This is a genomic window from Mesorhizobium sp. USDA 4413 (assembly GCF_056280365.1).
In genome coordinates, this window is sequence record NZ_JBVPRP010000001.1 from 6,650,001 (window position 1) to 6,696,769 (window position 46,769).

At 60.2% G+C, this 46,769-nt stretch carries 36 protein-coding genes and 1 pseudogene (1 of these 37 only partly in view); 14 read left to right on the forward strand and 23 right to left on the reverse strand.

The window, feature by feature from the left end; translation table 11 throughout:
* Nucleotides 1-429, reverse strand: partial view of a ThuA domain-containing protein gene (locus ACVMIM_RS32315; protein WP_476117004.1) — the 5' portion only. Its footprint begins 213 nt before the window's first position; 429 of the gene's 642 nt are visible here — the first part of the coding sequence; the start codon lies at nucleotides 427-429; the stop codon falls past the left edge of the window.
* A gap of 329 nt (nucleotides 430-758) precedes the next feature.
* On the reverse strand, nucleotides 759-1,037 hold the full coding sequence (locus ACVMIM_RS32320; protein ID WP_476117006.1) for a hypothetical protein: 279 nt from the start codon (nucleotides 1,035-1,037) through the stop codon (nucleotides 759-761).
* Between the two features lie 668 nt (nucleotides 1,038-1,705).
* On the opposite strand from ACVMIM_RS32320, the gene ACVMIM_RS32325 reads away from it, so the two are divergent.
* Nucleotides 1,706-2,464 carry a LuxR C-terminal-related transcriptional regulator gene (locus tag ACVMIM_RS32325; protein ID WP_442920275.1) on the forward strand — a complete coding sequence of 253 codons (759 nt, stop codon included), beginning with the start codon at nucleotides 1,706-1,708 and terminating at the stop codon, nucleotides 2,462-2,464.
* A gap of 249 nt (nucleotides 2,465-2,713) precedes the next feature.
* Nucleotides 2,714-4,138 carry a glutamate-1-semialdehyde 2,1-aminomutase gene (locus ACVMIM_RS32330; protein WP_476117008.1) on the forward strand — a complete coding sequence of 475 codons (1,425 nt, stop codon included), beginning with the start codon at nucleotides 2,714-2,716 and terminating at the stop codon, nucleotides 4,136-4,138.
* Nucleotides 4,139-4,265: 127 nt separating this feature from the next.
* On the opposite strand, the gene ACVMIM_RS32335 is transcribed toward ACVMIM_RS32330, so the two are convergent.
* The 4 genes from ACVMIM_RS32335 to ACVMIM_RS32350 all read right to left on the reverse strand — a co-directional run bounded on the left by ACVMIM_RS32335 (nucleotide 4,266) and on the right by ACVMIM_RS32350 (nucleotide 7,461).
* Entirely contained in the window at nucleotides 4,266-4,541 is a 276-nt protein-coding gene (locus ACVMIM_RS32335; protein WP_476117010.1) for a hypothetical protein, read from the reverse strand.
* Nucleotides 4,542-4,703: 162 nt separating this feature from the next.
* Complete coding sequence (locus ACVMIM_RS32340) at nucleotides 4,704-5,357, reverse strand: PIG-L deacetylase family protein (RefSeq protein ID WP_476117012.1); 654 nt, start codon at nucleotides 5,355-5,357, stop codon at nucleotides 4,704-4,706.
* Nucleotides 5,354-6,169 (reverse strand): sugar phosphate nucleotidyltransferase, encoded by an 816-nt coding sequence (locus tag ACVMIM_RS32345; protein ID WP_278052244.1) that lies wholly within the window; start codon nucleotides 6,167-6,169, stop codon nucleotides 5,354-5,356. The genes ACVMIM_RS32340 and ACVMIM_RS32345 overlap by 4 nt, the downstream gene beginning before the upstream one ends.
* Entirely contained in the window at nucleotides 6,166-7,461 is a 1,296-nt protein-coding gene (locus ACVMIM_RS32350) for a methyltransferase domain-containing protein (protein ID WP_476117013.1), read from the reverse strand. The genes ACVMIM_RS32345 and ACVMIM_RS32350 overlap by 4 nt, the downstream gene beginning before the upstream one ends.
* Before the next feature lie 332 nt (nucleotides 7,462-7,793).
* Between ACVMIM_RS32350 and rfbC the strand changes: the two genes are divergently transcribed.
* The gene (gene rfbC, locus ACVMIM_RS32355) at nucleotides 7,794-8,336 is read left to right on the forward strand and encodes a dTDP-4-dehydrorhamnose 3,5-epimerase (protein ID WP_278052246.1); all 543 of its coding nucleotides are present in this window, start codon (nucleotides 7,794-7,796) and stop codon (nucleotides 8,334-8,336) included.
* A 39-nt stretch (nucleotides 8,337-8,375) separates the two neighbouring features.
* Here the strand turns inward: rfbC and ACVMIM_RS32360 are convergent, their stop codons facing one another.
* From ACVMIM_RS32360 to ACVMIM_RS32405, 10 genes and pseudogenes are all read right to left on the reverse strand, one after another.
* On the reverse strand, nucleotides 8,376-9,710 hold the full coding sequence (locus ACVMIM_RS32360; protein WP_476117014.1) for a DUF4910 domain-containing protein: 1,335 nt from the start codon (nucleotides 9,708-9,710) through the stop codon (nucleotides 8,376-8,378).
* Between the two features lie 6 nt (nucleotides 9,711-9,716).
* Nucleotides 9,717-10,778, reverse strand: coding sequence for an NAD-dependent epimerase/dehydratase family protein (locus ACVMIM_RS32365; RefSeq protein ID WP_476117449.1), 1,062 nt, complete (start codon nucleotides 10,776-10,778; stop codon nucleotides 9,717-9,719).
* Nucleotides 10,779-10,963: 185 nt separating this feature from the next.
* Complete coding sequence (locus ACVMIM_RS32370) at nucleotides 10,964-13,102, reverse strand: outer membrane protein assembly factor BamB family protein (RefSeq protein ID WP_476117015.1); 2,139 nt, start codon at nucleotides 13,100-13,102, stop codon at nucleotides 10,964-10,966.
* 224 nt (nucleotides 13,103-13,326) lie between these two features.
* A complete protein-coding gene (locus ACVMIM_RS32375; RefSeq protein WP_476117017.1) occupies nucleotides 13,327-16,725 on the reverse strand; it encodes a GNVR domain-containing protein in 3,399 nt (1,132 codons plus the stop codon).
* Between the two features lie 366 nt (nucleotides 16,726-17,091).
* Nucleotides 17,092-18,108 (reverse strand): glycosyltransferase family 8 protein, encoded by a 1,017-nt coding sequence (locus tag ACVMIM_RS32380; RefSeq protein WP_278052252.1) that lies wholly within the window; start codon nucleotides 18,106-18,108, stop codon nucleotides 17,092-17,094.
* A 41-nt stretch (nucleotides 18,109-18,149) separates the two neighbouring features.
* Nucleotides 18,150-19,130, reverse strand: a complete 981-nt coding sequence (locus tag ACVMIM_RS32385; protein WP_476117019.1) for a glycosyltransferase family 2 protein — start codon at nucleotides 19,128-19,130, stop codon at nucleotides 18,150-18,152.
* 233 nt (nucleotides 19,131-19,363) lie between these two features.
* Nucleotides 19,364-20,662, reverse strand: a complete 1,299-nt coding sequence (locus ACVMIM_RS32390; RefSeq protein WP_476117021.1) for a polysaccharide pyruvyl transferase family protein — start codon at nucleotides 20,660-20,662, stop codon at nucleotides 19,364-19,366.
* Nucleotides 20,659-21,288: an apiosidase-like domain-containing protein gene (locus ACVMIM_RS32395; RefSeq protein ID WP_476117023.1), complete on the reverse strand. Its 630-nt coding sequence runs from the start codon at nucleotides 21,286-21,288 to the stop codon at nucleotides 20,659-20,661. The genes ACVMIM_RS32390 and ACVMIM_RS32395 overlap by 4 nt, the downstream gene beginning before the upstream one ends.
* 109 nt (nucleotides 21,289-21,397) lie before the next feature.
* Nucleotides 21,398-22,009, reverse strand: a pseudogene (locus ACVMIM_RS32400) (apiosidase-like domain-containing protein); the annotation flags it as partial.
* Between the two features lie 29 nt (nucleotides 22,010-22,038).
* The gene (locus ACVMIM_RS32405) at nucleotides 22,039-23,472 is read right to left on the reverse strand and encodes a DUF4214 domain-containing protein (RefSeq protein WP_476117025.1); all 1,434 of its coding nucleotides are present in this window, start codon (nucleotides 23,470-23,472) and stop codon (nucleotides 22,039-22,041) included.
* A 570-nt stretch (nucleotides 23,473-24,042) separates the two neighbouring features.
* On the opposite strand from ACVMIM_RS32405, the gene ACVMIM_RS32410 reads away from it, so the two are divergent.
* Nucleotides 24,043-25,311, forward strand: a complete 1,269-nt coding sequence (locus ACVMIM_RS32410; RefSeq protein WP_476117026.1) for an oligosaccharide flippase family protein — start codon at nucleotides 24,043-24,045, stop codon at nucleotides 25,309-25,311.
* Between the two features lie 112 nt (nucleotides 25,312-25,423).
* On the opposite strand, the gene ACVMIM_RS32415 is transcribed toward ACVMIM_RS32410, so the two are convergent.
* Together ACVMIM_RS32415 and ACVMIM_RS32420 are read right to left on the reverse strand one after the other, a co-directional pair.
* Complete coding sequence (locus ACVMIM_RS32415) at nucleotides 25,424-26,569, reverse strand: glycosyltransferase (RefSeq protein ID WP_476117028.1); 1,146 nt, start codon at nucleotides 26,567-26,569, stop codon at nucleotides 25,424-25,426.
* Nucleotides 26,570-26,703: 134 nt separating this feature from the next.
* Complete coding sequence (locus ACVMIM_RS32420) at nucleotides 26,704-27,981, reverse strand: glycosyltransferase family 4 protein (protein ID WP_476117030.1); 1,278 nt, start codon at nucleotides 27,979-27,981, stop codon at nucleotides 26,704-26,706.
* A gap of 183 nt (nucleotides 27,982-28,164) precedes the next feature.
* Here ACVMIM_RS32420 and ACVMIM_RS32425 point away from each other — a divergent pair, with 183 nt between their 5' ends.
* Nucleotides 28,165-29,007, forward strand: coding sequence for a glycosyltransferase family 4 protein (locus ACVMIM_RS32425; protein ID WP_476117032.1), 843 nt, complete (start codon nucleotides 28,165-28,167; stop codon nucleotides 29,005-29,007).
* Between the two features lie 4 nt (nucleotides 29,008-29,011).
* A complete protein-coding gene (locus ACVMIM_RS32430; RefSeq protein ID WP_476117034.1) occupies nucleotides 29,012-29,296 on the forward strand; it encodes a glycosyltransferase in 285 nt (94 codons plus the stop codon).
* On the opposite strand, the gene ACVMIM_RS32435 is transcribed toward ACVMIM_RS32430, so the two are convergent.
* On the reverse strand, nucleotides 29,289-30,521 hold the full coding sequence (locus ACVMIM_RS32435) for a glycosyltransferase (protein ID WP_278052283.1): 1,233 nt from the start codon (nucleotides 30,519-30,521) through the stop codon (nucleotides 29,289-29,291). The two genes, ACVMIM_RS32430 and ACVMIM_RS32435, sit on opposite strands and share 8 nt — an antisense overlap.
* Before the next feature lie 246 nt (nucleotides 30,522-30,767).
* On the opposite strand from ACVMIM_RS32435, the gene ACVMIM_RS32440 reads away from it, so the two are divergent.
* From ACVMIM_RS32440 to ACVMIM_RS32450, 3 genes are all read left to right on the forward strand, one after another.
* Nucleotides 30,768-31,640: a glycosyltransferase family 2 protein gene (locus tag ACVMIM_RS32440; protein ID WP_476117036.1), complete on the forward strand. Its 873-nt coding sequence runs from the start codon at nucleotides 30,768-30,770 to the stop codon at nucleotides 31,638-31,640.
* Nucleotides 31,641-31,685: 45 nt separating this feature from the next.
* Nucleotides 31,686-32,960 carry a polysaccharide biosynthesis/export family protein gene (locus ACVMIM_RS32445; RefSeq protein WP_476117038.1) on the forward strand — a complete coding sequence of 425 codons (1,275 nt, stop codon included), beginning with the start codon at nucleotides 31,686-31,688 and terminating at the stop codon, nucleotides 32,958-32,960.
* 233 nt (nucleotides 32,961-33,193) lie between these two features.
* Complete coding sequence (locus tag ACVMIM_RS32450; protein WP_476117039.1) at nucleotides 33,194-33,436, forward strand: hypothetical protein; 243 nt, start codon at nucleotides 33,194-33,196, stop codon at nucleotides 33,434-33,436.
* A 394-nt stretch (nucleotides 33,437-33,830) separates the two neighbouring features.
* Here the strand turns inward: ACVMIM_RS32450 and ACVMIM_RS32455 are convergent, their stop codons facing one another.
* On the reverse strand, nucleotides 33,831-34,490 hold the full coding sequence (locus ACVMIM_RS32455) for a sugar transferase (protein WP_476117451.1): 660 nt from the start codon (nucleotides 34,488-34,490) through the stop codon (nucleotides 33,831-33,833).
* Between the two features lie 310 nt (nucleotides 34,491-34,800).
* Nucleotides 34,801-36,618 carry a GumC family protein gene (locus tag ACVMIM_RS32460; RefSeq protein ID WP_476117041.1) on the reverse strand — a complete coding sequence of 606 codons (1,818 nt, stop codon included), beginning with the start codon at nucleotides 36,616-36,618 and terminating at the stop codon, nucleotides 34,801-34,803.
* Between the two features lie 621 nt (nucleotides 36,619-37,239).
* Between ACVMIM_RS32460 and ACVMIM_RS32465 the strand changes: the two genes are divergently transcribed.
* The 3 genes from ACVMIM_RS32465 to ACVMIM_RS32475 all read left to right on the forward strand — a co-directional run bounded on the left by ACVMIM_RS32465 (nucleotide 37,240) and on the right by ACVMIM_RS32475 (nucleotide 42,448).
* A complete protein-coding gene (locus ACVMIM_RS32465; protein WP_476117453.1) occupies nucleotides 37,240-38,787 on the forward strand; it encodes a phosphomannomutase/phosphoglucomutase in 1,548 nt (515 codons plus the stop codon).
* A gap of 12 nt (nucleotides 38,788-38,799) precedes the next feature.
* Nucleotides 38,800-41,100, forward strand: a complete 2,301-nt coding sequence (locus ACVMIM_RS32470; RefSeq protein WP_476117043.1) for a mannose-1-phosphate guanylyltransferase/mannose-6-phosphate isomerase — start codon at nucleotides 38,800-38,802, stop codon at nucleotides 41,098-41,100.
* Between the two features lie 628 nt (nucleotides 41,101-41,728).
* Nucleotides 41,729-42,448: a Crp/Fnr family transcriptional regulator gene (locus tag ACVMIM_RS32475; protein ID WP_476117044.1), complete on the forward strand. Its 720-nt coding sequence runs from the start codon at nucleotides 41,729-41,731 to the stop codon at nucleotides 42,446-42,448.
* Nucleotides 42,449-43,353: 905 nt separating this feature from the next.
* Here the strand turns inward: ACVMIM_RS32475 and ACVMIM_RS32480 are convergent.
* Nucleotides 43,354-44,094: a class I SAM-dependent methyltransferase gene (locus ACVMIM_RS32480; RefSeq protein ID WP_476117045.1), complete on the reverse strand. Its 741-nt coding sequence runs from the start codon at nucleotides 44,092-44,094 to the stop codon at nucleotides 43,354-43,356.
* A gap of 119 nt (nucleotides 44,095-44,213) precedes the next feature.
* Between ACVMIM_RS32480 and ACVMIM_RS32485 the strand changes: the two genes are divergently transcribed.
* Nucleotides 44,214-44,579 carry a hypothetical protein gene (locus ACVMIM_RS32485; protein ID WP_476117046.1) on the forward strand — a complete coding sequence of 122 codons (366 nt, stop codon included), beginning with the start codon at nucleotides 44,214-44,216 and terminating at the stop codon, nucleotides 44,577-44,579.
* 282 nt (nucleotides 44,580-44,861) lie between these two features.
* Complete coding sequence (locus ACVMIM_RS32490; protein WP_476117047.1) at nucleotides 44,862-45,176, forward strand: hypothetical protein; 315 nt, start codon at nucleotides 44,862-44,864, stop codon at nucleotides 45,174-45,176.
* 1,143 nt (nucleotides 45,177-46,319) lie between these two features.
* Here the strand turns inward: ACVMIM_RS32490 and ACVMIM_RS32495 are convergent.
* Nucleotides 46,320-46,676 (reverse strand): hypothetical protein, encoded by a 357-nt coding sequence (locus ACVMIM_RS32495; RefSeq protein ID WP_278052281.1) that lies wholly within the window; start codon nucleotides 46,674-46,676, stop codon nucleotides 46,320-46,322.
* Nucleotides 46,677-46,769: the final 93 nt, after the last annotated feature.

The window sequence follows — 46,769 nt, forward strand, 5'->3', positions numbered from 1 at the left end:
CATGTAATATTGTTCGGAGCGGTAGGGGAAATCGTCGATGCCTTGCATGACCGGGTCGTCGCGCCGCGTCACCTTTACATTGTAGTCGATGATGTTGCCTGGATGCGCGACCCATTGCCCGCCGCACATGAATTGATAGTCGGGCGATTCGCGAAACGCGTCGCCCATGCCTCCATGATAGCCACTAAGGCCGACGCCGTTTTCGACCGCTTTCGTCAGGTTGGCTTCTTCCGCCTTGGTTAGCTTGGACATCGTGTAGATCGGCACGATAAGGCTGAGTTCGGCGATCGCCGGGTCGGCGAAGACCGCGGTCGTGTTCTCGACACGCACGGCAAAGCCTTCTTCCTCGAGCATCGCCTTGACAACACGAGCGCCAGCTTCGGGCTCGTGGCCCTCCCAGCCGCCCCATACGATCAGCGCCTCCCGCATCTTCCACTCCTCTTACGTCAGTGCCGCGGCCGAATGTATGGCGCGCGGGCGCCGAGCGACCATCGCTGCAAAGCCCCGCCGAGTCGAGTTGGAAAGAAGCGCGGGGCAAAAAACAAAGACGCCCGCGCGAGGCGGGCTGTTCTTGTATTTGTTAGGGGGACAGGGTTTTGCTTTTTGTCCCGCGGCGTCGGCTTTGCCTCGTTGCGGGCCCCTGATGCAGGTTAAAATCGCCGGCTCTCGCAGCAAATACAAAGAGCCCCAGCGAGGCGGGCTCTTTGTATTTGGTTGCGGGGACCCGCAACCCCTTTGTCATAACAGCGTCAGGTTTTTTAATTTTGGTCGGGTTTGGCGAATTCGAGGATGCCTGACAATTCGCCGCGTAGTTCGGCATGGACCTCACCGCGCTTGTCGCCGGGCGTGAGGACGATCTCTCCGATCAACGAGCGCAGCGCCTCGGCTGCCGGCCGTCCATCCTCGTGATCGTCGAGCGCTTGCGTGAGTTGCTCGACCCGCTTGCGGTAGAGAGTGGCGATATTGGGATGCAGATCGGGCACGTCAGTGGGCGCCAACGCCACACGCCCGGTGATCTCCGCCTTCTGCCTCTCCAAGTCTTCATCAGCGCCAATAAGAGCCCGATGACCTCTTCCATGGTCAGTCTGCCGAGAGCGCGACATCGAACTTGACTGCAACAGACCTGACGGCGTGTTCGCCGCCCGAAGGCAATAGGGGAGCCACTGCGCGGTAATGACACCTCCTATCCTGTCCGCGGACAGGATGCGCAAGCGTTCAGCAGGCGCAAGTATCCCCGACGTTCGATCTGGCAACACAGGCCGTCAACGAAGCTTGTGAAGGTAACATGTGCCGTTGTCAGAAGATGCAAGCGAATCTACTTCCGCCTAAAGGGGAAGCGCTCCACATGCTATGGCAGATCCACCAGATAGCGCTCGAACCCAAAGCTCGGGGCGTCGGATATCAGGATCGTGCCATGGAGATGCTTCCTATCCGTGCGGCGGATCGCAGCGAGGCTCCGGTCTTTTCGATGGCCCAAAAATTTACTGAAAATTAACTTAGATTAGAGACTGCTTATAAACAGACCATAAACTGACAAAGTTGTTCTGGGTAGGGGCAGCAGAAAAACTGATCAAGGCTCCAAACTGGGTGATCCAGCTTGAGGCCTTTATCGGGTTGGGAATCAAACTTTCACGTTCCAAAGATTGAGGGAGGCTTTGGTTAGCCGCCGCAAGGCGAGCTGTGTTGTGGAAAGGGCGGTGCTAGTATGAGTTCTACAGTAGGATCGCAAAACTACACTTCGACAAATCAGTTGGGGATCCCCTTGAGGGGGATGGAGAATGTCCACGAGCAAGCAGGCAGGCAATGCCTCCTTATCCTGGATGGAAGGGCCCTTGATCGCGAATGTCTCGGATCGGCCCTTGAGGATCACGAACTCGGAATGGCGGTTGTCGCGATGGGTTCGATCGAAGAATGGCACGTGAAGAAGGCATCGGCCCCTCCTCTCGCCGCCATACTCTTCAACGTTGGCGGCCGGAAGGTCACCGATCATGACATCGCGGACGAGATCAGGCATATTTCGTCCGAATTCAAGTCAGTCCCTGTTGTTATCCTGGCCGACACCGAGGACCTTGCACAGATACTGGCGGCTCTCGAATGCGGCGCACGCGGCTATATTCCGACCTCGGTCGCGATCGACGTTTGCGTCGAGGCGATCAACCTTGCCGCGGCAGGAGGCATCTTCGTCCCGGCGAGCAGTGTCCTGTCCATGCGGCACCTGATTGATTCAGGCAACTGCGACACGCGGCCTCTGACGGGCATGTTCACGCTCAGGCAGGCTGAGGTCGCCCAGGCGCTCCGGCGTGGCAAGGCGAACAAGATCATCGCCTACGAACTTAACCTGCGCGAAAGCACCGTGAAGGTCCATATTCGAAACATCATGAAGAAGCTGAAAGCGACCAACCGCACGGAAGTTGCCTACAAGGTCAACGACCTCTTCGCGGACGGAGCTGTGACTGAAGAGTGATCGCAAGCGGCAAGACGGCCCCTGGTGAATCCAGCGGGCCGTTTTTTGTTTTCTGTGGATCATTTGTTGGGAGCCGCCCCAGATCGGCGGCGATAATCTTGGTCTAACCATCCCTGAAAAGCTGTTGCATCGCGCAAAGCTAGGCTCGTGCCCGCCCGCTATCCCCCAAAGTGCTAACCGATGACCTTATGGAGAACGCGAAATCCTGAGCCGAGCATGTAGACTTCGTGCCGGAACGGAGTGGTCGGCATGTCTGAGCAAAGCCTTCGTTTTCGCAAATCCATCCGCCTGCAGGAACGCGGCCGCGAGCTGATCCCGGGCGGCAGCCATACATACGCAAAAGGCGAGGACCAGTATCCCGTCCTGGCGCCGGGCTTCATCGAGCGTGGTTTGGGATGCCATGTCTGGGACGTCGACGGGAACGAGTACATCGAATACGGCATGGGCAACCGTTCGGTCGGGCTGGGGCATGCCTACCCGACCGTGCTCAGAGCGGTAGAGGCGGCCCTCCACGGCGGCTCCAATTTCACGCGGCCCGCCAAAATCGAGGTCGGCTGCGCCGAGACGTTCTTGGAGCTCATCGGCGCTGAGATGGTGAAGTTCTGCAAGGACGGATCGGACGCGACTTCGGGAGCGGTCCGCCTTGCCCGCGCCTACACGGGCCGCGATCTCGTTGCTTGCTGCGCCGACCACCCTTTCTTTTCGACCGACGATTGGTTCATCGGGACAACGCCGATGAATGCCGGAATTCCAGAGGCGACCCGAAACCTGACCGTCACTTTCCGATACAACGACATCGCTTCCGTAAGGGACCTGTTCGACAGATACCCCGGCAAGCTGGCCGCCCTGATCCTCGAGCCTTCCCGCGGCGACGATCCGAAGGACGGTTTCCTGCATCAAGTCCAGGGTCTCTGTCGGGAAAAGGGCGCGCTGCTCATCCTCGACGAGATGATCACCGGGTTCAGGTGGCATGCGGCCGGGGCGCAGAGGCTCTATGGCATCGAACCGGACCTGTCGGCATTCGGCAAGGCGCTTGGGAACGGCTTTTCGGTCTCCGCCCTCGCGGGCAAACGCGAATACATGCGGCTCGGCGGCCTTGAGCATACGGACCGCCCAAGGGTGTTTCTGCTGTCCACCACGCACGGCGCGGAGACCCATGCGCTTGCGGCGGCGATCGCGACCATGCGGACTTACCAGAGCGAGCCGGTCGTCGAACACCTGTATCGTCAGGGAACGAAATTAAGGGAAGGGATCGAAGAGGCCGCCAAACGGCGTGGCGTGGATGGTCACTTCAAGGTCGTCGGCCGTGCCTGCTGCCTGAGCTATGCCACGCTCGACCCCAACGGTAAACCGTCGCAGGCATATCGCTCCCTGTTCCTGCAGGAAACGATCAGGCGTGGGGTGCTCCTGCCGTCTCTCGTCGTCAGCTTCACCCACGACGACGCGGCCCTCATGAAGACCATAGAGGCCGTCGATGATGCATTAGCAGTGTATGCGCGGGCCCTCGAGTCGGGGACGAGCCGTTTTCTGGTAGGCCGTCCCTCCCAGGTCGTCTTCCGCCGCTTCAACAATGGCGACGAACGAGTTGAAACAGTTACGGACCCAGAGAATTCTCAAACCGCGAACAATACGACCAAGAGGCAACTGGAAACACGCCTCGCGGCGACATCTTGACGCTGTGAACGCCGCCTTCTCGCTCGTCTGAGGATCAGGATCTCACTCAGTTGGGCGCACCTGACAAACGCATCACTGCCACTCGGGCCGGAAAGCGCGGGCCAGCTTGTCCCCTCGGATCCGCCTATCAATCCGCCGCAACGGGAAGGGGCCGCGGGAAGGTGTGTCTCCCCACCCATATGACGGCTTCCTCAATCGTGTCGAAATTCTTGTGCTGCCCGGTTAGCAGCCCGAACCCTGTCTCAAGGAACCATTTGCCTTTCGTGGAGTACGCCTCCTCGTCGATCTGGGTAAGGACGGCAACCAGATGGTTGGATTTCCACACCAAAAACCCGGATTCTCCGCCCTCGATCGTTCCGATCCGAACCTTGCTGAGCGAAAATCCAGGAGCAAGTTTCCTCACCTTGATCACATTCCCCTGAGAGCGCATCGCAAAAGGCCCTAGCTTGCACAGTCGCGTCCGCGCGGCCTTTTTAAGTCTGTCCGCCGAGTGCGATTGGCGAGTTTGCTAGCAGATCTCAAGCGAGTTCAAAGCCCTTTCACTTTATGATCCACCGCTCTGTTTTTACAAAATTGTGGCCTTCCGGAGCGTGAAGGCCTCTGCGAAATGGTCGGCAGCGCGGCATTCCATTCCGCGCAATCTCGCAAGCCCAACGAATGTCTCGCGATCGAACCAATCCTTGGAGCGCTGCGTCCCGAAGTGCTCGTGGAGGAGTTGGATCTTGCGTTCCAACACGTCGGCCGTGAGCGGCACGTAAGCATTGGGCTGGCCAAGGTCGCCATCCCATTTTGGGATCTCATATTCGAGCACAAGGTGGTCGCGGAAGACGCTCCAGGTCAGTTGATTGACCTCCCTATGGTCCTGATGGGCGTCAAACCTTGCGTGGGTTAACACTACGTCGGGATGAACCCGTGATCTCACATCCAGCAGCCACTGCTTTATCGATCGGCTATGGGCGGGGAAGTAGCTGTCTTCGAAATCCGCAATATCGACCCTGGACGAGCGCGATCCTTCGAGGAAAGCCGCGGCCGAAGCCCTGGCTTCCGCCGACCGTTGGCCGTCCGCGCTCAGCACGCACCAGTGCACGTCCAGTTTCATCCCCGACGCGATCAGGCCGAGTATCGTGCCTCCCGCGCCGATCTCTATGTCGTCCGAATGGGCGCCAAGGCAGAGGATCGACAGTTCCTCCCCGCGACGAGCGAGGCCAAGCCCCTTCATGATGCGGCCAAGACCCTGTTGCGCCTGTTCTTCTCGGCGGTGATCTTCCTGTTCCAGGGCATGTCGCCCTTTTCGACCATGTCTTCGAGCGACTGCCAATCACGCAGCGTATCCATCGAACGCCAGAATCCCTCGTGCTTATATGCCATGAGCATATTGTCGTCGATCAGGCGCCTGAAGGGCTCGAGTACGAGTTCCTCGCCGTCGCGCATATAGTCGAAGATTTCGGTACGGAATACGAAGTAGCCGCCATTGATCCATATCTCGGCGGTGTCGGTCGTGCGGAACTCGCGCACGCGCCCATCTTCCGCGATGTCGGCCAAATGGTACGTCAGGGGCGCGCGCACGGCGAGGAAACAGCCGATCTTGCCGCTGGCCTCAAACTTCGCAATCACGTCGTCAAGGTCGACATTGGTCAGGCCGTCGGAGTAGTTGGCCAGGAACATCTTTTCGTTCCTGACATGATCCCTGGCGGCCCACAGGCGCTCTCCGATGTTGCGCCAGATGCCGGTGTCGAGCAGGGTAATGCTCCAGTCCTTGACCGTGTCACCGAGCAGTTGCACCTCCTGGCCACCCCGAGAGACCACGCAGTCGGAAAAGGTCTGCGGCCGAGTGTTCAGGAAGAAATCCTTGATGACGTTGGCCTTGTAGCCCAGGCACAGGACGAAGTCGTCATGCCCGTAATCGCTGTACCATTGCATGACGTGGCGCAGGATCGGCTGGTGGCCGAGCGGAATCATCGGCTTCGGTATGCTGTCGGAATAGTCGCGTATCCGGGTCCCGCGCCCGCCGCAGAAAAGGACGACTTTCATCTCGCTAACTCCGATGGATCAATTACTATTACGAAAGGAATCGGTACCACGAACTTCGCGCCCCAGGCGGCAACGTGGTGCAACTGCTTGATGATCTCGTCCTTCAGGTTCCACGGAAGGATCAAGATGTAATCCGGCTTGGCTTGTTCGATCGCCTCAATAGGTTTGATCGGGATATGCATGCCCGGTGTGAAACGGCCCTGCTTGTAGGGATTGCGGTCGACCGTGAAGTCCAGGAAGTCAGTGCCGATGGCGCAGTAATTGAGCAGCGTGTTGCCCTTGCCGGGCGCGCCGTAGCCGCAGATTTTCTTGCCTTCGCTTTTGGCCGAGATCAGAAACGCCAGGAGATCGCGTTTGGCGCGTTGCGCCTTGTAACCGAAGGAGGTGTAGGTCGTCATTTGCGTCAACCCGTGCCGCTTTTCTCTGTCGAGGAGTTCGGCGACCCGGTCATCGGTGACCCAGTTGCTGCCCTCGTTGGCGAGATAGACGCGGAGCGACCCGCCATGGGTGGGCAGTTCCTCGACGTCGATCAGCCGCAACTCGTGGCGGGCCGCCATCAGGTCGATCGTCAGAAGTGAGAAATATGAAAAATGCTCGTGGTAAATGGTGTCGAATTGGTTTTCGGCCATCAGCCGTTCAATGTGCGGGAACTCGAGGGTGATCACGCCCTCCGGTTTGAGCAAGATTTTCATTCCCGCGACGAAGTCGTTGAGATCGGGCACCTGCGCCAGGACGTTGTTGCCAATAATAAGATCGGCGAGCAGTCCCTCGGCCACCATCTGACGCGCCAGCCGCACCCCGAAGAAGTCGACCCGTGTGGGCACGCCCTTCTCGACCGCCGCGCGCGCGACATTGGCTGCCGGCTCGACACCGAGCACCGGAATGCCGAGCGGCAGGAAGTGCTGCAGCAGGTAACCGTCATTGCTTGCGAGTTCCACCGCAAAGCTGTCGGCGCAAAGTCCAAGTCGCTTCGTAATCGCTTCGCAAAAGGCTTTCGCGTGGGCCACCCAGCTGGTCGAGAAGGAAGAGAAGTAGGCGTATTCGCCGAAGATAGTCTCGGGGCTCACATACTCCTTGAGCTGGGCCAAATAGCAGTTCTCGCAGACTAGGACGTTGAGCGGATAGTAGAGTTCCATCTGGTCGAGTTGGTCGGCCTGCAGGAAGCTCTCGCAAGGCGGCGACATGCCAAGGTCGACCAGTGTGTGGCGCAGGCGCGATCCGCAGAGCCTGCAACCGACATTCCGGCGTGCCGTATTAGGGTCGGGAACAATTTCGGCAGCCTGAATATTCATTCCGTACTCCTGTCGCGTTGCTTCGAAAAAACGGCCGCGCGATGGCCTGAAGGCGAAACCGCCGCGCGTCCGTGGAGAGCGCTTCCGTTTCAATGCAGGTTAGAACGGGGTGCCCCCGGGTTCGATTTGCCAATCCGTTGGCCGCCTTAATTCTTATAGGGAAACGGCAGGCGTCGATGACGCCGGCGGACCGCCGAATGGGTAATGCGGTCCCCCGGCATACCGCAATCGGAGAGGCCGCCTAAGGCTTAGGTAGACCTTCCAGCCCGCACACCCCGTGCCGACAATCGGACCGCCGGTCATTGCCCGGTCACCGATGGTTCAGGGGCAACATGCGGTTTACCGAAACGGAGCTGAAGGGTGTCTGGCTGATCGAACCGACGCCCGTGATTGACGACCGCGGTTCGTTCACCCGTCTCTTCTGCGAAAAAGAGATGGCCGATTGCGGGCTGGCGACGCGCTTTGTCCAGCACAGCAGGGCGCGTTCGGTCAGAAGAGGAACCCTCCGAGGGCTGCATTATCAGGAGGAGCCATACACAGAGGTGAAGCTCGTCTCCTGTGTCCGAGGCGCGATCTTCGATGTGGTCGTGGACTTGCGTCCGAACTCGCCGACACGCTTCGATTGGCTGGGCTTCGAACTGACGGCCGAAACCATGAAGCAGGTTTACATTCCGGCCGGCTTCGCCCACGGGCTCCAAACCCTGACAGACGACGTCGAGGTCTCCTACCTCATATCGCAGTTCTATACGCCCCACGCATCAACGGGTGTGCGCTACAACGACCCAGTCTTTTCGATAAACTGGCCCTTGATGCCGACCGCGATATCGGAAAGGGATATGAACTGGCCGCTATTGAAGACGCCGAAGAACTGCTAGCGCAGTTGTGACGCGGGACAGAAACGGTTCCACACTGCTCTAGCGAACCGCCTTAGTTGCGGCCTCAGCCAACAGACCATGATCCAACAGCAATCTTGCCGCGGTCGCCAGTTCCATGAACGGCAGGCCCGAGCGCTCCGCCATCGCGAGAAGCGAATGCCGGCCGTCGGCGAGATTGAGCACCCAAAGCAAGGATATCGATGTTGCCCCCGAAGACTTCTGCCCTCCCAGGGCTGCGTAGAGACCGCGCCTGCCGAGCTGCGGTTCGCCTTTGGGAGAAAGGTTCAACGGAGTCCAGTCCTCTTCTACGATGTCGATGACGTCCGTCAGGATGCGGAAGGAGTCCTCCAGGTGCTCCGGCCCGATGAAATCGAGATTATCGGCCGACGTGTGGTACTCTGGGAAAATGCCGTGGACGCCGCGCTGGAACATGCCGACCGGAAGATTGAAGCCTGGCGAACAATACTGCCTCTCATCGTAGCCGTAAGGGGAGAAGTCCGTCAGCCTAGCCCCGGCTTCCCGCCCGAGCACGTGCGCCATGGCGCGGTCGATGAAGGCGTCACCGCGGCGGCTGCGCTTGTATGTCGGGCTTGCGGCGTCGCCCACGCATGATAGCACCAGGCCGTGGTCGATGAGATGTACCCGGTCCTCGTTGCGGGACAGCCACGTGATCGAGCCGATCGTGGCGGGGGCAAACAAGAAGCGGTAGCTGTAGCGTGTTTGCCTTGTCTTCAGGCTTCTTGCAAGAGTCGCCAGCAGGGCTAGGCCCGAGCAATTGTCGTTGGCCAGCGACGGATGGCAGATGTGCGCCGAGAGAAGGAATTCCCGATCCGTCCGCCCGCGGTGCAGGTATTCGCCATAAGTCAGGCTGCCGTCCTCGAGTTCGGTATCGATCTCCACCCGGTAGAAACCGTCGGGCATCCGGGCCAGCAAGTCGTGAGCCATGCAGAAACCCCAAGCCGGAGCGTAATAGGAGGTGCGATAGGGGATCACCTGCGGCTGTTCGGGCAGAGTATGGATGTGAGCTCTCAATTCGTCGAGCGGCAGGATGCCCTTGAAGGGCACGCTGTAGTTGACGACATGCAGGTTGGAGCTTGCAAAATCCACGACCGTCTGCCCGTCCGGTCCTGTGATGCTAGCCGAGCGGATATTCCATTCCCTCGGAACAGTCCAGTCGAGCACCTGCGTCCCTGTAGGCACCTCGTGCCGCTCCAAATCGACATGCCGTGACAGGATATCCAGAGTCTGTCGCACGCCGTCTCCGGTGATGCTCCTGCAAATTGGGAACAGCTGTTCGGCCAAGGCGTAAATTCCCTGGCCGACGCCAATGGAGGCCGGCGGCGGGCAGGTCGCGGCGGGGTTCACGTGCTCCATCCCCGGCTATCCTGCTGCCGCCTCCAGTGTTCTCGAGGCTTCCGCGACCCGCATACACGCATCCAGAAGTCCGTTGGCTAGAAGATGCCTGATATGGCCTATACGCTGGAAGCGCGGTCCCTCGAATTCCTCGATAGTGACATTCGACTTTCGGTAGGCCTGGTAAAGCTGCTCTGCCCCCCTGCGTGCATCCCATTGCGGCTTGAAGGCAGGAAGGGTGCGCGCAATCTTGTCGAAGTTGACGCGGTAGGATCGCTTGTCGGGTCCGGCGTCGGACGCGAATTCGAGCCGGCAGCCCGGCACGACGTCGGCGACGATTTCGGCTATGTCGCGGATCCTGTAATTGTGCTGCGTGCATCCCACATTGAAGGCTTCGTTGTGGACTGTCTCGCGTGGTGCTTCGAGTCCGGCGATGAATGCCCTGGAAATGTCTTCGATGTGGACGATCGGCCGCCAGGGTGTCCCGTCGGACTTCAGGAGGATCACCCCTTTCGTTACTGCCCAGGCGACGAGATTGTTCAGCACGATGTCGAAGCGGAGCCGAGGCGACAGGCCATAGGCCGTGGCGGGCCGGAAATGGGTGGGCGAGAAGCTGCCGTCGGCCAGTTCGGAAATATCCCGCTCTGCGAGCACCTTGGACCACCCATAGGGCGTGACGGGGTTCAGATCGCCCGTTTCGTCGACCATCGCCTCTCCGGCCTGTCCGTAATTGCTGCACGATGATGCGAATAGGAACCGCGACACGCCGGCCTCCTTGGCGGCCTTTGCAAAGCGGGCGCTGCCCTTGTGGTTGATCTCGTAGGTGATGTCCGGATCGAGATCGGACAGCGGGTCGTTGGAAAGAGCCGCCAGGTGGATGACCGCATCGAACCCTTCGAGGTCGCGCGCATGCACGTCCCTGACGTCTTTTTGGATGGTGGGAACGAAGGCCCGCTCGCCACCCGAAGCAAAAGTACAACGCCGGTATAGATCACTGTCGTAACCCGTCACCGAATGCCCCGCGCGGAGCAGCATCGGCACCATCACCGAGCCGATGTAGCCCTGATGGCCAGTTACCATGACTTTCATAGCGCATCTCTTCGCAAGCTGGGTATTGATCGCGCAGAGCCTACTGAGGCTGAAAGGGCTGGGCGAGAACGCCAATAGGCGGTCGCAATGCCCTGTTGGACGAAGCCTGGCCGCCGATTAGTTCTTTTGGATGGTGCGCGCCTTCTCCTTTGGGGTGTTCCCTCAGGGGACCCTGCGCGGCGGTCCTACAGTCCGAAGGCAAACAGTGCCCGACCGGCTGCGATCGCTATGACCTGCCGACCGTCCACGGCAAACGAGATCGGAGCTGCCCTTGTTTCTCCGCCTACCGGCATGTGCCAAAGCTCTTGTCCGGTGGCGGAGTCGAGCGCGAACAACACCCCTCCGGAGGCGCCGAAGACAAGTCCGCCCGCAGTCGCGAGCAGACCGCTGTAACCTGAGTCCTTTGCCGTGGGGGAACGGAATTCCCACCTCCTCTTGCCGGTCGCGGCATCGAGCGCACGCACGGCCGGCACGGGCGGAGTGACCCACGCTGCCCCGCTTGCAACAAACAATCCCTCCACCCCTCGTTGGACGTTGTCCGGATCGGTCTTCGTGAAAATCGAGGCCCCTTCGGTGGTCGGCACGAAGACCAGCCCTTGATCTTGGTCGAAGGCCGGATTTTGCCAGTTCGTTCCACCGCCGCCTGGCCGTATGAGGCGTCCCGCCGTCGAAGCGCCCGCGGATAAGATCGGCCGCCCCGCGTGATCCAGGCCATCGGCCCAGTTCTGCTCAACAAAGTTTACGCCGGTCAGGAATTCGCCCGTGCCCCTATCGAGCACATAGTAAAATCCATTCCTGTTGGCCCAGCAGATCACCTTGCGGTTGACGCCGTTGATCGTGAGTTCGGCAAGGATAGGGGACTGATTTGAATCCCAGTCCCGCTCATCATGTGGCGAGAACTGGAAGTGCCATACGAGCTTCCCGGTACTCGCGCGCAGCGCGATTACGCTGTTGGTGTACAAATTGTCGCCGGGGCGTACGTCGCCATTGTAGTCAGGACTCGGATTGCCCACGCCCCAGTATAAGAGATCAAGGGAAGGGTCGTAGCTGCCCGTCACCCATGTTGGGCCGCCGCCGGTTCGCCAGGCGTCGTTCTTCCACGTCTCGTGCCCCGGCTCGCCGGGACCCGGGATGGTATTGAATTTCCACAGTTGTTTGCCGCTCGCGGAATCATAAGCCGCCAGAAATCCGCGAATGCCGAACTCGCCGCCGGCAACGCCGACTACGACGGCATTGTTCGCGATCAGAGGCGCCCCGGTCATTGTGAAACCTTCGGAGGCCTTGGCTACCTCGGTTTCCCAGATCTCCTTCCCGTGGTTGGCGTCCACAGCGACCAGGACGCCATCCAAGGTGCCCAGAAAGAGCACGTTGCCGAGAACGGCAAGGCCTCTGTTTACCCGGCCACAGCACATGGGCAGGTTATCGGGCAAAGGCCGTTCGTACTTCCAGATCACCTTGCCTGATTTTGTGTCGTAGGCAACGATGCTGGCGGGAGGAACGCTGGTGAAGAGCGTTCCGCCTACGACGAGCGGTGTGGCCTCCACAAGCCGGTCGTCGGTGTCGAACTGGCTAATCCAGCGGGCACGAAGCCGGGACACATTTTCCTTGGTGATTTCGGAAAGCGGTGAATAGCGCCAACCGTCCAACGAACCCGAATAGGTCAACCATTGGCCCGAATTCGGAGCAAGCAGATCGTCGCCCTTCACGTTGACATCAAGGTGAAACGCGATTTCGTCGCTCGTGGCCGAAGTTTTGGCCTGAAGCGATCTGATATAAGCTACAATCCTCCAACGGTCGTCGAACGACAGATCAGCGTGGGGCGCCATGGACGTGGCGGGAATACCGTCGCGCACGACCTTGTAAATGGCCAGGTCGCTGTCGCCGTGTCTGAGTGGCCGATCGAGAAGCGGAGCGTGTGCTCCCGATCCATCGTGGCAGGCCGCGCAGTTCCTTTGAAATATTTCGGCGCCGCTGGCCCGATCCTCCGCACTGACAAAAGGATTGCTAACTGCGGCATCTAGGGAGCGCCCTTCCGTGACCGTTGTCGTCAAAACGAACCCGCTCGAAGGGTTCGTCATCTGGAGAAGCTCGCGCCAGGACAGGTCTGGAACTCCCCCTAATGCCTTGCGCGTATAGAGCTGTAATCTCCAGGTCAATGAGTGCCAGATTTTTGTACTCTTCGCCCCATCCGCCGGCTGAGGCAGTTTGTTGTAAAATACAACGCCGCCTATCAAAGCGACAAAAACAAAGGTCGCTACAGCAAAGATAATTCGTAACTTCGACCTTCTTCGGTCGATTGAGCGTGCCATCCCATTAATCGACATTTTGTGCGCTTTTCGTGTATTTCTTATGAGATTTATCCAAACGAGTGCGAAGCAGTCACATCGACACCCCCATTCCAGCCGACCGCCGAGAGGATCCAAGGGCAAACTCCCGTGCTGTCGTCCCGATACGGTGGCCGGCGCCTGCTGCTTGTCACGGCACTCTCTCAGCAAGCGGGCTTTGTTCGCAAGAACGGCAAAAGGAGTACCCGCACCGGGGCTTAACCCTAAGCCGTACGAATGGGGTTCCTAGCCGCATTGCCGATTCGTGCAATCAAGAGTGGCAGCCTGCTGAGGAAAGGCCGGCTTGCCGAGGGCAATCCGTAGGCAGCCAGATGCTTTCGCGATCGTGTCGGAGCCCCCGTGATCAATACGCCGGTTATCGGCGCCCTGCTCGCATGGAGCGACCGGACGAGTTCCTTCAGCACGTCCGTGGAGGTTCTGCCCCATCTGGCGACCAGGATGACGCCATCGAGAACCGAGCTGGCCGCCAATTTGGATCCCGAAGTGAATGACGGAAGAGCTATGATGACAGTATCGTACGATTCCAATCCTTGAAGGACGGTGCGCATCGTCCCCGGAACAAGCAGTTCAGTGGCGTCGGAGGACGAGCATAGAAGCATGTCGAACTGCCGGTTCGGCACAGCTACTATGTTTGACGCGACAAGGCCCGCTGCCCGCCCGCGAGGGGCAGGCGATACCGCCAACAGCAGCTTGGCCAGCTCCGGGTGGGCGACGTCCGCGTCGACAAGCAACACCCGCTGCCCGCACATCGAATAGAGCGAAGCGAGGTTGATTGCCGCCGAGCATTTGTCATCGCCAGCCGACGTTGAGGTAATGCCGATCCATTTCATCGGACGGTCCGTGTCGGCGAGGCCGATCGCGGTCTTGACCCGCCTGAGGCTATGGCTGAATGGCGAGTATGGAGCGCTTGTCACCTCTTCCATCGGACCGCTGTGCCCTTTCCGGCCGAACGGCGGCAGCTCGCCAACGCATTCCAGCCCGAGCTCCTCGCGGACTTGCCGCGGCGAACGAATGGTCTTGTCGAACATGCTGCGGATGAAGGCCAGGCCCACCCCGACCATCATGCCCAAGAGAGCGCCGAAAACTACTACCAGCTCGCGCCGCGGATAGCTGGCCGATAGTGGTCGCGAGGCGGGTGTGATGACCCGCAGGTCGGCAATCGGAAACGTCTCCTGGTTGAGCGAGCTTGTATGGGCCTGCAAGAAGTCGCGGTACATCTTGCGGTAAATGTCCGCGGTGAGATCGAGTTCTTGGAGCGTGCGCTCCTGGGTCTCCCCGCCCGAACCCCGCGTATTGGGCCCGTTGCCTTCGGCCGGCGCAACGCTCGCCGGTCTGGCGACGCTGTAGTCGTGCCGGGCGCGGAATTCCTGAGCGATCCGCGTGGCATTGTTCATTTGGCTCCGCAACTCCCCCAGACGCTGGTCGAGCCATACGCCATCCTTATGCGCCACCGCTCCCTTGGTCCCCAGTTGCTCGAGCACGAGGGCATTCGCGGTGGCGTTGGCTATCCTGGCGGACAGTTCGGGATCACGGGAGCTAAAAGAGATTTCGATCGCGTAAGAGCCACCCACCCGACGCATGTCCAGTCCGCTCTGAAAAGCCTGCATCGTACGGCGGCTGCGCTCAAATTCCGCAACCTCGGATTTTGTGCTGTCACCGCCGTCCCAAGCCGGTTTTCTTTTGCCTTTGGACGCGACGGCATCTTCACCTGTTCGGAAGCCTAGCGTTTGCAGGACGAGCGCGCCGAATTGGTCAAATCGTTCGGCCAAGGTAAGACTTTGCGGCTGATTGAACGTCGCGTCGTCCCGCAGGTTGAGGCGGTCTATAACCATCATAGCCGTCTTTTCCGACCTCATGAGAGCGATCCGACTTTCGATCTGCGCCCTATCCAGGGACGGGTTTCCTTCGCCCGACTGCTGCTGGAGGAGCTTGGAAAGGTTCGGCTCGATAAGAATTTGGGTGCTCGCCCTGTAGATTCGGTCAGTGGTGACGACATAGAAGCCCGCGGCAAGGATGCCCACGGCCAAGCAACCTACGATGGAGCGCGTGTACAGCCTCAGGAAGCATGTAATGTCCGACAGGCTGATGAATTCGCGGTCGATGGGATCCTCCCAGTTGGACGCCGGCCACTGCACGGATGTCGTCCCGCGCCTGGCGGCAGCTGGGTCGTCGATCAATTCTGGGGATTTCTGGTATCCGTGCGACTGCCGCGCGAAGACATGCCTGTTCCTGCGGGCGCTGACCCTGGTGGCGACGACGACGGCAAGAGCGACGAAGAAAACGATGCCCGGGTCCGCGGTCCCGCCCGAAATGGACGCGGCAACCATGCCAGCCAAGGCGCATGCCCGGACGGAGGAGACCACCGCTTCGGTTTCGCCATCAACGTAAGACCTCAATCCTCCAAGCCCGCGGATCACCACGGCCAGAAGCGTCGCCATCATCAGACTGCCGACTAAACCGAGTTGCGAGATCACGGCAATCGGCCAACTGGAAGCGCGCGAGCTGCCGAACCCGACGCCCAGGCCACTGGTGTCGGCAAAGGACTGGAGGCTCTTGATATTCCAGTAAGCCCGTTCATGGCCGGAGTCTGTGCTGCCCTTGTTGATGACGGTCGAGTCGATGAGCTCAATTACCGGATCGAGGATTCGTTCGTTGTAGAGGATGATTGCCATTACCGCGCAGACCCCGGCCGTTAGCAGGGTGACGATCAGGATTTCGTCAGCAGTGACGCGACCGGCCAGAAATGAACGAGCAAGGGAAAAAGCAACGGGAACGCTCAGCACGGCCAAGCCGACATAGGCTGTCGACGACGTACAAAGAAGCAGCAGGACCAGCAGTATCCCAGACAGCCAGCGGGCCAGCCGGGAGCCTGTCTTGCGCCAGTAGACATAGCAGAACGACAAGCACGCCAGGGAGACGGCGCCGAAGGCCGACGCTTCGGAATAGGCTCCGGCAATGCGGAAGAAGCCAGCCTGGACCTGGTCTGTGAGCATCGCGTAGCTGGCAGTCCGGATCACCTGCAGAAGGTCCCCCGTTCCCGCGACCTTGCCCACCACATCGAGCATTCCCATGGTGACGTGGAGTACGCACCAGATGAAGAAACCTCGACGGATCTCGTCCATCCTGTTCTTGTTCAGGAGCAGGATACAGAGGGCGATGACGATGAGGCCGCCAAGAATGAAATATCCGGTTTGCGAGATGTTGGACGAGACCGGCTCGAGTGAGGCCTCTATGACGACACCGTGGCGCGTCTTGGACTGGACGAAAGCGCTGGTCTGTCCTGCAAACAGACGCGGGAAAAGCCACGCGCCGGCCACGGCATAAAACATGAGGCCAGAGAGCACCCAGATGGCCCGGATCTTGCCGAACACATTGCCAAGGTCCTGCCAGATCCGCCTCCTGGCGGCGACCCCCGTCAACATGAGGGCGCCGAAGAAGGTATAGATTAGCGGCGACGACCCGCCCAGCGAACTGAGCATCATCAAGGCTGTCGAACCGAAAGCCAGCGATGCGATAAGGCCTACGATCAAAGGCGCCCGGTAATAAATCGCCGTCAGCAGAACTGCGGCGCAGACGATCAAACCGACAGGCGAGAGCTCCATCTGTCGTCAGGCCCGCCCGAGCCGGCCGCAGCCCTGCGTTTTCTTCATACGGCTGGTTCCCGGCGCATCCACGCGCATGTCAATTTCCAGGCTGGCTATCCGCAGCAATGTCCTGATCCGGACGCGGTTGGCGATGCCTGACTTTCGGGAAACGATGCCTGACCGGCAAGCGAAGCAATGGGAGTAGAAGACGGCGACAAGGTTGAGCACACTATCCGTTTGCCGTATTGCCCTACCTCCGTCAGCCTATTCATCGGCTCTTGCGATCAGCAAGGGAGCCGCCTCAATGCGTCGGCGGCATCCACCTTGACCCATCGCTGCGCGAACGTCCTGTCGAGGCGCGGTCCATTCGGCCTCCCGCCTCAATCACTGCGAAAGCAAGGACAGTATCTTCCGCCTGCGTGTGTATCTCCGCCAAGGGTACAACCACTTCATGCGAAATCTGCTGCGCTCCCTGTGGGAGAGACCCGCGGCTATCTGCGCCTTTGGGGGGACCGGAAGCGTGACATCGCAGTTTCGCAGCCGCAACTCTGCCTGGCGATAGAATTTGTTGAAATACTCACCCCAGGGCCAGTCGGAGACGTCCCAGGGTTTGGGCGCGCCGACGAAGTGCCAGATCGTCGGTTTGATACCTAGTTCGCGGGGGTCCAACGCCATCATATATTCGCTCTGATAGTTGTAGCGAAGAGGCAGAAAGTCGACGTTTCCCCGGGCGGCGTGATTAAGGGCGCTTTGATCGGACGCGACGCAGCGTTCCGGATGCTCACGCAGAAACCCGATAGCCGACGATGCGATTGAATTCCATGCGTTTTTCGAGGCGTATATTACGCCGGAATTGAAATATGCAGTCGGTTTACATCCCAAACCTCTAAGATGGTCTATGTCTCTTCGCTTAGACCAACTTAGCTCGTCAATGTATATTCTCATGAAATCGGGCACCGCCATTAGACCGTATTCGGGCGGCGAAATTGCCAATAGGCTGTCAAGCTCGTCGTCCACCATGGTGTCGCCGTCGATATACAGAAAACGTCCGATATCCTCTTCCAACAGTGAACCGATCCATAACCGCGCCAGCGCGATTGGGGGAACGACGTCGCGATGAAATCGGGAGAGTTCTGCCAGTTGCGGGATGTTAGCCGCGCTGATTGAAATCTTCGTCCCGCAAACAGCCGCGGCGAATTGCTGCAACCATGCCTGTTCCGCATTGACGACGAACAGACAGATAGGTGTGCCGCTTCCGGTATGGGTGTCGGCGGATAATGCCGTTGCAAAAGTCGGAAGAAAATAGTTCTGGTCGGTGATCAGAACTACTGCTGCCTTCCCGGTGGTTTTCGGGCTCCGGTTTTGTTCGGCAATCGGCGAAGTTATGGTTAGAGCCGACATCTGGTATCCGATCGATGCTTTGCAAAACGCTGAAAATACGGCTAAGGGCGCGTGCTCCCGAGAACCTCTAAAATGACCTGTCTTGCCCGTTTGAGGGAGCCGTCCGTTCTGAACAGATGACCGATGGGCGGTAAAAGCATGGAGCCGGGATCCAGCCTCCGGCCGAACTTTAAAAGTTCGGCACCGGCCGTGCGCTTGCCCCGCATCAGATGCGATACTGCCGACCAATAGGCAGCCCCCGCCAAATGGCGCCGAACCGTGCGATGAAGCATTGAGGCGTTGGGCATGGCGCCGCCCTCGTGAGCAAAGAAGCTCCTCAAGACAGTTTCATATTCCTGCAATCTGCGGAGCGCGTCGTGCCACATGACCTGAGAGATGTTGGTCGTGTGCTCGCGTGTTATCGCCAGCGGCACGGACAGCTCCGCAACCGATCCGTGGCGGGCCAGGCGCAGCGCCATCTCCAGGTCGTCGAGAAGCGGCACGGACGGCCGATAATGGCCGACCGTTTTTTGTATGGATGTCCGCACTAGCATTGCATGGGCAGTCAGGTTGAATTTCATCTTCCGGCAGCACGTCTCGATCAAGCGATCCCCATCCGTCAGGGTCCAGCCGTCGGCGTGCGCAGGCAGGGCAGGAAAGTCGTTCCCTACCCATGGCGCGATGTGCTTGCCCAGCACGAACGATACCTCCTGGAAACGGTCGAGGAGCGTCATCCCAAGGCGAAGGGCTCCCGGCATAAGCAAATCATCGGCACAGAGGATCATGAAGTAATCGGCACGGGCCAAATCCACGCCTTCATTGAACGAGGCGTGGGAACCGACATTCACCTGATGGCAAATGACCTCGATCCTGTCATCCGTCGCCGCCAGCCGGTGCGCCACCTCGACGCTGTTGTCGGTGGAGGCGTTGTCGATGATGACGATCCTGGCATCCTCGACCCCCTCGACAAGAACGCTTTGAACGCATTGCGGCAGGAAGTGCGCGTAATTGTAGCAAGGGATGACAATGTCGACGCTGGCCATCAATCAGAACTCCGATGGATGCGGATCGCCAAGCTCGCCGACACTCTCTTGGGCTTCTTCAGCATTGTTCCATCGATGATGCTGTTCGCACGAGTGAGACCGCAACAGGCTAGCATTTCGACGTCATCCTTGACCTTCAGACGATGGATGTAGCCCTACTCCTGGTCCGCAACTTTCGGATGAATACCGGTTACGCATTGCCTGGAGACGCCGTGGGGGCGACACCATGCGCTTCAACCGATCACGCTGGAAAGAAGGCAGGCGCCTTGCCTATCGACCTGCTTCCTGAACTCGACCAGCCGCCCGTCGATTGTCTGTTCGTGTTTATCCCTGGCCGCCCTCAGCTGCGAAAACTGCGCGATCAGCGTTTCGACAGTGAAAGTCTCGACATGGTGGCAGTACTCGCCCAGGCCCATTTCTTCCATCAGCACATCGTTCTTCTTCGCGTAACTCAGCGAGATGGTCGGCCTGCGCATCATCAATGCGCAGACGATGTTGTGGAAGCGCGTGGCGACGACGATGTCGGTAAGCGCCATCTGCCCCATGACGTCTCCCAGCGAATGGACCTGTTCGTGCTCCAGTCTTGAGCCGGGCCGAAGGTCGTTCACGGCCGCCCGGAGCGCGTCGACGGCGACGCTGTCTTCTTCGTCACCTATTAGAAGCCGGACGTCATGGCCGCTGTCGAGGAGGTGGACGACGAAATGCGTCAGTTTGCCGATGTACCCGGAAAGGATCGACTGGCCGCCCTCGGCAAAGCCGTACCAGCCGCGGTATGCCATGACGCCGACACCCACCCTCAGCGGCTCCGGCCGTATCTGGGGAGACGGAATTGGCGCGGGCAGGCTGAAGGCGAGGTCTGGATAGACCGCGTCTCCACGGGTGTCGAAGCCGACACTTTCCATAAATTCCCTGGATTGCAGATCGCGGTAGGACCGGTACTGAGCCAGGCGGGCCGCCGACGTCATAAAAAAGCGGCTTAGTCTGTTCCTGATCGGGCCGGCCCCGATGCTGACAAAGGCAATGCGCGTCCCGACGAGGCGAGCGGCGAGGCACCATTTGAAGATGTCGTACGGCATGCCTGCCGGCCTTTCCCCGAAATCGTCCAGGATTCCGGTGCCCGGGAAGATCATCACGTCAGACTTGCGGATGCGGCGGACGGTCTGCGTGAAATCGGCAAGTTTTCCGGGGATTTTCAGGAGGAGGCGGTTAATACTTCCGGACAGGCCCGTCGCCGGGCCATTCCGGCGAATCGGCGAAGTCTCGATCGCGAATGTCTGTTTGACCACGTCGGGTTCGCCGCAGACACATGACAGTTCCGCCTCGGGTCTCTCTCTCCTCAGAAACCCGACCATGGCTTCGAGCGAACCTTCATTGCCGAAATTGCCGGAGCCGAAGAGCCCGAACAACGTTATTCTTCGAGGCGTTCGGCGCACCCCGGTGCGGCGGCCGCTTGGCTGATGGGGTGCTGCTGCGATTGCGCCGGCGCTCGCCAGGCTGTCAAAGCTGTCAGCAGCGTCGTTCCTGGCGGTCATTGGCTTTGTACCGGTTGCGAACGGAGTTCCAGTATCCAATCGGCGTGATCCCCTTTCGGCGGCGCGAAATACTGGACATTCGTGGCAAACGGTGATCCGGGAGCCGCCTCGCCCGCTCCCGAGGACGGATCGACCCAGCGAGCCGAGACCTGCGGCCCGGCGAGCTTCGCAAGGTCGAGGGTGATGCCTCTCCCGTTGGGAAGGTAAATGAGTGCGAACGATCCATCCATGGTCCGCGCGGACATTGTTCGGGCGTGATAGCTGCCCTGTCCTGCGATGAGAAAGTCGTTTCCCCTATCAGGTTCGAGCTCCCACCATCTGATCGACGAAAAATATCGATGGAGAACCTGCATGCTCCTTGCCCCTGGGCTGTCGAGCGCCTGCTGCCAGGTCATTTCGGCTGGCCAGAGGCCCGGGCCGCCGAAGTGCCAAATAGGGTTGTTGCCGAAGATGTGCCCGGAAGCCCCGGAAAGAAGCGCCTGGTAGGCCTGCACCCGCACGCGATGGGCGTCCGCGCCGAACTCGTTTTCGTAGGCGCTCTCGATCAGGAAATAAGGCATGTCGCCCGAGGCGTGCTGGACAAGTGCCGCCGCATGAACGGGTTCGTAGGTGTAGACATTGTTCACGGAAAGCCACGGTTCTTCCCGCCAGTAGTCCAGAGCCGCCGTTTCGGGGCGCGCTGTGGGCGGTTTGCAGAGCATCCGGGTCGGTTTCCCGAATTCCCTCTGCGACCGCCCTGACAAGGCTCCTGTCCGGCGGGTTATAGTCGCCGCCCTCGACCCAGATGATGTTTCCGAGGCCGCCATAGCGCTGTCCGACGAATTGGCCGTAGGCTCGCAGGCTCCTCTCGCCGCTGGCCGCCATCTCCTGGTACCAGCCCTGGTCCCCGCCGCCATAGCCGAGATAGGAGGGGACGAGCAGCACCACGAAACCGAGATCGCGTGCGCGGCGCAAGACCCAGTCGGCTTGCCTGAAATAGGCTTCGTTGGGAGCGCTGAAGTCGCCATTGCGAAGGAAAGGGCGGTCCCCGTAGGCATTGGCGGGAGCGTTGCGGGCAAAACGATGCTCGACAAGGTTGATCAGCACCGTGTTGAACCCGCGTGCCCGCCTGTCACGAAGATAGATATCCGCGTCCTCGCGCGTCAAATCGGCGATCAGCGACCACGCGGCGTCGCCATTGATCAGAAAGGCACAGCCGACAGCATCTTCCAGATATCGTTTGCCGGGCTCCACGCGCAGAGGGAACGGCTGCTGGATATGGGCGGCCATGGGCGCTTCGCAGGCATGGCCGACCAAGGTCGTCGCAGCCAGCAGGCAAAATGCGAGACCACAGATGCGCAGATCCATGACGGTCCAGACCTCTATTCGGCCGCAGGCTAGTTTGCCATTTTGGCGGCAGGCGCCGTTTTCGCGTTCGCGGCGAGGTGGACGGAATACTTGTCGGTGAATTCGCTGGAGGTGATCATGCCGCGAGCGATGGAATCCCTCGACATCGAGCCGTCCCTCAGTTGTTTGGAATAGACGTCCAGCCCATACCCGTCCCCGCCCCTGTCCATGAGCAGCTGGTAGAGGAAGCCGACATAGGTACGGTCGCTCAGGCCGATGGTGGAATACTTCCTCAAGAATTCCCTGGAGTGCATCAGTTCAATCATCATTTTGGGAACGTCGGCCGAGCCGTCGGCCAGGGCTGCGGACCACCGTTCGAGATCTTCATCGGTTGCTTTGCGCCCCAGTATTAAGCAATGGGCGAAACTTGCCTGGCGCATCGTAACGGTCTCGATCTTGTCGCTGTCTGCAAAATCGCAACGGCGCTGCGGCCTCGGCAGCGGCTGTGGTCCGCGAATTAAGTCCCTCACCGCAATGTATGCGGCCTTGGGTCCTGCCGGGCTCCAGCCGCGGTCCGCGGAGCCGACAAGCCGGACCAATCCCATCGATGCTTCGAAGTCGGGCGCCCAATAGGTTTCATCCAGAAGCTCATAGATATGGGCGGCTTCCACATTGTATTTGGCCTGCAGCTGGCGGAGGCGCAGCATGGCCCGCAGTAACCCTTCGGCCTGCTGTCTTTCACTCTGCCGGCTTCCATAGGGATTGTTGAATTCGGTGACCCAGATCGGCTTCCCATAGCTGGCGAGCACCTTGAAGGCAGGCTCCGGATCCTGGCCATACATATGCCAGATCGAAATGTCCCATTTGATGCCGTCCCGTTTCATTCGTTCGAATGCCCCGGTGTGACCCCACCCCGCGGTGCCGACGGCCTTGCGGACGCCCGGGTCGACTTCGCTTATGCCGTCGGACAATCCTTTCAAGACGGCGCTGACCTTGGCCCAGCGCGGGCCGAAGTAGTCCAGCACTCCGGTGCCGCCCGCCAGACCCCATTCGCAAGGGTAAGTGGTGCCATCGTCGCGCTTCTCGCATGGTTTGATGATGGCATAGTTCTCCATCTCGTTGCCAAGTTCCCAGGTGCGGATGTCATCCTTGAACCGGGATCCGAATGCGACTGCCAGAGCGCGTGCCTTGCCGTAGAGCTCGTCGGTGTTGTCTTTATCAAGATCGATATTGCCGGGGGTGATCACGGGCAGCACCTCGATGGCGTGCTTCTTGCCCTCCGCCACGAGTTCCGCCAGCCTGTCCGCCGAAGGAAGGTCGGAAATGTTCACGCGGTAGGACTTCATCCCCAAGTCTTCGAGGTAGTCGAACTGGCGCTCGATCGAAATGCCCGGATACGCCGTAATCGGGTGGCCATTGGCCCCCCAAAGGATGTCGCCGGAGGCCGACGAAGCCATGGCAAGCAGACAGGCCGCTCCGATCAACGCACATCTCAACATTTCAGTCACTCGGTTTTCACGAGGCTGCAACACTACCCTCGTCGCCGATCGCAACAATCTGTCTATATTGGGAGCCCGCACCTCATCCGGCTACGTCTTTCGAATGCGGTTCGTAGCCTTTCGGCCGCTATGCGCGGCGACGCTACTGAGTAAAGGGCGACCGCTTTCGAGACTTTCTCCGGATGCAGTGTTTGCCATCGGAGAAGCGGGTTGAGGCGCCCCTTCGGTCTCAACCGAATGTGGGACCGCCCTACTTCCTTTTCGCTTCTACTTCGAACCGCCGGCCTATGTTTTTCTGCCTCGGGAACGGTGGGCGGACCCAGACGTCAACGTCGGCGCTTGCTCACTAGCAGCCGGCACCCGGGACCATCATGAGCGTCAAACGCGCACTTCTGCTGAGCACGGGCGATCGTTACATCGTGATCGGCCTGAACTTTCTCACCATCGCGGCCGTTTCCCGCATCCTGACCCCCGAGGAAATCGGCATTTCGGTGATCAGCTCTGGCAATCCTCGGCATCGCACTGTCGGCGCGGGAATTCGCCAGCTCGAGTTTCATGATCCAGCGCCCGGTCCTGAGCAGGGAGGACATCCGCGGGACTTTCAGCTTGATGCTCGCCCTCACAGCCGCAATTGCAGCCTTTCTGGTTACGGCCGCTCCGGCACTCGCGTCCTCCTTCCACGAACAAAAGCTGGCCCCCTATCTCCGGCTGGTATCCGTATGCCTGTTCGTCGAGCTGATCTCCATCCAAGTCGTTACCCTGATGCGCCGTGAAATGGCATTCGGAAAGGTCGCCATGATCAACGTTGCCGGGGCGGCGACGGGGGGCGTGGCGACCATCGCGCTGGCGCTGACGGGGTTCAGCTACATGAGCTTTGCCTGGGCCTGGCTGGCGAGCAGCACGGTCACCGGCGTGCTGGGCCTCACGCTGCGCCCGGATTTCTGGATGTTCAGGCCGACATTCAAGCAATGGCGCGGGATAGTTGCTTTCGGCGGCTACAATGGCGCGATCGTGTTTCTCTACAGGGCATATGAGGCCTTGCCCCTCCTGTTGTTGGGCCGTGTCCTGTCGCCACATGCGGCGGCGCTCCTCAGCCGCGGACTGACGGTGTGCCAGATACCCGACAAACTGATCCTCGGCGGAGCCATGACGGTCGTGCTTCCCGCCTTTTCCGCCTCGGCCAGGCAGGGCGCGGATCTCAAACGATCCTATCTGCATGCCATCGAAATCATCACCGGACTTCACTGGCCCGCGCTGCTGGCCCTCGTCGCGCTGTCCTATCCTGTCGTGGACATCGTGCTCGGCCACCAATGGCGGGCAGTCGCACCGCTGGTGCAAGTCATCGCGCTGGCGTCTCTTTTCACCTTCAGCTTCGAGCTGAACCACCCGGTGATGATGGCGATGGGTTCGATCAGGGACATGTTCGTAAGGTCGCTGATCGTCATTCCTGTCTCAGCAGTCGTCATGACGAGTGCGGTCTTGGTTGCCGGCCTCATGGGCGCGGCATTGAGCCTGATGTTCATTGTGCCGTTCCAGGCATTTGTATCCTTGAGCTTCGTGCGTCGCAGGCTTTCGCTGCGGTGGGACGAAATCGCTGTCGCCGTCCGAAAGAGCGGCGTCGTTGCCGCGTTGACCGCACTCGGCCCACTGGGCATGGTCGTTGCCGGCGGCTTCAGCTTCGACCTATCGCTTGGACAGGCGATATTCGCTGGGTGTCTTGCAGCGGCCGGCTGGCTGGCCGGAGTGTTCGTGACCAGCCATCCCTTGTTCGACGAAATCGTGAATGCCGGTCGACTCTTCCGCAATGCAGTTGCTCCGGCATGATTGCCGGTGCTGTTGCGAACGCTTCCCGGATCGGTGACGCAATTTGGGTTTCATTGGGAATGGCGAAGCGCTTCATCCGGTCGCTTAGCCGCAATTCCGACGGAAAAACCGTTCACATCTTTCCTGGAATTGCGGCCGCGGCCAGCAGTTCCCTCCATTGCTGCAGGAACCGAACTTTGGTTGCAGCTGACGCGGTATCGCGCAGCAAGCGGCTTGTTTGCGCCTTCTCCGCGGCGCTTCGCGAAAGCGCTGTCCCCATCGCTTGCGCGATCGCGGCGGGATTATCCGGCTGCACCTGTGAGCACACGCCCCCGACGGCCTCCACCAGTGCGCTGCCGGTGGACACTATCGGCAGCAGTCCCATATAGGCGGCCTCCAGTGCCGGCATGCCGAAACCTTCGAGAAGGCTTGGCAATACGAATGCCTCGGCATTGCCGTAGAGCCAGCGCAACTGTGCGTCGGGAACGTATCCCATGAGCTTCACGCCCGGAACGGTCCCCGCAAGTTCCGCAATCTCCGCGTAGCCGTCGCCGCGCGATCCGCACAGCACATATCCGACACCCTGGCCATGAAATCCGCCACCTCGATATGCCTTCAGGGCGGCGACCTGGTTCTTGCGGGTTTCGAACGCGCCGACCGTGAGAAAGAACGGACCGTCCACCCCGGGGGCCGCCTCTGCCGGGCCGTCGAACAGTTCAGCGCGCAAATAGAGCGGGATTGTCTTCAGGAATCGGAAACCGGACCCGAAAAGGATCTCGAAGTTGTTGGCGGAAAAATCGCTGACGAAAACGACGCCGGGCCCGACGCGCCGGATTTTCTCGTATGCAAGCCGGTAATTGGCGCAGGTCCGTTCGTCATAGAGGTCGCCATGCGTCAGCGGGCCGACATCGTGGCAAAGGACAATGTCGTTGTCCGTCAGGCGTGACCTCAGGACGTAGAGCGGATCTAGGAACAGCCGGATGCCACGTTCGCCGACCTTGTCACGGATCAGGAACATTTCTCTGTCCCGGAGCCAGTTGATTTCCAGCATCATCAGCCGGGCGACAATCTTGCGGACCAGACCCTCGGGGGCGAAGGAACCCAGCCGCCAATACCGGATCCCCGCCCCGACCGGGACGAATTCCCGGGTCAGGTCCTTGGCGATGTGATAGGCCCCGGTCCTGTTCAGGATCGACAGCGAGTTGTCGAAGAGCAGCGTGCCGGCGGACGCCAGTCCGCCCGGGGCGCGTAATCCGCGCGGATCGATCCGTTCGTTCATCTTGCCCTCTCCATGCTGCGATCTGACAGAGTGCCATGCCGCTCCAGCTATAATTCCACTCCCGCGTATGCATAACGGACCGCCCGGTCTCGCCGCTTCGAATATCCCGGCAACGTCGGTCCCTGCCAGCCCGGTTAACCGCCGAATTCCCCGAAGTCGGCGTCGACGTGAGTCATGAGCTCGAGGTATTTCCATGCGATCCATCGCCAGGAATAACTGCTGGCCCTGGCATATCCCTTGGCGACCAGCCGCTCCCGCAAATCCCGGGTGATCATCAGCAGGCGGACGGTCTCGGCCCACGATTGGACGTCGTCGGGATCAGCATAGAGAGCCGAATCCCCACAGATCTCGGGCAGACAGGGCGAGGTCGAGGCCACGACCGGGCAGCCCGAGGCCATCGCCTCGACGGCTGGCAGCCCAAATCCCTCGATGCGTGACGGAAACAGAAAGCATAGGGCGCCTTCGAGAGCCTTCTTGAAGTCGTCGTCCCCTATCCATCCGAGGAAGACTATGTTCGCGGGCATTTCCGGGAGGTATCGCAGGATCGTCTTCTCGTCGACATCGCCTGGCATCCAGAGATCGAGACCCATCTCGTCGAGGAGCGGGGCCAGCCTGGCGAGAAGTGCCATGTTTTTGTACTCCTGGTCCCGTCTTCCGAGGCAGAGGACATACGGTCTACCGCGGTCGACCGTCAGGGACGATCTCGTTGCATCCCATCTCTTCGCATGGTCGCTGCCATTGTAGGTGACGACGATGTTTTCGTCCGGCGCGATGCCGAACTCCACCAGATGGCTGCGCGAGAGCTGCGAGACGGTGGTGATGCGGGCGGCCCGCCTGCCGAGCGCCGGCAGGATAAGGCGGTGCGCCCATCGGAAACCCCGCCCGTAGCTCGATGGCATGAGCCTGGTGTGCAAATCGTGGATGCACGCGATCTGGCGCCTCAGTGCGATGGGAGCAAGGTTGCAGAAGCTCAGCAATCCTCCCGGTACATGCCAGGGCAACTGCGCCTGCACCCAGAATTGCGGGAGACGCGGCCTGCTGAATTCGGGCACGATCCGGACGGGGATGGCGTCGAGGCGGAAGGTTTCGGGAAGCGGACGCGGAACCAAGAGATCGATCTCCAGGTCGCGGCCAAGCGGATGTCCTTCTGAAATGAGAGCGTCGAGGGCGATGGTCACTTCGCTGGCGTAGCGGGCTACGCCGGTCGGCCGAAGCGTCGTGAAATCCCCGTTTATCGTCCAGCGCCGTCTCGGCGATTCCCGGTCCGACCACGTCCAACCAGTATGCCCGATCAACGATCCGACGTCCCCGGCCAGCGAGCTCGCAAGCGGTGTCCTGGGGCGGTGTCCATTCAATAGCCCCGCCGATCGTGCTGGTGGCGATTGCGTTGTGTCGAACTCGATTTTACCCATCTCCACCTCCCCGGGCTCCCAACCAGACTAGCACCGCGGAAGGCACGAAGGTCCTCGAACGTTTGAGGTAGGCGGACTACCTCACCTCGCCTATCAGGATGATTTCCGGGTTACCGGATGACCCGATGGCCATGGTGACCTGAGGTTTTTGCGGCCCCACATTGAAGGTTCCAGGGGGACGACATGGCGCGGCGTTGGACAATCAATGGGCGTTTTCTTTCCCAGCCGACAACAGGCGTCCAGCGTTATGCGCGCGAGGTCGTCCGTTCGCTCGACGCTTTGCTCGCGGAACAGGGGCCTCTCACCCGCGGTCTCGACCTTCGACTGCACTGCCCGCCCGGGTCGAAGGAGATCCCCCTCGCTTTCATCGAACGCTTCGAGATCGGCCGAACGAGCGGCCATATCTGGGAACAGACGCAACTCCCCGCGTCCCTCGGCGGCGGCGGACTGCTCAGCCTCTGCAACACAGGACCTCTGCTTTCCCGCAAGCATATCGTCTGCATCCATGATGCGAACGTCTGGAAGGCTCCGCAGAGCTACTCCCTTGCCTTCCGGAGCTTCTACCGTACCTTGCTGCCCTGCCTCGGTCGGACCGCATGGAGCATTTCGACCGTTTCCGACTATTCGCTGGGTGAACTGGTCCACAACGGCATTGTCCCTGCGCACCGGGCCTTCGTAGCCCCGAACGGCCATGAGCATGTCTTGCGATGGACGCCTGAACATTCCGCGGGAACACGGCTGGCCGCCTCGCCGGAAACCATCGTCATGATCGGCAGCGCCGCACCCCACAAGAACATGAGGCTCATCCTGGACATGGCCGAGCGCCTTGCCGCGGCCGGGCTCAGGATCGCGATCGTCGGCATGTCGGATTCGCGCGTCTTCAGGTCGGGATCACCCAGGGCCAAAGCGCAAAACATCCACTGGCTCGGCCGCATCTCGGATGGCGAACTGGCGGCTCTCCTTGCGGATTCGCTATGCTTGGCGTTTCCCTCGCTGACCGAGGGCTTTCGGCATTCCCGCCCTTGAGGCGATGGCGGTCGGCTGCCCCGTGGTGGTGTCCGACCGCGCCAGCCTGCCCGAGGTCTGCGCAAACGCAGCGCTGTTTGCACCGCCCGACGACCCGGAAGCATGGTTCGACCGTTTCATGCAGCTGCGCGATTGCGAGGACAAGCGGACGCAGATGATACGCAGGGGACGGGCGAGAGCCTCGGCATATGGTTGGCGAGCGACGGCCTTGCGCTATCTCGAGGCGATGGCCGCCGCAGACGACGCCGATACACAAACGAAGGTCGTCAGAGTACGCGAACTCACATGATCTCATGAAGCGCCTGGACGGCCCCGAGCGATTCCAGGATGGCGCAATCGAAGTTCTCTTCGGAAAACCGTCCTGCATTCCTGGCACAGGCGCGGGGCGTCACGGCATGGCAGTTCTCTTCGAACCGTTCGACTGCCTCCTTGAGGTGATCGACCGTCTGGGCCTTGAACAGCACGCCCGTGGGTTCGGGAGACGACCCGAGGCGCTGCACGATGTCGACTGCCCCGCCGCGGCCGAAAGCGATCAGCGGCGTTCCGCAGGCCTGTGCCTCGGCCAAGGCTATGCCAAAGTCCTCGCAGCCGGCGAAGACCATCGCCTTTGCCCGCGCTAGGCTGTCCACATAGTCCTGCCTGGGCAGGTATCCCGCAAAGGTGACGTTCGGGCCCGCAAGCGCCCGCAGGCTGGCCGATTGCTGGCCTTCGCCGACGATGACCAGCCGCCGCGACGGCATTTCGTTGAAGGCTCGGACGACGAGGTCGGTGCGCTTGTAGGGGGCGAGGAAGGACGCCGAAACATAGTAGTCGTCCTTGTCCTCCACACAAGGGAGCTCTTTTAGCGAGACCGGAGGGAAAACGACGCGCGCCTCGCGTCCGTAGATGTGCTGGATCCGGGAACGGACATAATTCGAGTTGGCCAGCATAAGATCCGGGCCATGCGCGGTTCTCGTATCCCACGTCCTCAGGCGATGGAGCATGTACCGATAGAGCATTCCTTTGGGGCCGAAGCCAAGCCGCCCTTGCTGAAGATAGGAAAACTGCTCGTCCCAGGCGTAACGGATCGGGCTATGCACATAACAAAGATGCGGCTGGTCCGGCCTGGTGATCACGCCGCGCGAAAATGCGGCCGAAGACGAGATCACCGCCTCATAGCCCGTCACGTCGAACTGTTCGATCAGGAAGGGACAAAAGAAGAAAAGCGACCGATAGAATTTCTGCACCATCGGAATCCGGTTGGCCGCGGACGTATGGAATTCCACATCCTGGAAATATTGCTCCTTCACCTCGGCCGGCAAAAAATCGAAAAGCGTGAAAACTTCAGCATTGGGGAACTGCTTGCATATTTGCGCCAGTACCCGTTCACCGCCCCGGAAATTCGGGCACCAGTCATGGACGACGGCTATCCTGGCATACCTGTCGACGCAGAGCCTCGGTGCGGCCGGCACCTCTTCGATGGGCATATCGACCCTGGCCGCGGTTGCCAGATCGGAAGCGCGTTCGTGGAGCATGGCTCCCCCTTGCATCGGCAGGCCAGCAGTCTCCATTCCTTGCAGCGGCCCGGGCAAGTTGTCCGATCGGCTACAGGCTGCTCCGGGCGCATGTTCGCCTAATACTTATGGCTGCGGTCGTTCACCGGGGATACTCCGAAAGCCAGTCCCAGAAGGTAAGCCAGGCTACCTCCGTCTCCTTTTATGCAGGCTGTTTCGGCCCCCCCTTGCCGATTAGGATCGGCCTGAACCAAACATGGGCCGGCCGTGAAACTCACCGTGATCATCCCGACGCTTGGCCGCAGCCAACAGGTCGCTCGCCTGCTCCGCTACTTGAGCGGCCAGACAAGACTTCCCGACGAGGTCATCCTGTCGGCGCCTGACGCAACGCATGTCGAAGTCCCGGAAAGGTGTCTCTTCCCCGTCTCACTCGTTTTCGGTCCGAAGGGACTGGCTGCGCAGCGCAACACCGCTCTCGCACGGTCCCTTGGGCGCTTCGACATCATCACGTTCTTCGACGACGATTTCGTTCCATCCGCCGAATATCTGGAACAGATCGAAAGAGCTTTCGCGGAAAATGACGGATGGGCGGTGGTGATGGGCATGGTGATCAGAGATGGAGCCACGAATGCCGGCCTCACCTGGGAAGCCGCCGAGGCCGCCTTGCGGGGAGCCGAGGGCAATAAACATGATGGACCGCCGGTGGTCGACCATATCGGAGCGTACGGATGCAACATGTCGCTCCGTTCCTCGCTTGTGGGAGATCTGCGCTTCGACGAGCGTCTGGTCCTTTATGGCTGGCAGGAAGACATCGACTTCACCAGCCAAATGAGATCCAGGGGTCGTGTGGTCTGCGTGACCTCGATCACCGGCGTCCATCTCGGCCTCAAGACCGGGCGGGTGAGCGGAGAGCGGTTCGGCTACTCCCAGGTCGTGAACGCTATCTACCTGATCAAGAAAGGCTCCGTTCCGGCCTCTTTCGCGCTGCCCCTGATGTTCAGGAACATTGCGGCCAACCTGGCAAAGAGCCTGCGCCCGGAGCCGTATGTCGACCGGAGGGGCAGGCTCAGGGGCAACATGCTCGGGATCCTGCATGTCGCCATGGGGCGAATCGAACCCGAATACATCTTGAAAATCTGAGGCGGGAACGCAATGCAGAAATGGCTTGTGACGGTGGCGGCTTCATTGGCGGCGGCGACCGCCTTCGCCTTGCCGGCGGTAGCTGCCGAGTATCTCCTCGGACCTCAGGACAAGGTCAGGCTCAAGGTCTACGAGTGGCGCGCATCGCGCGACGTGATCTTCGAATGGACCGCTCTCAACGACGATTTCGTTGTCGGCGCCGACGGCACGCTGTTCCTGCCATTTGTCGGCCAGATACGCGCACAGGGCACCTCACCGGGCGACCTCGCCCGCGCAATCGGCGACCGCCTGATGCAGCAGATGGGCCTCGGCCGCCCACCGGATGTCGCCGTCGAGATCGCCCAGTATAGACCGTTCTACATCGTCGGCTACGTGGCGCAGCCCGGCGAGTTTCCCTACAGACCCGGACTGACAGTCCTGCAGGCGCTGGGAATCGCCGGCGGCTTGCGGATACGCGAGGATGACATTCCGAGGCTCGAACGTGAGATCATCACTGGCCAGGGCGACGTGGGTCTGTTGGCGCTGAGCAGCGTCGCTCTGCTTGCGCGCAAAGCGCGGCTGGAAGCCGAGCAGGCCGGCAGCGATGAGATCGCCTTCCCTGCGGAACTGAAGGACAGGGCTTCGAACTCAACGGTCGCGGTGGCGATGGAGCAGGAGAGCAGGATCTTCGCAGTCCGCAAGCAAGCGATGACGACGCAACTGCGTTCGCTAAGCGAACTCAGGGACTTCCTGGGAAAGGAACTGGAGTCGCTCCAGCAGCAGCTAACCTTCCGCGACAAGCAGATTCAACTCATCCAGAAGGAACTGGAGGGCGTTTCGACTCTTGTCCAGAAGGGGCTGGCGGTTGCACCGAGGGAACTCAACCTGGAAGGGACGGTCGCCCAGATGCAGAGCGACAGACTGGCTGCCGAGACCTCGCTGTTGCGGGTCAGGCAGGAGATGAGCAAGACCGATATCGAGATCCTCAATCTCAACAACCAGCACGCCAGCGAGATCGCCGAGGCTTTGCGGGAAACGCAATCGCAGCTCAATGAAGTTACCAACAAAGCCGACACCGCATCGCTGTTGCTGCACGAAACCGCGGTCACGGCTCCAGCCCTGCTCGCCCTCAAGGAACGCGCTGAAAGGGCCAAGCCGATCTTCAAGATCGTCAGGGCGACGGGCAGCGGTTCGGAAGAACTGACAGCTGAGGAAACGACATCGATCGAGCCAGGCGATACCGTGAAGATTGAAATTCCCCCGCCGCAGCCCGGTTTGGCTGCCCTGCCCTCGGACAGTGGCATTCAGGCCGAGAAGCTTCCGGATCAGGGTACCAACTGATCAAGCGCGTATTGCAGCGAGGCGGCTTCTGAAAGTTGAAACCGCTCCAGCTGCAGGCTGTCTGGAAGGACGCGCCGCAAGCCAAATTCGATGCTTGTGCGGACCCGCAACGCCCTTTGCCACTTGCCTAGCACTTCGAGGCCGCATATCAGTGAGCACTCGCTGGGCTCATCGAGCCCCTGACGGAATCTTCTGCCGCGGTGCGCCAGTCAGCCCTGCGGATGCCGCTGGAGATGTCGGTGCTCATGGGTGTAGTCGCCGTATCGGCGGCAGGCGTTCTGATGGGACTGCGGTTCAAGGCTGCCGCCCTGATCGCGGCGACAGCTCTGCTCATGATCGGCAGCTTTGCCTGGAATGGCCTTGGGCTACCGGGTTACGTGACGATCGCCAGATTCCTCATCCTGGCGTTCGCACTGGCCTGCGCCTACATCGTTGGCCTGTCGATTTCCGTACATTGGAAACGCACCCGAGTGTGAGCAACCTCGGCCTTCGAGCAGTTCACATCAAGAGGATTGCTAAAGAAAGCCTTCATTTGCAATCCGCATAGACTTCGCCGCTGTTCGATCCCAGGTCTTCCGTAAACACGGCGTGAGAGGGATCTCTAATCCCAAGTGTATCCCTACTGTGACAACGATGCGGTGAACGCCGCGAGCGGCTTATCACATAGGCCATTCTTGGTAATGGAGCCAAGCTGAAACGGCCACTACCCTGTCGCGAGTGCGTCGAACCCAGATCGGCCGAATAGCAAGTAGAAAGACATTTCGTAGATTAGTGTGCGCCCAGCGACAGAATGGCGCCTTCTTTCCATCGAGTCGCACTTTAGAGTGAAACAAAAACGATGCGACCACGTCGTCGCAGAAATCCCCCGTTCTAGGAGGCTCTGTCGACGCGCATCACTGCAAAGACGGTCCTGATCAAGATCACGAGATCGAGCCAGACCGACCAGTTCCGCACATATTGAATATCCAGCGCCACGCGGCTGGGGTAGTCCATGCTGCTTCTCCCGCTCACCTGCCAGAGACCGGTAAGCCCCGGCCTCGCGCGAAGGTATTCGCCCACGTGATCGCCGTAGCGCTTGAGTTCGTCCTTCACGACAGGCCGTGGACCCACGCAGCTCATCTCGCCGCGGATGATGTTGACGAGTTGAGGGAGTTCGTCGAGGCTTGACTTGCGCAGGATCCACCCGAGGGACGTGACGCGGGGATCGTCCCTGATCTTGTGGATTGCCTCCCACTCTGCGGTGACCTGGGGATTGGCTTCGAGATATGCCTTGAGAACTTCTTCTGAGTTCGCGACCATAGTGCGGAACTTGTAGCAATTGAACGGCTGTCCGCCGAAGCCCACTCGGCTGTGCGAGAACAGTGCCGGACCTCCTGCCGTTATCCGAATCAGCAGGGCAACGACGATCATAATCGGTGCGGCCATCACAAGCGCTGCGATCGCTATGACCAGATCGATGATCCGCTTCAAGATGCCCCCTAAGGGAGGGTTCGTCGTTCCTGCGCTCAGGGAGGTCGACAGATCCGTCAAAACCGCCCCCGCGTTATTGGGGTCGGACGAAGCAACGACGTGCAGAACTGTCGTTCGGCTATCGGCCGGCTCGGGGAGAAATGGATGAATCCAGATCGTCGCTCCCTGATGCGGCTGCTTCTCGAAGGCCTCTGTTGCCATGGGACGATAGCCAGTTCGAAATTGGTTCGATACTCTTCCAAGGCTGAGGCCTGCGGGCAAGAAAGGCAAAGGGGGTATCGCGACGCTCCGGGGCTATCCCCCTAATCCCAAGGAATGATCCCCCTAAGCGATTTTGCGACTTCCGAAGGAGGACATCCCGATACGAGGTTCACGCCTTGCGGCGCTTGGACGTCGTCAGGAGTACGCCAAGTACGGGGGTCTTGCTGGCCTGCAGTGTCCTGACAAGCTCTCGCAGCGTTTCGACATTTGTCTTGCCCCACTCGGCGACGATGACAACGCCATCCAGGACGGATCCCACAGTCAGTTCGTCGGCGCCCGAGGCGAGGGTCGGTAGGTTGACGATTACCATGTCGTATGCAGCAAGTCGGTAGGCGGCAAGGTCGCCGGCGGTAAGCTCCGCGAGGAGTGCCCTCATTTTGCCTGGTACCAGCAGATGCGTTTCGTGCACTGCCGAACTTGGGAGCAGGTCGAACGGCCGCCCCGGAGCGGGGACGATGTTGAGCCGGATCGGGTCCTGGCACGGTTTGTCGTAGGCCCGCAATGGGCCGAGCAGCCGCGCGGTCATGGTCGCCCGGATATCGGCGTCAATCACCAACGTCTTCAGGCCGGATATCGCGTAAAGCGAGGCAAGGTTGCTGGCGACTGAACTCTTCGGACTGTCGTTGGACACGGCGGTCAGCCCGAGGAACTTGATCGGGTGACTGGTTTCCGCGAGGCTGATTTCCGTTCGTGCCTTCCTGAGGCCGCGGCTGTATCCGGAATGGGGATATTTTATCACTTCGTCGAGGCGGCTGGAATCCATTCTCCAGCTGGCGGGCGGCAGTTCTCCGATGCATTCGAGGCCCAGGTTGTCCCGGATGTGCCGTGGCGACCTGATAGTCCAGTCAAACGAATGCCTTGCAAACGAAAGTCCGATGCCGAGCATGAGCCCGGTAACCGCCGCGAGGGCCAGCAGCAGCTTCGGCCTGGGCGCGCTCGGATAGAGCGGCGCCGTCGCAGCCGTGATCACCCTTGCGTCGGCAACCGGGTAAGACTGCTGGCTTACCGAGTTGGTGTAAGCCTGAAGGAAGCTTTCGTACATCTTCTGGTACGTTTCAGCAGTCACCTCAAGCTCTTCCAGCGTCGGCACGGTGTCGCCCCCGGCTTTGGCTTCATGGCCGACGCTGTAGTCGTGCCGTGACCGAAACTTCTGCGCTTTCGCCATCGCCTCGTTCATCTGGGTGCGCAGTTGCCCAAGGCGTTGCTCGAGCCACGCGCCGCCTTCCTTCGCGGCGTCGGTCTTGGTTTCGATCTGCTCGCGCACGAAGGCGTCGGCGGTGGCGTTCGCGATCCTCGCTGCGCCCTCGGGATCGAGAGCGGTGAAGGATATCTCTATCGCGTAGGAGACGCCGACCCTGCGGATGTCGAGGCTGTTGCGGATAACCAACATGCTGCGCCGCCACTTCAGGTAGTCGGTCAACGGCGCGGGCGTTTCAGGTGCGCTCAGGCCGGAATGCTCCCAAAGCGAGGTGATCCAGGCGCTTTTCCGGAGCCCGAACTCGTCTAGCAGCATGTTTCCAAACTTCCTGAATCTCTCCCGAAAACTCGGAGTCTGCGGACGGTTGAATTCGGGGTCGTCGACAAGTTTCAACTGATGAAGGACCATCGCCGCGATCTTTTCCGACTGCATGACCGCGATCTGGCTTTCCACCTGGGCGGTATCCAGTGACAGATTTACTTCGCCGCCTTCCTGCAGGTGTTGCGGCAATTTCGGCTCGATCAGAATCTGCGCCTTGGCGGTGAAAGTAGGGTCGGTGGTCGAATTGTAGAACCAGGCCAGCAGGAGAGCCGCGGCGAGGCAGCCGACGATGGTTCCAACATAGCGTCGCACAAATTCGGCTATGTCGGAGAGGCCAATGAACTCCTGGCCCGCAGGACGCTGCTGGTCCGTCGCCGCGGGCCACTGAGCGGGGAACATGCGGTTCATTCAATTTTCTCCTGCAGGCGTGCGGGAGATCCTGCGAACACGCCGTTCCCATGCAGGCGGTCGATGGCATTCGGCCGAGGTTTTCATTGAAGCTGAGGCCCCCGCGATCCCAGGCTGCCGTCAAAAGGTTACGCCTGCGCCAGGCAAGGTAAACGCCGCCAATTGGCGTATGGGCTCTCCTATTGAAAGGAGAATGCGCGGCAGCTCCGCTGTCGTTCTGTCGACAAATGGCCTCTGCTGTTGTAGCGAGAGCTGCCGTCCACGATTGAGCGCCGGGTTCCGCGCAAGGGCATCGATCGGCGGGCGTACGTTCTGGCCCCGGCCATTTTCCAACGCCTCCAAAGAGAACGCGGCGCAGTCCGCCGAGAAGGCGAGTGAGACGACAGCAGAACCGCCTTTCGTCGACATTCTCGCGGAACGGGAACCTCAATCCGGTCAGAGGCATCTGGCAGCCCACCCTTTCGTCAGCGCCCGAGAAGGACGCACTCTTCAGATACGAGACCCCCACGCTTGGAAGAGACATCCTTTCGGCCACCAGCGGACATGCTCCTATTGGATGAAGGAGCGCGAACCAGGGTGTTAGGGCTACTCGAATTCATGAAGAGGTCCGTTTCCGGCGGCATGCTACGGTGCCTGGGAATCGCGGAGCGGACCGTGAACATAGTCGGCCAAGCCAAGCCAAACACATTCGCCTTCGAAACCAGTGCCCTCATCAAGGCCACCGGCTTCCGGGAATACGACGCACGTTGGTGGTTCGGGTATCCGGGCTCCGAGAAAGAGCCCGAACTCAACCTGATGGGCGTGCAAGCGATCGGGATGGGGCTCGGCACCCTGATCCGCCGAATGGGCGTCGGTCCAGACATCGTCACCGGCCACGACTTCCGCAGCTATTCCATGGCCATCAAGATGGCGCTCATCTCCGGCCTGATGGCGGCCGGCGCGCGCGTCAAGGACATCGGCCTGGCGCTTTCTCCCATGGCTTACTTCGCCCAGTTCGCATTTGACACCCCGTCGGTGGCCATGGTGACGGCCTCGCACAACGAGAACGGTTGGACCGGAGTGAAGATGGGGGCGCAAAGGCCTCTGACATTCGGCCCGGGAGAGATGACAGCCCTGAAAGCGCTCGTGCTGGCCGGTGAGTTCGATCTGGCGGGCGGGGGAAGCTATGAATGCGTAACGGGGTTTCGCGAGACGTATATTGACGACGTGACCGCAGGAAAAAAGATCGGCAGAAAGCTGAAGGTGGTGGTTGCCTGCGGCAACGGCACCGCCGGCGCATTCGCGCCGCAGGTGCTGGAGCGCATCGGCTGCGAGGTGATCCCGCTGGACGTGGAACTCGACCATACGTTTCCTCGATACAACCCCAATCCCGAGGAGTTGCGGATGCTGCATGCGACCCGGGACAAGGTTCTGGCGACGGGCGCCGATGTCGGACTCGGCTTCGACGGCGACGGCGACCGCTGCGGTGTCGTCGACAACGAGGGCACCGAGATTTTCGCGGACAAGGTCGGCGTCATGTTGGCGCGAGACATCTCCAGGCTCCATCCGAAGTCCGTTTTCGTTGCGGACGTGAAGTCGACGGGACTTTTCATGACCGATCCCGTCCTCGCGCGACACGGGGCAACGACGGATTACTGGAAGACCGGACACTCCTACATCAAGAGACGCGTCGCCGAACTTCATGCCATGGCCGGTTTCGAGAAGTCGGGGCATTTCTTCTTCAATCCGCCGATAGGCCGCGGCTACGACGACGGGCTTGTCACAGCGATTGCTGTCTGCGAGTTGCTCGACCGCAATCCAGGCAGGACCCTTGCTGACCTTTACCGCGATCTGCCCTTGACCTTCGGCACCCCGACAATGTCGCCCCACTGCCCTGACGAGGAGAAATACAGCGTGGTCGAGAAGGTTGTCGGCGAACTCAAAAAAATGAAGGGGAACGGGATCGAGTTCGCCGGCCAGCCGCTGGCTGATCTGGTCACCGTGAATGGAGTTCGTGTCGTTGCCCAGGACGGCACCTGGGGCCTGGTCAGGGCCTCGTCGAACAAGCCGGAAATCGTCGTGGTGGTGGAAAGCCCCGTCTCACCCGAGCGACGTCGGGAGATGTTCGAGGCCCTCGATGCCGTCCTGCGCCGCAATCCGGAAGTCGGAGCCTACAACCAGACATTCTGAAAGGACTGGCCGATGCCGGACCGGATCGTAAGTTTTGTCATGAGCGGAGGTGTCGGCTCACGGCTGTGGCCGCTTTCGCGTGAAGATAATCCCAAGCAATTCCACGACCTTTCGGGCGACGGCTCCATGCTTGCCAAGACCATCCGGCGCCTCAAGGCGCGGCCGGATGGCGAAACGCCCATCTACCTGATAGCGTCCGAGCGGCACGCCGACCGCGTCATCTCGGATATCAGTCCCCTCGGCCTCAATGGCGGCCGGCCGATTTTCGAGCCTGTCGGCCGCAATACCGCCGCGGCGGTTGCGATAGCCACCCTGCAGACGATTTCCGAATATGGCAAGAACGCGCTTGTACTCGTGGTCCCCTCCGACCATGAGATATCGACCGAAACCCAATTCTGGGAAACCGTCGAGGCGGGTAGGCCGGCGGCAGCTTCAGGAAGCATCGTCATATTCGGCATCAGGCCGACACATCCCGAAACCGGGTATGGTTACATCGAGGTTTCGGACGGTCGCGACGGCGTGGCCGCCGTTTCGCGTTTCATCGAAAAACCCGATGCCGAGACCGCCCGCCAATATGTGTCTTCGGGACGGTTCTACTGGAACGCCGGCATTTTCCTGTTTCGCGCCGATACGATGCGGAAGGCATTTCTCGACTTAAGGCCCGACATCTGGGAAGGTGCGGAGCGCGCCGTCAAGACCGCACGGGCCGACGTGTCGGGCATTTACCTGCCCCAGGGCTTCTACTCGACCGTCCCGTCGACCTCGGTCGACTACGCGGTCATGGAGCATGCGAACGACATCGCGATGGTGACGGCTTCCTTCCGCTGGAACGATCTTGGATCGTGGCAGTCGCTCCTCGAAGCCAGCCCGACCGACCGCGATGGCAACGTCGTGATGGGCGATGTCATCGCCATGGATTGCGACAGCTCCTACCTTAGAAGCCAGGGCAGGCTGCTGACCGTAGTCGGCATGAAGGATGTGGCGGTGGTGGCGACGCCGGATGCGGTGTTCGTTGCCCCCGTCAGCCACAGCCAGAACGTCAAGAAGGTCGTCGAGCAGTTGGAGAAGAGCGGACGGATCGAGACCAAGTTCACAGCGTCGGAAGATCGGGGCATCATCAGCGGAGCATGGCGCAGGCGCGTTGAGCATTGGCTCTTCGAGGAAACTCTGCCGCTGTGGTCCACGGCAGGTGTCGACGACGTGTATGGCGGCTTCCACGAGGCTCTCGGGTTCGACGCAAGGCCGTTGGGCAAACCCAAGCGCATGCGCACGATGGCGCGCCAGATCTACGCATTCGCGGTGGCGAAGGAACGCGGCTGGGCCGGACCGGCCGGCAGTCTCATCGACCACGGCATCGGCTTCCTCGCGAAATACGGCCGCACCGACCGCGGCGGCTGGGCGCGCACCCTCAATTGCAACGGCAGCGTGGCCGACCCGGCTGAGGACGCCTACGACCATTCCTGTGTGCTCCTGGCACTTGCCCATGCTCATCGGTGCGGCCATCGGGATGCCTTGCGGCTCGCGCAGGAGACATTCCGTTTCATCGACACTCATCTCGAGGACGGCTGCCTGAACGGCTTCCTCGAGTCGCCTGGCTGGAACGGCGTACGATTCTCGAACCCGCACATGCACATGCTGGAATCCTTCCTTGCCTGGCACGACGTCACCGGCGACCGCGCCTATCTGCGTCGGGCGGCACGTGTCATCGATCTCTTCCGCTGCCATTTCTTCGACCATGAGAGCTGGACGCTCGGGGAACGTTTCGACGTGGACTGGCAGCCATTGCCGGGGGACGAGGGACAGTGGACCGAACCGGGGCACCATTTCGAATGGGCTTCCCTGCTCGTCGATTTCTCCCGGGCGAGCGGGCAAAAGGATCTGGTGGCCTTTGCAAGGAAACTCTATTCGTCGGCGGTCGCCAGTGGGTTGAATCGGGCCACGGGGCTGGCCTATGCAGCAGTTTCGCGGCACGGAATGCCGCTCGATCCGCTGTCCCGAAGCTGGCCGCAATGCGAGGCGATCAAGGCGGCCGTCGCGCTCGATGGCATTGGCGGGCCCGATCTGAAACCGGAGATCGAAGCGCGCGTCGCCCGCCTTTTCAGATGGCACATTGATGCCGCACCGCTCGGCTTGTGGATCGACAAGATCGACGAGCGCGGAAGGTCGGTGGCAACGGAGGTCCCCGCAAGCATCTTCTACCACCTCGTCACGGCGTTGATGCAGTATCTGGACAAGACCGCAGGACAGGTCGAACCTTTCCCGCTGCCAATTGCCGATGTGGGCAAGTCCTCTCTGAGGCGGGCCCACGCCTGATCCGTACGGGTCCATGGCCATGCGCAACAGCGCGACGTGGCGCCACTTTTTGCCATCGGCATGGATTGCTGAACCGGGGCTGATCCCATCAATCCGTCACGCTCGACTTCGGCGCCAGGCTGGGGCCGAACTGCCGACCGACGCAATGGTCAAAGCCTGCCGGTAAGCTATGCCAATATGAGAGGCATGAAAGGCCTTTTCCAATCTTGGAACCGCGAGGACCTAGGCCGAGAGCGGTTGCGCTTGCCGCACTGCACGTGGGTGAATCCGTGCTGCTGGACTCGAAGGATCCCACTTGTTGTCGGCCGCCGAGATCAGCGGATTGCTTAAGGAGCGTCAACGATGTTGCGGAATGCCGCCGATCAAGTGGATAACCGCAGTTGCGCCCTCGCCAGCCGAAATAACCGAGTCGATGCGGAAAAACTTCAAGAGAAACAAACCCTAGCCGTACCGCCCCCGGCGTTCTCAAATCACGGCTTCGGCAAGCAAGTGGAACCCGCACATTCCGACAAAAGTGGCCGCAATCACCGATGATTCAATAGCGATCCTTAAGGGAGTGTATACTCATCGCATCAAATTTGCGGTACATTCTTTTCCGGGGGGAAGGAAAGCTTGGGCAGGGTGGTAAATGACGTACCGTTCACGTCCCGTTTTGCGCGGGAACGACAAACGTTCATCGTACGTCGGACTCAACGACGACGATATCGCTCTGATCAAGGCGCTGGGGTTCACGCCGAAGCGCTATCCGGCGGAGACGGTCATCGTCAGCCAAGGCGAGGTTAGCGATCGCGTATTCTTAGTCGAGACGGGCTGGGGCTGCATTTCTCATGAACTCGAGGGCGGGCAGCGGCAAATTCTGGATTTTGCCCTGACGGGCGATATCGTCATGTCTCAGTCACCCGCGGGCAATGCTCTTGAAACGTTTGTGGCTCAAACTGAACTTTCGGTGTTGGTGGCTTCGACAAAGACTTTTTCCCTTGCCGCCATGAAGTCGCCCCGGCTTTTCTCCTTTATCCTCGACACCCTGATGCAACACCGAGCGGCTATCGCTCAACACCTAACCAATGTGGGACGACGCAGCGCCCTGGCACGCACGGCGCATCTGTTCCTCGAACTGAGAGCGCGACTGGAACGGATCGGCTCCGTCACCCGCAACAGCTATGAATGCCCTCTCACCCAGTACGATCTCGCAGATGCGCTCGGCCTTACGCCGATACATGTCAATCGAATGCTGCGGGAACTGCGCGAGCGCAAATTTCTCGAATTCCGCCAGGGCCATGTCCGCATGCTCGATGAACCAGGCCTGACAAAATTTGCCCGATTCGAGCGCGACTACATCGACAGTTGAGGCCTGGGGCCGAATTCTCCATCGCCGCGGCGAGATTGCCGGCGCAGTGCTTTCATCCAATCCGTGGCCACGTATATCGGCGGCCACTCCGGTCCGGATCGCCGGCACGGCATCCGGCTGTAAGGCGGAACGATGGTGAACACTACCCTCGGCTGGGAGTGAACGTTTCCAGTAGCACCATGGGCTAAGTAAGAGCGCAGGATTGAACCGACAACGCCCTTGGCGGCCCGCTACTGCACTTCTATCTTCACAGAGCGAGCGCTTGGTTTGTTTAGGCCGTGCTGGCAAGTAAAATTTGCTGAGGCGGACGGGCGGTGAGGAGCCTCCAGGTAGGAGCATCGATGCCGCGATTGCCACAAGTAGTGGGTCAGTTGGAAATTTGAAGCGCGTCACGATCTTTCAGATTCGCTCCATGCGCTTTAAATTACGAAATAACATCCGGCGTTCCGAATTCAATTCTGTCTGCAAGATTTGACTGTCATCGCAATCGCGGACTGTGCACACCAGATCGCAGTTTGCCACTAGTTACGAACCATTTTGAGTGCCCGTTCCTTGGCCGACTCAATCCCCGGCAGGAGGGCTCCACGTGCGCCTTGATAGACATCCCCCGTATCGGAAACATCGAAGAAGTATCGCGGCATTGGAAGCTCATTATAGCGGTTAAGAAAGGATCTATTAGGAGACTAGGATCCCTTTGAAAGGCCTCGGGCGCCTCGCCCGTCACATTCCTTTGCTTCGACGAAAGCAAGACCCGACTCCCAAAGTGTCCTGTGACGCCAGCGGCGGTGATGCTCGACTTCCTCGCCCGCCGCCGCGACTCGGCGCCGGGCACGATCCTTGCGTTCCCCCAGGCGCTGAAGCTGGCTCACTTGCCGGTCGGACGCGTGAGGCAGTCGCCAAACTTCCTAAAAACGTTTCCTAGAGAGAGCCATCAAAGTCCATCCGAACCCCATGCGCTCCTTGAACCGCTCCACGCGGGCGCCAAAGAGAGCGCGTATAGGTGCATTGAGCTTCCACGAATTCACGATCCGCATCACTCCGACGCGGGCCACCGGCGAAACCGTGAAAAGTTCCTGCGACGCAAATTCGGGTTCGAGCAATTCGGCTAGCTCGTGGCGATAAAGCCAGTGACGCAGCTGCCCCGGCGCAGGAGGCGGAATCGCATTGTACTTTTCGAGTACATGACGGTTTTGCGTTGCCAGCATCAGATAGCCGCCAGGCCGAAGATGGGTGGCGAGTTTGCGGACAAAAGCTTTTTGATCGAAGACGTGCGAGAGAACTTCCAGGGTGACGATCACGTCGAATGTCGATTGGCCGAAGTCCAGGGCCAAGAAATCTCCTGCAGTGAAAGTGATGTGTGGCCAACGCTTTGCCGCGCAAGTCAGAACTTCGTCGGAAAGGTCGGTCGCAGTTACCTTGCTGTATCGTGAAAGTTCCGGGTCGAACCAGCCATTGCCGCAGCCAACATCAAGGATATCGAGGTCATTTCGGCCCAGTTTCTCGAGCCAGCCTCGTATGACCTCTGATTGACGTGCGCTTATGGTATGCTTATCGCGCCCACCGATTTCAGTGTTCCATTTGTTCCAGAAGGATCTTTGTAGATCTATCGGCGCATCGCCTTGCGAAAAATTGTATGGCATTGACATCGATTGCCCTCCCATATGTCAGTCGCCGCCCCGTTCTCCACAGCTCTCTGGCTCGCAATGATCTGTTGGCAAATTTAGCAGGTACTTGCTTAAGCGGCACTTGCCCCAGAGTCATCAAAATGGGGAAGGGCGAATACCATCGCCGAGGTAAAGGAATGCAAGCGCCTCGCAGAAGAAGTTGCGATCAACACCGCACCCATAGCCTCGTCGTTCAAGATCGCGTCGGTCGTGCGAACCTCTGCGTCATACGGGCCAGCGAGCTTTTCACCGGCAGCGCTGTTGATGTCCGACAGGGCGGCAAGACTGCTGCCGGGATGCGAGGAAATGGCAGTTGCATCAGCGCGGGCGATCCGCTTTTGTTCCATGAAGTTGCGAAGCTCATTGGCGCGCGCGCCGTCATTAATAAAGATCTGGCGTCCCTAAAATTAGCCTATGCACTGTTCCTTTTTCTGTTCCTTGAAGACAACCCGGCCGCGTATCTCTGATCTTGCGGCGAAGCTTCCGATTCGCCGGGCCGGCGCCGGGATTCCAGCCCCAATAGGCAACGGGCGCCAGTTACTTCCGCAATGCTGAGCATTGGATGAGCTCGTCTTTATCGGGCCTCCCTGCGGACTCGAATTTCCAGTGTGGGCCTGGTTGCTATGAACCCCACCCGGCCCGGCGCGCGGAGCCTGTCCGCGCGCCACCTGTTTGTTCAACTTCACCCTGCGTTCGATGTTCCATTAGCAAGCGCTTGAATAATGCGCTCCCCGCCCCAGACTCATGACATGGCCAAGGTCTCTTTCAACATTGGCGATGAGGTGGCCATCACGGCCAAGGTGCGTAGGCGTGTCACGAAGGACTGGGTAAGCGTTTCCGTTCCCTCCTATGGTCAGCCGCATTCAATCCTAGACCGAACGTCTAAGGTGAAGCAGGGCCAGGAAATCGAGCTTATTGGAGATGTCACCTACGTCGACGAGGAAGCCGGCAAGGTCACAGTCAACCTCGGTATTCCAGTAACCGTGAAAGCCGACACTCTCAGGCTTGTAACGCGCTACGTGCCGCCGAAGCGGAAGACGCCCTTGGTGGACAAGGCGACATGACGAAGCTCTCGGAGCTCGGCCCATTCGAACCTCATCTCTACGGGAAGGTTCGCGAGCACGAAAGTGAGTATTTCTACCGCTGTCCCCGGTGCGGCCAGATGGTGGATGAACGGGACGCGCGGCAGGTAGTCTGGCACGCTTTCTTGGAGCACGAGCGTCTCGTGATCGATGGGGACGCGCCTCACTTGCCATAAAGCGGCAGAATCGCAGCCAGGTGGCCGAAAGCGTGCAGAGACCAAAGAAGACTGGCAACCGACGGCCGGGTTGGGGGCGGGTGCGAGCTGTCGGTTACCGAGCGCGGGAGGCCATCGAATCAGAAAAATGCATCGGCCCTGCAAGGGATTGTGCCAGCACTCGATGCTGACGGGAACTATGCTGTCTCGTTTCGAACCGAAAAAGCTGCCACTAGCCTTGAACTGAAGATGTTGCCGGTACCTTCCTGGGCCGGTGGCTCGTCGGGGTTGAGGCTGTAGTCGGGGCCTCGCACGGCGAGTTCTTACCGGCACTGCCTCCGGCCGCCATTGGGTTCATGCTCAAGGCACCCGTGGTTTGCATTTTCCCACGGTTACCTAGGCCCGGCGGCTCAAACCACTTCCTCCGAAGTTCACCGGTCGCCGGGCCATCTGCCAGCGAGCGGATTCACAGACTCACAGTCTCAATTATTCAGGCATTGAAGCGATCTTCGATGACATCGCTGCTGCTCTGAGAACCCCGCCAGCGCCTTTGCGGGCTCGCTACGGCGCCTTGGCGCTGCGCCTGGCTGAACTCGCGCATTCGCCATCATTCGCGGTCACTACGGCCGATGACGAGCCCCTGGCCGCCGGACGCGACATCGGCACGCCAGCGAATGCGTGCCATACTCCTCGGTCTAAGCCAATCGCCCACAACCCATTCCTCCACGAGGCGGGCGCCCTGCCTCGTGCTCATAAGTGATGCTATGCGCCGGATTGGCTTGGACGGACTTGTAGGCCGCACGGCAAGCCTCTTCGTAACGGCCGCGCAGCAAATGACTCATTGCTTGCGCATCAAATGCGGCCCAGGCCCAGGAATCGAACGGGCTTAGCCCGATGCCCAGTTCGCTCCACTCTATCGCGCGCTCTGCTTCGCCGCTCCATCCGAGCATGACGCTGCCAGGGATGTAGGTCAGCGCCGATGACGGCTGATGGCGAGGGCGGCTTCCAATGCTGCGAACGCGGCGGCGCGATCCTGCGCATCCATCCCGATGAAAAAGCCCGCCCATGTCAGGGCGAGCGCGTCATCCTGTCCATGAACAAGGGCCGCCTCCCGGCATGCCGGAATCGACATCAGGCTGGGCCTGCAGCACGGATCATAGGCATCGAGACTGTCGGGGCGCTTGCGCCTGACGCGTTCGATCTCGGCCTTCCGCACGCTCGACGCAATCGCGCCCAGCACTGCCAGCGCGATCTCGTCTTGAAGCGCGAAAATGTCTTCGGAGCCGCGATCGTAGCGCTCGGCCCAGGCATGGGCGCCGCAGGGCATTGCGTGCCAGCCCGGCGCAAAAAACCGCCCCGGTTAGACCAGGACGGTTATTGATTTATGGTGAAAGTGGTTGCGGGGACAGGATTTGGCTTT

What these genes read in the sequence shown, in the direction of transcription:
- ACVMIM_RS32375 (WP_476117017.1), bottom strand. Translation starts at nt 16,725, where the DNA reads ATGGAGCTCTCGCCTGTCGGTTTGATCGTCTGCGCCGCAGTTCTGCTG.
- ACVMIM_RS32475 (WP_476117044.1), top strand. Translation starts at nt 41,729, where the DNA reads ATGACGTACCGTTCACGTCCCGTTTTGCGCGGGAACGACAAACGTTCA.
- ACVMIM_RS32360 (WP_476117014.1), bottom strand. Translation starts at nt 9,710, where the DNA reads ATGGAGCACGTGAACCCCGCCGCGACCTGCCCGCCGCCGGCCTCCATT.
- ACVMIM_RS32370 (WP_476117015.1), bottom strand. Translation starts at nt 13,102, where the DNA reads ATGTCGATTAATGGGATGGCACGCTCAATCGACCGAAGAAGGTCGAAG.
- ACVMIM_RS32430 (WP_476117034.1), top strand. Translation starts at nt 29,012, where the DNA reads ATGGCGGTCGGCTGCCCCGTGGTGGTGTCCGACCGCGCCAGCCTGCCC.
- ACVMIM_RS32365 (WP_476117449.1), bottom strand. Translation starts at nt 10,778, where the DNA reads ATGAAAGTCATGGTAACTGGCCATCAGGGCTACATCGGCTCGGTGATG.
- ACVMIM_RS32460 (WP_476117041.1), bottom strand. Translation starts at nt 36,618, where the DNA reads ATGAACCGCATGTTCCCCGCTCAGTGGCCCGCGGCGACGGACCAGCAG.
- ACVMIM_RS32380 (WP_278052252.1), bottom strand. Translation starts at nt 18,108, where the DNA reads ATGTCGGCTCTAACCATAACTTCGCCGATTGCCGAACAAAACCGGAGC.
- ACVMIM_RS32420 (WP_476117030.1), bottom strand. Translation starts at nt 27,981, where the DNA reads ATGGGTAAAATCGAGTTCGACACAACGCAATCGCCACCAGCACGATCG.
- ACVMIM_RS32435 (WP_278052283.1), bottom strand. Translation starts at nt 30,521, where the DNA reads ATGCTCCACGAACGCGCTTCCGATCTGGCAACCGCGGCCAGGGTCGAT.
- ACVMIM_RS32485 (WP_476117046.1), top strand. Translation starts at nt 44,214, where the DNA reads ATGGGGAAGGGCGAATACCATCGCCGAGGTAAAGGAATGCAAGCGCCT.
- ACVMIM_RS32350 (WP_476117013.1), bottom strand. Translation starts at nt 7,461, where the DNA reads ATGAATATTCAGGCTGCCGAAATTGTTCCCGACCCTAATACGGCACGC.
- ACVMIM_RS32415 (WP_476117028.1), bottom strand. Translation starts at nt 26,569, where the DNA reads ATGAACGAACGGATCGATCCGCGCGGATTACGCGCCCCGGGCGGACTG.
- ACVMIM_RS32330 (WP_476117008.1), top strand. Translation starts at nt 2,714, where the DNA reads ATGTCTGAGCAAAGCCTTCGTTTTCGCAAATCCATCCGCCTGCAGGAA.
- ACVMIM_RS32470 (WP_476117043.1), top strand. Translation starts at nt 38,800, where the DNA reads ATGCCGGACCGGATCGTAAGTTTTGTCATGAGCGGAGGTGTCGGCTCA.
- ACVMIM_RS32480 (WP_476117045.1), bottom strand. Translation starts at nt 44,094, where the DNA reads ATGTCAATGCCATACAATTTTTCGCAAGGCGATGCGCCGATAGATCTA.
- ACVMIM_RS32340 (WP_476117012.1), bottom strand. Translation starts at nt 5,357, where the DNA reads ATGAAGGGGCTTGGCCTCGCTCGTCGCGGGGAGGAACTGTCGATCCTC.
- ACVMIM_RS32495 (WP_278052281.1), bottom strand. Translation starts at nt 46,676, where the DNA reads ATGCCCTGCGGCGCCCATGCCTGGGCCGAGCGCTACGATCGCGGCTCC.
- ACVMIM_RS32490 (WP_476117047.1), top strand. Translation starts at nt 44,862, where the DNA reads ATGGCCAAGGTCTCTTTCAACATTGGCGATGAGGTGGCCATCACGGCC.
- ACVMIM_RS32450 (WP_476117039.1), top strand. Translation starts at nt 33,194, where the DNA reads ATGTCGGTGCTCATGGGTGTAGTCGCCGTATCGGCGGCAGGCGTTCTG.
- ACVMIM_RS32325 (WP_442920275.1), top strand. Translation starts at nt 1,706, where the DNA reads ATGAGTTCTACAGTAGGATCGCAAAACTACACTTCGACAAATCAGTTG.
- ACVMIM_RS32410 (WP_476117026.1), top strand. Translation starts at nt 24,043, where the DNA reads ATGATCCAGCGCCCGGTCCTGAGCAGGGAGGACATCCGCGGGACTTTC.
- ACVMIM_RS32345 (WP_278052244.1), bottom strand. Translation starts at nt 6,169, where the DNA reads ATGAAAGTCGTCCTTTTCTGCGGCGGGCGCGGGACCCGGATACGCGAC.
- rfbC (WP_278052246.1), top strand. Translation starts at nt 7,794, where the DNA reads ATGCGGTTTACCGAAACGGAGCTGAAGGGTGTCTGGCTGATCGAACCG.
- ACVMIM_RS32465 (WP_476117453.1), top strand. Translation starts at nt 37,240, where the DNA reads ATGCTACGGTGCCTGGGAATCGCGGAGCGGACCGTGAACATAGTCGGC.
- ACVMIM_RS32385 (WP_476117019.1), bottom strand. Translation starts at nt 19,130, where the DNA reads ATGGCCAGCGTCGACATTGTCATCCCTTGCTACAATTACGCGCACTTC.
- ACVMIM_RS32390 (WP_476117021.1), bottom strand. Translation starts at nt 20,662, where the DNA reads ATGACCGCCAGGAACGACGCTGCTGACAGCTTTGACAGCCTGGCGAGC.
- ACVMIM_RS32425 (WP_476117032.1), top strand. Translation starts at nt 28,165, where the DNA reads ATGGCGCGGCGTTGGACAATCAATGGGCGTTTTCTTTCCCAGCCGACA.